Here is a 55,696-nt window from a genome sequence, read left to right on the forward strand (position 1 = left end):
CCGAACCCGGAAGTTAAGCCTGCCAGCGCCGATGGTACTGCACCGGGGACGGTGTGGGAGAGTAGGACGCCGCCGGACAATCTTTGTGAAGGGCCATCCCATTGGGGTGGCCCTTCCGCATTTCCAGGAGAGTTCACCACCCCCCCCTTTTGTTTGTTTGTGGTGTGGGGGGTTGCCCCGGCTGTGGTTGGCCGGGGCTTTCGCATGTCCGGGGTTCGCGTGTCCGAGCTTTCGCGCGTAAGCAAGTGCCGCGCAAGCAGCGATGTGGGAGAGGCGGACCGGCTGGGTGGCGCGAGCAGTGCCGCGGGAGGAGCGGAGCGGGCGGGAGGGAGGACCGCAGCGAAGGCCCAGCGGAGCGGGTTTCGCGAGGACCGGACCTTCCGGCCGGCGCAGTGACGTCCCAACCTCGACGCCCAAACCCTGACGTCCTAACCCGACGTCCTAACCCTGCACCCCAGCCGCGACGCCCTGGCCCCGCCGTCCCAACTCGTCCGACCACATCACCTCCAGCCACTGGACGTCCGGCGACGCCATGCTCGTTCGGCACTCTGAGGCCTTCTGCGCTGGCGTCCTGGCGGGACAGCTCACGCCCCCCGCCTTGAGCCTCAGAACGCGATCAACACGCCCTACGGTGTGCGTCTGCCCCAGGCCGAGGGGTGGTCGCTACCGGGACTCACAGATGCTCTTCAACGGCGGACGGCGAGGTGCAGGAAACCGGGTGCAGGAGATTGGGTGCAGGAGACCGGGTGCAGGAACCGACGGCCGAGTACGCGCTCGCGTTCGGCAAGGGAGACCGTCGGCAAGGGAGACCGACCGTCCTACGCCCACAAGAGGCTTTGCCGGGTGTCCCAGTCCAGACGCCTGAGGACCCTTCGGCCTTCCACACCCACTGGTCGGCCTACTACGCCCACGAGACGCCGTAACCCGACGCTCCGTGCCATGAGGAGGCGCCACCGCGTGCAACCGCGTGAGCCGAGGCGTCGCTGCCGTGAGGGGGCACCGATGCCGTGAGCCGAAATTCAGAGGCGGGGGGCCATCGACCGCGCCCATGCACGCACGAGAGAATCGGCGGGTGCTTTCTGGACAGATTACGGCCATGGGTGGGCCGCTTCCGGCTCGAGAGCGCGTGGGTGACCGTTGCCTGCCGTTCGCGACCGCAGCGACCGCTGGGCTCGGATCACGTCCCCATGCGGGCTGCGTGCCGAGAGCCGGCAGCGGCTGTCTGCCCGCGGTGTCACCGGTGTCTCCTACCGGCCGCGAGCTCGGAGATGCGGCCCTGCTTCGCATTTCCGCCAGCTTCACGATCTTCTCCGGCATCTCCCCGCCGGCCTCGTGGAAGGCGAGCGGGACGCGGGTCTGCGCCGCTTTGAAAACCGGCGGACGGTCGAAATGAGGCGCGATATCGATCTCCGAGGAGGCGCTGCGAGGAAAGACTTTCCTCTGGCTGTTCCCCCGATTGCGACCACCGTCGTTCGCGAAGCGGCCTCTCGAGAACGATCATCAGGCGCGCCGCGTCGTTATCGAAAATGCTTTCGAAATGCAAATTCCCGAAGTCTCCACCCGCAATTCGATCTTCATTGGGCCGCGTCTCGATTCGCGCGCCTGGGGGGCGGCACTCTGGGCTCTACCTGCAAGATCGTATTTCGGGAACCAGGCATCGGTGGCGTCCGTTGTGATCTACTGAAGGCGTGCCGTCGTACGAGGTGACTGTGAGAAATGTTTGCGATGGGTTCCATGGGGTAGGCGGGTTCGCGAGTTACCCTGGAAGGGCTGACGAATTGACGATGAAGACACACTTACCCGGCCTCCACATTATCCAGCCAACAACACTTAAACGGCCGGGCGTGTCGGCGGGGGTTCGCTGAATCGTCGATTACGGTCCCGTGTGTCGGGACGAGCCCGGAAAAGGACAAGCCGGAAAAGGACGAACCGATGGGGGCTGTGCGCAAGGTGGCGAGCTACCTTGGCCTGGGTGGGGCAGAGCAGTACGACGATGAGGCCTACGCCGAGGACGAGTACGAGGACGACTGGATGCCGGCGGCTGAGCGTGCCGCCAAGCGCTGGCAGCCCAATGCCGACCCAGCCCGTATTGTCATGGTTCGCCCGCAGAAGTATGACGACGCCCTGACGATCGGCCGGCACTTCCGCGAGGGCCACACGGTGGTTATGGATGTGGCGAGCATGTCGACGGCTGAGGCCACGCGAATGGTGGACTTCGCCGCAGGCTTGGCCTACGGCTGCGAGGGGCGTATCGAGCGGATCGCGGACAAGGTCTTTCTGATCACTCCAGCGACGGTGGAGGTCTCCACCGCCTGATCTGACTGAGCCGGCTAATCCAGATGAGCCGGCTCCGATCCTGTGCCCGCCGCCCACCCGGTCGGCGGGCACAGTCGTGCGTGGCGCTCCCTATACGGCCTGCGGACCGGCGTCGACCGTCTCCCGCACGCCCCGGTGCGGGCGTCGACCGTCCCTGTACGCCCCGGCGTAGGCGTCGACCGGGTCCGGCACTCCACAGGGGCGGCGGCCCCTATGCGGCGCGCGGACCCCGGCGCAGGAGCGTGGACAGCTCAGCCAGGTCCCGGTCGGCGTCAGAGGCGCGCTCCTCCGACTCCCTGGCGTACTCATGCAGGGCCCAGACGGCCTTGTCGGCGAGGTCGCCGAGCTTGCCCGCCCGTGTCTGAACGAACCGAACGTCCGAGTGTTCCCGGACGCGGTGACGCCACAGCAGATGCCCGCCCACGGCGGCGACCAACAGCCCGACGAGGGCGAGCGGCGGCGAGATCACGAACCCGCCGGCCACGATGACGACGGCGAGGACCAGGAGGACGTATCCGGGCCAGGGCCGGGTGCGCTTCGGCACGCACTCGGTGACGAGCTGCTGCTCCGCGGCCGCCATCGACTCCTGGTCGGGGCCCTCGGGTCTGAGCGTGATCGGATAGCCGAGGATCGGCACGTCCATCGTGTCGGGCGGCGGCTCGCGCACCACCCCGACGAGAGACTCCGCCGCCCCCCTGACCGCCGGCGCCGCCACGTGCAGGGCGAGAGCGGCCATGTGGGGATCGGCGTCCGGCGCCAGGTCCTGCAGCAGATGTCCGGTGAGCGAGCTCAGCGGCCCTTCCTGGCCGCCCTGGCCGGCCAGCGCGCGAAGCACGGCCAACGGCTCGTCCTCGGCCCATACGGTGCCGCGTACGACCTTGGTGACCTCGCCGGCCTGCCGGGTGGAGGTGATCTCGGTGCAGCGGTCGCGCAGACGGCGCAGGGTGACCGACGCCCGCAGCGACCGCTCGATCTCGGCGACCTTCGCCAGCTCGGGGAACGCCTCAAGAGAGGCGGGCACGGACGTCTCAGGCAGAGCGGGCACGAGGGCCTTCAACCACCGGTCGTCGGTGGCCGGCACGTTCACCGCGTCGAGCTTGCGCAATACGAAGATCTTGCCGACCGGTCCGTACGCCCCGCGGGCGGCGGCGAGCCACAGCGCCCGCTGGCCGGACGTCACCGGACGGTCCTCGGACAGGTCGCCGAAGGCGGTGCCGAGCCAGGACGCGTGGATTCGGTCGCCGTGGCCGCAGACGGCGAGGGCGAGGCACAGGAACAGGGCGGTACGCCGCTCGTCCAACTCGTTGGCCAGGGCCAGGGGCTCCAGGGCGTCCTTGCCGGACCTGATGAGGACGAGGGCCCCGACCGCGGGCCCCAGCCAGTATCCCGGCACGTCGGTGACCCCCGGCGGCAGGTCGGGCGCGGTCCCGTCCGCCGCCAGGCTGACGATCAGTGCTTCGGCGTAGCGGTGCAACTCCGTGGCCTCGGCCAGATTTCCTGGGTCCGGGCTCGTGGTCAGGTCCATGCTCACGCGGAACGCTCCCCGAGGAGTCGGCTGGCACTCCCTTGACCGCGCCAGACTAGACGCTTGGTGTGACAGTCATGGGCGAGGCGCGCCGTGAAGGGGTCTGACCCGCGGAAACCGGCTTCCTCCGTGTCCGCCGAAGCGGAATCCGGCACCCCGCTCACATCCGCTCGGGGACTTCGATGCCGAGCAGGTCGAGCCCGCGCAGCAGCACACGCAGGGTGAGCGCCGACAGAGCCAGACGCGACTCCCGTACGGACTCCTCCTCGGCCTTGAGGACCGGGCAGCTCTCGTAGAACGAGGTGAACGTCTGGGCCAGGTCGAACAGGTAGTTGCACAGCCGGTGGGGCTCGGACAGCTGGGCGACGGCGGCGACGACCGAGCCGAAGCCGAGCAGCTGCAGCGCGAGCGCCCGCTCGGCCGGATGGCCCAGCGTGATCGGGCCGGTGACCGACTCAGGCTCGACCGCGCCGTTGCGGAAGATCGACCGGATGCGGGCGGTGGCGTACTGAAGGTACGGCCCGGTGTTGCCGGTGAGGGCGAGCATGCGGTCGAAGTCGAACACGTACTCGCTGTCGTGGCTGACCGACAGGTCCGCGTACTTCACGGCGCCCATGCCGACCTGACGCGCGATCTGCCTGCGGGCCTCCGCGTCGTATCCGCGGTCGGCGATGACGGCCTCGGCCCGGACGACGGCCTCGTCCAGCAGGTCGGTGAGCTTGATCGACTCGCCGCTGCGGGTCTTGAACATCTTGCCGTCGCTGCCGAGCACGCTGCCGATCTGGACGTGCTCCGCCTTGACGTCGTCGTGCAGCCATCCGGCCGTGCGCGCCGCGGCGAAGACCATCTGGAAGTGGAGCGACTGGGTGGCGCCCACGACGTACAGAATGCGGTCGGCCTTCAGATCGCGCACCCGGTAGCGGATCGCGGCGAGGTCGGTCGTGGCGTAGCCGTACCCGCCGTCGCTCTTGCGGACGATGAGCGGCAGCGGCCGGTCGTCGCGGCCCTTGAAGCCGGGCGGGAACACGCACAGCGCGCCCTCGCTGATCTCGGCCACGCCCGTGCGCTCCAGCTCGTCGCAGACGTCGGGGAGCATGGGGTTGTACATGCTCTCGCCCGCGATGTCGTCGTCGGTGAGCGTGACGCCCAGCGTCCGGTACACCTTGCGGAAGTAGCGGTTGCTGTACTCGATGAACTCACGCCACAGGCGCAGGGTCTCGGGGTCGCCGCCCTGCAGCAGCGGCACCCGGCGGCGGGACCGCTGCTGGAACTCGGGGTCGTTGTCGAACTTGTGCCGCGCCGCCTGGTAGAAGGCGTTGCCGTCGCCGGCGGCGAGCATGCCGAGCGCCGCCTCCTCGCCGATGTCGAGGAGGTGCTCGATGAGCATGCCGAACTGCGTGCCCCAGTCGCCGAGGTGGTTCTGCCGGATCACCTGGTTGCCCAGGTGCTCGTGAGTGCGCGCGAGGGTGTCGCCGACGATCGTGGTGCGCAGGTGGCCGACGTGCATCTCCTTCGCGGCGTTCGGCGCCGAGTAGTCGACGATCACGGTCTGCGGGGCCGGCTGCGGCACGCCGATGCGCTCGTCGAGCAGCCGCCGCGCGGCCTGCTCGGCGATCCAGCCGTCACGCAGCGTCAGGTTGAGGAACCCGGGCCCGCTGACCTCCACGCTCAGGTCGGCCGTGTCGAGGTGGTCGGCGATGGTCTGGGCGACCTCCCGCGGGGCACGTCGGAGCCGCTTGGCCAGGCTGAGCGCGACGTTCGCCTGATAGTCGGCGAACTGGGAGGGCCTGATCAGCGGATCTTCGGTGGCGTGCTCCGGACCGAAGGCGGAACCCAGCGCCTGCTGGACCCGCTCGGTGAGCACGAGCTGCGGGTCGGTCATGGACCAAGCTTATCGGCGTGCGCCTTCGGCCCGCCGTTCCATATTCGGCGGTCACCAGCGGCGGTGCGACTTGTTGGTGGTGGCGACCCGCTCACCGATCCTGGCGATGATGCCCTGGGCCGACAGGCGGGCCGCGAGCTCGCAGGCGGCGGCCACGCCGCGCGCCCGCGACGAGCCGTGTGCGATCACGACGGTGCCGTTGAGGCCGAGCAGCACGGCCCCGCCGTGCGCCTCGGGATCGAGCCGGCCGGCCAGCTCCCGGAGCCGGGCCCGCTGCAGCATCCCGCCGAGCCTGGCCACCCGGCTCTCCGCGAGCGTCTCCCTGAGCTGCTCGAAGGCGTACCGCACGGTGCCCTCGACGGTCTTGAGCGCCACGTTGCCGGTGAACCCGTCCGTGACGACCACGTCGACCTTCCGCGTGAGCAGGTCGTGCCCCTCGATGTTGCCGGTGAAGTCGATGCCGGGCGTGGCGGCGAGCAGTTCGTGGGCCCGTTTGGCGAGTTTGTTGCCCTTCTCGGGCTCGGCGCCGATGGTGAGCAGGCCGACGCTGGGACGCGGCATGCCGAGCGCCGTCTCGGCGTACGCCACGCCGAGGTGGGCGAACTGCACCAGCATCTCCGGTTTGGCGTCGGCCGTGGCGCCCGCGTCGAGCAGCACGGTCGGCTGGGGCAGGGTCGGCAGGCCGACCGCGATCGCGGGGCGTACGACTCCCTGCTGGGCCCGCAGCCGCAGCCGGCCGGTCGCGACGACGCCGGCCGTCGAGCCTGCGGACACCACCGCGCAGGCGTCGCCGCGCCGCACGAGGTGACAGGCGATGGCGATGCTGGAACGGGGTCGTCTCAGGCTCGCGAGCGCGCCCTCGTCCATCGCCAGCGCCTCCTCGGCGCGCACGATGGGGATCTCGCTGACCGCGTCGTGCCGGGCGAGCTCCAGGTAGAGCACGCGGGGATGGCCGACGAGCACGACGGGCACATTCCGCTCCCGCACGGCCTGTACGGCTCCCGCGACGATCTCCCCGGGTGCGTTGTCGCCGCCCATGGCGTCTAGGGCCACGGGCAGCGCACGGCCGGTGGGCTGCATGGCCGCATCGTAGGCCGTCAGCGACGGGTCCCGCGGTAGACCACGATCTTGCCGAAGCGCGCGTTGCCGGTGATGCGGATCAGCGGGCCGTCGCCGTCGTCGTCCCCTCCGGTCACCGAGCGTTTCGAGAAGACCGCGTTGCCCTCGTCGGCCACCCTGGCGTTGGCCGGCACGGTGACGATGAGCTTGCCGCAGAAGGAGTTCAGCTCCAGCGTCACCTCACGGCCGGGCAGGACCGCGTCGCTGAGATCCACGATCAGCGCGCCGAAGACCGAGTTGAGCTCGGTGTGCCGCCCGGCGACCCAGCGTCCGCGCCGTATGATCTTGCTGAACACCGCGGAGACCCGGTGTCTTTCGGTGGGGAGCGTGGCCGGGAGGTGGGTCGCGCCGGGCAGGTCCCTTGTCAGGGGCGCGAGGTCGCCGACGGTCACGGCGCTGTAGGTGGCGTCGAGCCGGTCGGCGTGTTCGATGCTCGTCAGGCGGCCGGTGGCCAGCGCATCGCCGAGGACGGCCGCGATCCGGTCGCGGTCGGCGTCCGAGGCACGTTGTGCGGGATCGTCGCCCGCGTACGGTGTGAGGGAGGTCACCTCGCCAGCGTAGCTCTTGTCGAGATATGTCGCGAGAGGGCGGGTTCGGGAGCGCCTCCGGACCGGCAGGGTCACGACGTCCGTCGGCGCGTCGCTAAAAGTGAGCGGAAAGATCTGCCGTCGAGCCTGGGCGCCGTGTTTACCGTCGCTTTCTCCGGAGGCGGGATTGGGGTGACCGCGAAGTGGGCCTCCGATGCTCGATATGCCGACTTGTCCGGCACAGTGCTCGCCGGGCATCCCCTGGTCAGCAGGGCTTTCCACCGTGATCGGCAGTGATAGAAATGCCGACGTCTTTGTCGGCATGCTCGCCGACGCACGGGGGTTCTTGGGTTCGTCATTCCCACTCTCGTGAAAAGGAATATGAACCGGGGGCAAGTCAATGAAACAAGTGGTTAGGACAGCCGTCGTCGCCGTCACGATCGGTATCGCCGGCATGCTGGCGGCGCCCGCGCAGGCCGACGTGTGCGCGCAGAAGTGCACGGAGCACCGGGTCACGACGGTGGCGAGGCTTCTGGCCGATCTGCAGGGCACGGCCGTCGGCGGGGCGACGGCCGGCGTCGTCGCGCAGGCCGACGCGGCCGCCGAGGTGGCGGTGAACCTGACCGCTGACATCAGGGCCGACCTCGTCGCGGTCGCCAGGCTCAGCGGCACCGTCACAGCCGGCCTGTCCGCCGAGGCGAACGCGCAGATCAGCGCGGCCGCCGACATCGCGGCCGACATCGTGGCCGACGCCGCCGTCACCGTCGAGGCCAACGTCGTCGCCCGGCTGGAGGCCCACCTGTCGGCCGTCCTGGTCGCGGTCGCGGACGTCAACGCGGCTCTCGCAGCCAAGGTGAACATCGCCGCGGGCGTCGTCGCCCAGGTCGGCAAGCCGGTCGTCGCGGTCTCCGGTCAGACCGCCGCCGCCGTGGACGCCTCGGCGGCGGCCGTCGCCACCGCGGGTGCCGCGGTCCACGCCGGGCTCAACGTCACCGCCAGGCTCAACGCGCTGCTCAGCCTCAAGGGCGCCGCCGCGGCGACCGCCGGCAGCGCGGGCGGCCTGCTGGCGCTGGTGCCGTGCGAGACTCCGGCGGACGGCGCCATGAGCAGCACCCAGGCGACGGCCACCGAGGCCGCCGCCCAGGCCGACGCCAACGCCCACGCGGTCACCAAGACCATCCGGAACACCACGGACGCACCGGCGCAGGGAGCCGCCGCGACCGCGGGGGCCGCGGCCGAGCTCGCCACCTCCGCGTCGGCCACGGCCGACGCCGCCGCGTCGAGCACGACCTCGTCCGCCCCGGACGCGGTGGCCGGCGTCGCGCCGACCGGACGCCAGGGTGGGTACGGCAAGTGAGCCACGCCTGAGGGCCTCGGTCGTCGTTGCGACGACTCGCCGAGCGGCATCGAGGTCACGGGTACGGCAGGACCATCGGAAAGACGTCGATGACGAGAAGCGGCCGGCGCCCCCGAGGGGCGCCGGCCGTCCGGCGTCGCACAGAAGGTGTGCGTCGCAGAGCGTGCGCGCAGCGGATCGGCCACCGGATCGGCACCGGATCGGCACCGGATCGGCTGGATCGGTACCGGGGCGGCCGGTGCCCGGTCGCATGCGGCAGGGCTCGACCGGCCCTCAGTTGGGCGAGGCCGGCGAGTCGAACCGGGCGCGCAGGTGGGTGCGCCTGGCGATCTGGGCCTGCAGGCGGGCCATCTGCCAGTGCAGCTCGATGAGCTGCTCGGCGATCAGCCCGACGGGAAGCTCCGAGGGATCTTCGGTGGCCAGGTTGTCGATCGCCGTCGCCAGGTCGCTCATCTGCCCTCCCCTATGTCGAATCTCCGTTCGAATCATAGTGGAACAGGCAGCCCTCTCGCATCAGGTTTCGTACACAGGTGCGATAAAGCTGCGGGCGACCGTGTTGGCGGTGACGTTGAAGCCGACGACGGCCGGCGGCGTGCCGGTGTCCACGCCCAGGGACTCCACACTCAGGGCGTGCACGGCGAACAGGTAGCGGTGCGGGTGTCCGGGGGGCGGCGCCGCCCCGCCGTACTCCTTGGTGCTGAAGTCGTTGCGCGCGTGCTTGGCGCCCTCCGGCAGCCCCTTGAAGTCGGGGCCGTTGCCCGCGCCTGCCGGCAGCTCGGTGACGGTGGCCGGGATGTCGTACAGCACCCAGTGCCAGAAGCCGCTGCCCGTGGGCGCGTCGGGGTCGAAGCAGGTGACGGCGAAGCTCTTGGTGCCCTCGGGGGCACCCGACCAGCGCAGATGAGGGGAGATGTTCTGCCCGCTCATGCCCCAGTCGTTGAACACGTGGGCCTCGGGGAGTCGCTCGCCGTCGCGTACGTCGTCGCTCTCGACGGTCAGCGCGGGCACCTCGGGCAGATGGTCGTACGGGATCGGTGGCGGGGTCGGCACGGTCACCCCTCCGTTTCTCTCAGGCCTTGTTGTACGCCTCCAGGACCTCCTGGGGGTCGCCTTCCATTCTGATCTTTCCCTTGTGCAACCAGATCACCCGGTTGCATGTCTCCTCGATCACGTCGAGGTTGTGGGCGACCAGGAAGACCGTTCCGGCGGCGTCGCGCATCTGCTTGATGCGCTGCTGGCTCTTCCGCTTGAAATCGCGGTCACCGGTGGCGAGGGCCTCGTCGATGAGCAGCACGTCGTGCGTCTTGGCGGAGGAGATGGCGAAACGCAGCCGGGCGCCCATGCCGGACGAGTACGTCGACATGGGGAACTGGACGAAGTCGCCGATGCCGGAGAAGTCCACGATCTCGTCGTACTTCTCGCGTACCTCGCCCGGCGTCATGCCCATCGCGTAGCAGCCGAGGATGATGTTGCGCTCGCCCGTCAGTTCCTTCATGAGGGCCGCGTTGACGCCGAGGAGCGACGGCTGCCCGTTGGTGTAGACGGCGCCCTTGTGCGGAGGCAGGAGACCGGCGATCGCGCGCAGCAGCGTCGACTTGCCCGAGCCGTTGCGGCCGATGATGCCGATGGCGTCGCCGTGGTGGGCGACGAAACTCACGCCCTTGACGGCGTGGACCTCCTTCATCTGCGGCCGGCCTTGCCGCCGCAGGATCCGCATCAGCGCGCTGGCCGCGTTGCCCTTCTCGGAGTCGCCGGACGAGCCGTACACCTTGTAGATGATGTGGAGGCCGTCGACGATGACGGTCGGGCTTCCGGCCTTGGGATTCTGCGGGTTCTGCGTCTGTGGGATTTGGGGTGCCACCTGCGACAGCTCCTTGGTCGGCTCAGCCACGGCCGTACCTCTCCTCGGCCCGCCAGAAGTACCAGAAGCCGACGATCAGTGCGAACACTGCCCAGAATAGACAGGTAACCCACGCCCAGCGTTCGGGGAACCGTTGGTAGATCAGCAGGTCGCGCATGAACTCGATGTAGGCGGCGGCCGGGTTGAACTCCAGCACCCACCTGAGGATGTCCGGCAGGTCCTTGGTGCGGTCGTCGATCGCGTAGAAGACGCCGGAGGCGTACAGCCAGGTGCGGGTGATGAACGGCAGCAGCTGGTTCATGTCCCGCATGAACGCGCCGAGACGGGCCATGAACATGCCGGTCCCGATGTTGAAGACGAGCTGCATGAGCAGCACGACCGGGATCAGCAGCCAGAGCCAGCTCACCGGCTCTCCGGTGACGAGCACGAGGAGGACGAGCACGGCCATGGAGTAGCCGAGCTGCTGGAGCTCCTGGATGGTGTACGCCAGGGGGAGGGCGGCCCGGGGGAAGTGGAGCGCCCGGATGAGGGACAGGTTCGACGAGATGGACTTCGCCCCGCTGATCACCGTGCGCTGGGTGAAGGTGAATACCATGACCCCGGTGATGAGGAACGCCGGGTAGTTGTCGATCTGCTTGCTCTGCCCGAGGATGACGCCGAACATCAGCCAGTACACCGCGGCGTTGAGTAGCGGGGTCAGCACCTGCCAGAGCTGGCCGAGCATCGACTCCGAATACTTGGAGACGTTGCGCGAGGTGGCGTACGTGAGGATGAAGTGCCGCCGGTCCCACAGTTGGCGCAGGTAGGCGGGCATGCTGGGGCGTGCGATGGCGCGTCGTAGTCCGTGACGCTCGGCGAGCGCGGCCAGCGACTCCGGGGCTCGGCCGCCACCCTGGGCCTCCGCGAGCGCGGATTCCGGCTGGCTCATGGCATGGACTCTATTGGATGGAGGTCGATGGGACGGCTGTCGCACCGGACGTGGCTGCGACTGGTCAAAGGTAGCCCAGGACATCCTGATCCGGGGACCAGGGGCGCGGGTGTCGCCTCGGCCTTCGATCCAAGGACCGGCCGTCTGTGGGTATATGTACTGCAAAGAGGAGTTTGATGCCGTGCAGGGCATTTAAGGTTGGGCTCACAGGATTTGTGCGTGTGACGCCCGACTGACGCACGTGTGACCGAACTGCAACGTGCCGGAGACTCGTCTGGTGCGTCCGGTGAGGGATGCTCCGGACGACTGGCAGGACGTCAGCTGGTTTGACGATGCCCGGCAAACCGGGTTCTTACCAGCGTGAACGCCCATCCTTAGAGGGAGGACCAATCCACTATGCGCGTGACTAAGGGCGCGAAGATCGCCACCGGCACCGCGCTGCTTGCGCTCGGCGTCGCCGCGTGCGGCGGGGGCGGCGGGGGTGGCGGTTCCAGTAGCGGAGGCGGGGACAACCCCCGGGCCGCGACCGGAACCGTGTTCATTCGTGGTTGTGAGCCGCAGACGGGCTTCGTCCCCGGAAACATCAACGAGACCTGCGGCGGCACGATCAACGACTTCGTGTACAGCAAGCTCGTCAAATACAACTCGGACACCGCTGCTCCCGAGCTCGACCAGGCCGAGTCGATCGAGACCACCGACAACAAGGTGTGGACGATCAAGCTCAAGTCCGGCCTGAAGTGGACCGACGGCACGCCGGTCACCGCGAAGAACTACGTCGACGCCTGGAACTACACCGCGTACTCGCCGAACGCCCAGCTCGGCTCGTCGTGGTTCGCCGACATCAAGGGCTTCGACAAGGTCAACACCGAGGACCCCGACGGCCCCGACGGGCCGAAGGAGGCCCCCAAGCCCGAGACCGACAAGCTGTCCGGTCTCGAGGTCGTCGACGACCTGACCTTCAAGGTCACCCTGAACAACCCCATCGCCGTGTTCCGCACCAAGCTGGGGTATTCGACCTTCTCGGCGCTTCCTGACGCGTTCTTCAAGGACCCGAAGGGCTTCGCGCAGAAGCCGGTCACGAACGGCCCCTTCAAGTTCGTGCAGTGGGACCACAACTCGCAGATCATCGTCGAGGCCAACCCCGACTACGCCGGGCCGGAGAAGCCCAAGGTCAAGAAGATCGTCTACAAGATGTACAAGGACGACAACGCGGCCTACGCGGACCTGGTCTCCAACAACCTCGACTTCACCGAGCTGATCCCGCCGTCGGCCCTCGCCGGCGACAAGTGGAAGACCGACCTCGGCGACCGGGCCATCGACGGCCAGCAGGGCGTCATCCAGACGGTCACCTTCCCGCTGTACGACAAGGAGTTCGGCGGCAACGCCGACTTCCGCAAGGCCGTGTCGATGGCGATCGACCGGCAGACGATCACTGACAAGATCTTCAACAAGGGTCGTTCCCCGATCAACGGCTGGGTCTCCCCGATCGTCGAGGGCTTCAAGGACGGCGCCTGCGGCGAGCTGTGCACCTACGACCCCGCCAAGGCCAAGGAGTACCTCGCCAAGGCCAAGGCCGCGGGCTACACCCCGCCGGCCGAGTTCCCGATCTGGTCGAACGCCGACGGCACTCACAAGGAGTGGATCGAGGCCACGGTCAACAGCATCAACCAGGCCTTCGGCGCCGACGCCGGCGTGAAGTTCGTGCACAAGGACATGCCCACCTTCGCCGAGCTGCGTGACACCATCACCCAGCACAAGATCAAGGGCGCGTTCCGCACCGGCTGGCAGATGGACTACCCGCACATCGAGAACTTCATGAACCCCCTGTACAAGACCGGCGCGTCCTCCAACGACGGTCTCTACAGCAACAAGGCGCTCGACGCGAAGCTGCACGAGGCCGACACCGCGACCGACCCGGCGCAGTCCAACGCCCTCTACCAGGAGGCCGAGGCTATGCTGCAGCAGGACATGCCCGCGATTCCGCTGTGGTCGTACGGCCTGCAGGCCGGCACCTCCAAGTGGGTGACCGGTGTCAAGGTCACTCCCTTCGGCGAGCTCGACCCGCTGTCGATCGCGATCAAGGAAGCGTAGGGACAGCTCGTACGTGATTCGCCCGAGGCCGGTTCCCCACCGGGACCGGCCTTGTGGGCTGTTCATCTGCGTTCCCCCGTGTTGACCCGCGGGGGGCGCGTGTACGACCTTTAGCGTCAGATCGGAGGTGCGCATGGGCCGATACGCGATCCGGCGCCTGCTGCAACTCGTGCCTGTCGTGCTAGGCACGACTTTCATCATCAACTACATGGTCTGGCAGCTCCCGGGTGACCCGTTCGCCGGGAGATGCGGTCAGCGTCCCTGTCCCGACGCCTACGTCACGGCCATGCGCGAGCAGTTCGGCTTGGACCAGCCGCTCCTGGTGCAGTACGGGAACTTCCTGAAGAACCTGGTCACGGGCAACCTCGGCGTCGACTTCAACAGCGTGTCGGTGGCGAGCCTGCTCGGCGACGCCTGGCCCATCACCATCAGGCTCGCGCTGATGGCGGTGATCTTCGAGGCGGTCATCGGAATCGGCGCCGGCGTGCTGTCGGGCCTCAAGCGCGGCGGCTTCATCGACAACGTGGTGACGATCTCCACGCTGTTCCTGCTGTCGCTGCCCATCTTCGTCACGGGCTACCTGCTGCAGTGGCTGCTCGGCGTGCAGCTCGGCATCATCACCCCGACGGTGACGGACGAGGCGACGGTGCCCGAGCTGATCGTCCCGGCGCTGGTACTGGCCAGCCTCAACATGGCGTTCACCGCGAGGCTGACGCGCACGAGCATCGTCGAGAACCTGCGGTCCGACTACGTCCGCACCGCCGTCGCCAAGGGACTGAGCAACCGCCGGGTGGTCGCGATCCACCTGCTGCGCAACTCGCTCATCCCCGTGCTGACGTTCCTCGGCACCGAGGTGGGCTCGCTGATGTCCGGCGCGATCATCACCGAGGGCATCTTCAACATCCACGGCATCGGCGGTCTGCTGTGGCGGGCGATTTTGGACCAGGACTACACGGTCGTGGTCCCGGTGGCCACGCTGCTGGTGCTCGTCTACCTGCTCGCCAACCTGCTCGTCGACCTCCTCTACGGCGTGCTCGACCCGAGGATCCGCTATGAGTGACCCGACCGCGACGCAAGACCTGATCAAGGGAGCGGACGAGCCGGCCGCGAGCCCGGTCGCGGTGCGGAACGGCCATCGTGGCCTCTGGAGCGACACCTGGGACATCCTGAAGCGGCGCAAGATCTTCTGGATCTCGCTCGTGATGCTGATCGTGTTCCTGCTGATGGCGGCCTTCCCGTCGCTGTTCACGCACAAGGACCCGGAGTACGCGACGCTCGCCAAGAGCATGGAGCTGCCGAGCGCGGACGCCTGGTTCGGCTACGACCTTCAGGGGCGCGACGTCTACGCCCGCGCCGTGTACGGCGCCCGCACCTCGATCATTGTGGGTGTGCTGGCCACGCTGGCCACCGTGATCCTCGGCGGCCTGACGGGCGTGCTCGCGGCCTACTTCGGGCGCTGGCTCGACGCGGTGATCTCCCGCGTCGGCGAGATGTTCCTCGGCCTGCCTTACGTGCTGGGCGCGATCATCATCCTCGGCACCGTCGCGCCGGCCCAGTCGAACCCAGGCAAGGCGACGATCATGGCGGTCGTCATCATCGTGCTCGCCCTGCTGGGCTGGCCGATCCTGATGCGCATCGCCCGCTCGGCCGTCATCCAGGCCAAGCACCAGGACTATGTGCAGGCCGCCAGGGCACTGGGAGCCGGCCCGCTCCGGATCATCTTCAAGCACCTGCTGCCGAACTCGCTGGCGCCGATCCTCGTGTACTCGACGATCACGATCGGCAGCTACATCGGCGCCGAGGCCACGCTGTCGCTGCTCGGCATCGGCCTGCGCTCGCCGGTCATCTCCTGGGGCATCGCGATCGCCGACCACGCCTCGTACATCAGGACCGCGCCGCACGCCATGTTCTTCCCGGCCGGGTTCCTGTCCCTGTGCGTGCTGACCTTCGTCATGCTCGGCGAAGCCGTACGCGACGCCCTCGACCCGAAGCTTCGATGAGGAGGCACAGCGAGTGACGGAAGTGCTTTCCGAGCAGATGGGCAGCGGCTCCCACGCTGGCGCCCTGCTGGAGGTGGACAACCTCCACGTCGAGTTCCGCACCCGGGCGGGTGTGGCCAAGGCCGTCAACGGCGTCACGTACAGCGTGGACGCAGGCGAGACGCTCGCGGTGCTGGGCGAGTCGGGCTCGGGCAAGAGCGTCACCGCCCAGACCATCATGGGCATCCTCGACATGCCCCCCGGGAAGATCGCCGGAGGCGAGATCCGCTTCCGCGGGGTCGACCTGCTCAAGCTGCCGGAGGACCAGCGCAGGAAGATCCGCGGAGAGGGCATCTCCATGGTCTTCCAGGACGCGCTGTCCGCGCTGAACCCGGTCTTCCCTGTCGGCTGGCAGATCGCCGAGATGTTCCGCATGCACCGCGGCACGTCGCGGGGGGAGGCCAAGAAGAAGGCCATCGAGCTGATGGACCGGGTCAGGATCCCGGCCGCCAAGGAGCGGGTCAACGACTTCCCGCACCAGTTCTCCGGTGGTATGCGACAGCGCATCATGATCGCCATGGCGATCGCGCTCGACCCGGAGATCCTGATCGCGGACGAGCCGACCACGGCGCTCGACGTGACCGTCCAGGCCCAGATCATGGGCCTGCTCGCGGAGCTGCAGCGCGACAGCAACATGGGCCTGATCCTGATCACCCACGACCTCGGCGTCGTCGCCGACGTCGCGGACAAGATCGCGGTCATGTACGGCGGGCGGATCGTCGAGAACGCCCCGGTCTACGACCTGTACAAGAACCCGGCCCACCCCTACTCCAAGGGGCTGCTGGAGTCGATCCCCAGGGTGGACCACAAGGGTCATGAGCTCTACGCGATCAAGGGTCTGCCGCCCAACCTGCTGGAGATGCCGACGGGCTGCGCCTTCCATCCGCGGTGCCCGTACCGGCGGGACAACTGCGTGACCGACGCGCCCCCGCTGTACACGATCAGTGGCACCCGCGGCAGCGCCTGCCACTACTGGAGGGAGGTCATCGATGACGGCGAACACTGAGTCGATCCTCGAGGTCCGCGACCTGGTCAAGCACTTCCCGCTCACCCAGGGCGTCGTCGTCAAGCGGCAGATCGGTGCGATCAAGGCTGTCGACGGGGTCTCGTTCGACCTGCACCGGGGTGAGACGCTCGGCATCGTCGGCGAGTCGGGCTGCGGCAAGTCCACCCTGGCCAAGCTGCTGATGGCGCTGGAGCGGCCCACGTCGGGCTCTGTCCGCGTCAACGGCAAAGACATCGCCGCGGCCAAGGGCGGCGAGCTCAAGCGGATGCGCCGCAACATCCAGATGGTGATGCAGGACCCCTACACCTCGCTGAACCCGCGGATGACCGTCGGCGACATCGTGGGGGAGCCTTTCGAGATCCACTCGGACGTCGTGCCGAAGGGCGGCCGGCGGCGCCGGGTCCAGGAACTGCTCGAAGTGGTCGGCCTCAACCCCGACCACATCAACCGCTACCCGCACCAGTTCTCCGGGGGTCAGCGCCAGCGCATCGGCATCGCCCGCGGTCTGGCGCTCCAGCCTGAGATCATCATCTGCGACGAGCCGGTCTCCGCGCTCGACGTGTCGATCCAGGCCCAGGTCATGAACCTGCTGGAGCGGCTGCAGAACGAGTTCGACCTCGCCTACATCTTCATCGCGCACGACCTGTCGGTGGTCCGCCACATCTCCGACCGGGTCGCGGTGATGTACCTCGGCAAGCTCGTCGAGCTGGGCAGCGACGCCGACATCTACGACAGCCCGACGCATCCGTACACCCAGGCACTGCTGTCGGCCGTGCCGGTGCCCGACCCCGAGGGGCGGGAGACCCGCCAGCGGATCATCCTGCAGGGCGACCCGCCCTCGCCGGCCAACCCGCCCTCGGGCTGCCACTTCCGCACGCGGTGCTGGAAGGCGCAGGACATCTGCGCCGAGCAGACGCCCGCGCTCGAGGTGCGCCCGGGCAGCGACCACCCCAGTGCCTGCCACTTCGCGGAGGCCCGCGACGTGGTGAACGCCAAGTAGAACCCGCCGGGTCAGCGCCCGGGCGACAGCCGTACGTGCGCGCCCGGGGGCAGACCCAGGCGGTCGGCGGCGTCCCCGGCGTTGATCGCCATCGCGACCAGGCCGGCGGAGTCGGTGAACGCCACCAGGTCGCCGGGCGGCACGGCGGTGAACGTCTCCCGGAACGGGACGGAGATCTGGCGGCGCCCCAGCCACACGGCCAGGGTGTCGCCCAGCCGTACGCCGAGCTCGGCCAGGTCGGAGGCGGTGATCGACAACTGGACGTTGCCGTGCCGGTCCACCGACAGCACCTCGCCCTCGGCCGTGCCGTCCCGCAACCGGCAGGTCGGCGCGGGCAGGGTCACCAGGCGGTCCACCGGCATCGGCGGTCCCACGTCGGCGACCGCACGTCCGGTGCACAGGTGGGCGGCCACCGGCGCGAACAGGTCCCGTCCCGGGAAGGTCGGAGAGACGCTGGCCAGGAACAGGTCCTTGTTCGTCATCTCGTAGGCGGCATCGGCGCCTCCGGCGGCGCGGACGGCCCAGGAGAGGATGCCGTTGTCCGGCCCGAGGAACACCCGTCCCCCCGCCTCCACGGCGACCGGGCGCCGGTTGCCGCCCACGGCGGGATCGACGACCGCCAGGTGGATGCCGGCCGGGAGGTAGGGCAGGGTCTGCGCGAGGATGGCCGCGCCGCGCCGTACGTCCCCGGCGGGGACGAGATGACCCACGTCGATGATCCGAGCCTGCGGAGCCATGCCCGCGATCACGCCGTGGCACGCGGCGACGAACCCGTCCTCCAGCCCGTAGTCAGTCAGAAGCGTGATTACAGAGCTCACACCACGTGACATTACGTCTGTCCTGCCCGTCCTGAACACCCCGGGTTCGTCTCGCGGGCTTGGCATTACCATGGGACGGGCCCGCGAGCCGATCGAGGAGGAGCCGATGGACACCGAACCGGCCGGCGGCGACGGGCTCGACCTCTCGGACCGCGACCGCGAGATGCTCGCGTTCGAGCGCCAGTGGTGGCGTTACGCGGGCGCCAAGGAGCAGGCGATCAGGGAGGCCTTCGGCATCTCGGCGACCCGGTACTACCAGTTACTCGGGGAGCTGATCGACCGGCCCGAGGCGCTGGAGCACGACCCCATGCTCGTCAAGCGGCTGCGCAGGATGAGGGCCGGCCGGCGGCGCGACCGCTCGGCCCGCCGCTTCGGACTCAACTCCTAGATCTCCCTTCGTACGCATGCTTCCCGCCCTCTGGGCATGAGGCCGTCGAGGCGTACGCACCCGACCCCTTCGGAGTGAGGCTCATGACCCTGCCCGCGCACGCGGGACTCGACGCGATCGTCGCCGATCCGGCCGGCGCCGTGATCGGGCTCGACTACGACGGCACGCTCTCCGCGATCGTGCCCGACCCGGCCGCCGCCCGCGTGCACCCCGGCGTGCCCGGGGTGCTGGCCGCCCTCGCCCCGCTGGTGCGCGCCGTCGTGATCGTCACCGGTCGTCCGCCGCGTACGGCTCTCGCCCTCGGAGAGGTCTCCGGCGGGCCGTCCCTCGCCGACGTGCCCGGCCTGGTGATCCTCGGACACTACGGCCTGGAGCGCTGGGAGGACGGCCGTCTGACGGCGCCGCCGCCCCCGCCGGGGCTCGACCTCGTCCGCGCCCGGCTGCCCGAGCTCACGGTGGGCCTCGACGGGGCGTGGATCGAGGACAAGGACCGGGCCGTCGCCGTGCACACCCGGCGGTGCGCCGACCCCGCGGGGGCGCTACAGGCGCTGCGCGGGCCGGTCGCGGCGCTGGCCGAGGAGGCCGGGCTGGCGGTCGAGCCGGGCCGCATGGTGCTGGAGCTGCGGCCCGCCGGAATGGACAAGGGCAGAGCCCTGTCGGCCTTCCTCGCCGAGCGGGACGCCCGCTCGGTCATGTTCGTCGGCGACGACCTGGGGGACCTCGCCGCCTTCGACGCGGTCGAGTCGGCCGGGATCCCCGGCGTACGGGTGTGCAGCGGGTCCGCGGAGGTGACCGCCCTGGCGGAGCGTGCCGACGTGGTGGTGGACGGGCCCGACGGCGTCGTGGCCTTCCTCGGCGACCTCGTGGCCGGTCTCGGCAAGCCGTCTGCAATCGGCCCGGCGTAGGTTCCGGGACATGAGGACAACGATCTCGGCCGCGGCGGCCGGCTTGGCCGTGCTCGCGGCGTCCCTGGCGGCTCCGGCGGCGGCGTACGCGAACGACGGCGCGGCCACCAAGTCGCTGCACCTGCGCAAGGGGCTGACCCTCAGGATCCCGTCGTCCTGGAAGGTCGACGACAGCCGCAAGGACTGGCTGCGGGTCATCACCGGCGCGTGCCCGACCAGGGGCACGGACACGTACGGCTTCCGCGACTCGGGATGCCACGGCTTCTGGGTTCTGGGACCCAAGGCCATCAACATGGGCCACGAGCTGTTCCAGAAGTACACGCCGGACGGCCCGTTCTATCCGGCCACCGACGTCGGGCCCTGCCCGGTGAAGAAGAACCTCTACATCGGACAGACCAAGCTCGCCGGGAAGGGGCTACGGCAGGTCGGGGCGGGGCACAAGGCGTACTACCGCGACTGGGCGGGCACCTGCGCGCCCCTGGGCCCGGGCAGGCAGAGAGCCCGCTTCAACCAGCGCGAGTGGTATCTGCCGACGTCCAGGATCCTGGTGATCGACCAGTGGAAGACGCCGGGCCTGAGCACGATCCTCAAGAACGCCACCTGGCACTGACGACGCGTCCGGTGAGCTGTCGCCTATCGGGCCGCAAGTCATCGGCAAGCGACCGCGCCTAGTGTGCCGGACATGTTCACCAAGACGATCTCGGCCGCGGCGGCCGGCCTGGCCGTGCTGGCGGCCACCCTGACGGCTCCGGCCGCGGCGTACGCGAGCGAAGGCGGCGGCACCAAGAAGGTCCGGCTGCGGAGCGGCCTGACCCTCACGATCCCCACGTCGTGGAAGGTGGTCAAGAACGGCAAGGACTGGGTGCGCGTCATCACCGGCTCGTGCCCCACCCTCGGCACCGAGGACTTCGGCTTCCGCGACTGGGGGTGCCACAGCTTCTGGGTCCTGGGCCCGAAGGCGCTCGCGATCGGGCTCCACACGTTCCAGGCGTACAAGTCGAAGTACGGCTACGACCCCGCGACCGACGTCGGCATCTGCCCCAAGAGCTACAAGCTGTACAAGGGCGAGTGGAAGCTCGCGGACAAGGGGCTGCGGCAGGTCGGGCGCGGGCACAAGGCGGACTACCACAGGTGGGCGGCGACCTGCGTGGACAAGAAGTGGCGGGTGAAGCTGCACTACAACCAGCGCGAGTGGTATCTGCCCACCTCGAAGATCCTGGTCCTCGACCAGTGGGACAACCCGCGGCTGAGCGCGATCCTCAAGAACGCGACCTGGAGCTGACCGGCCTTCGCCCGCCGGGTCAGCGCAGCGCGGCGAGCTGGTCGTCGAACCAGCGCTGGGGCGGCAGGGCGCAGGCGGCCGCACGCAGCCGCTGACCGCGCGCGAGCCGCTCCTGCTCCGGCAGCGTCAGCGCCTCGTGCAGCGCCGCCGCCGTGCCGGACACGTCGTAGGGGTTGACGAGCAGGGAGTCGGCCCCCAGCTCGGCCGCCGCGCCGGCCTCGCGCGACAGCACCAGCGCACACCGGGGCGACAGGATCGGGCCCTCCTTGGCCACCAGGTTCATGCCGTCCCTGATCGGATTGACGAGCAGGACGTCGGCCAGCCGGTAGGCGGCGAGCGAGCGCGGGTAGTCGTCGTTCACGTTGAGGATCAGCGGGTCCCAGTCCTCGGTCGCGTACTCGTCCTCGATCTCCTTGGCGCAGCGCTGCACGGCCGCCGTGTACTCGCGGTACTCCGGCAGGTCGTGGCGGGAGGGATAGGCGAACGCGAGGTGGACGACCCGGCCGTGCCATTCGGGATGGGTGGCCAGGAACTCCTGGTAGGCCCGCAGGCCGCGCACGATGTTCTTGGACAGCTCGGTGCGGTCGATGCGCACGATCAGCCGGCGGTCGCCCACGAGGTCCTTGATCACGCTCATGTGCGACTCGACGTCCTGCTCGGCCGCCCGGGCCAGCAGCGCCTCGCCGTTCACGCCGAGCGGGTGGACGCCGATCCTGGTGGTCCGCCCGTCGTGCGTCACCGTCCGGGCGGCGTGGTCCACCCGGGCTCCGAGCAGCGTCTCGCAGCAGTCCATGAAGGCGCGGGCCCAGCGCGCGGTGAGGAATCCGGCGTGGTCGGCCCCGAGGATGCCGCTCAGCACCTCCGCCACGACGTCCTCGGGCAGCAGCGCGAAATATTCCGGCGGCGCCCAGGGCGTGTGCGAGAAGTGGGCGATGCGCAGGTCGGGCCGTTCGGCCCGGAGCATCGCCGGGGTCAGCGTCAGGTGATAGTCCTGCACCATGACGCGCGCCCGGTGGGCCGCCTCCTCGGCCAGGGCCAGCGCGAAGGCGCCGTTGTACGTGCGGTACGACTCCCACTCGCGGCGGAACCGCGTGCCGAACTCGGGGGAGAAGGGCGTGTTGTAAAGCAGGTGGTTGACGAACCAGAGGGTCGAATTGGCCACGGCGTTGTAGGCCCGGTGGAATACCGCGGGCGGGATGTCCAGCATGCGGATCGGCCCCGTCGCGAAGGCCCGGTCGAGCCGCCCGCCGGCCGCCTGGCGCACGGCGCCCCGGTCGCCGTCCGACAGCGCCGCGCAGACCCACAGGACGTCGGCCTCCCTGACCACCTCGGACAGGCCGGAGACGAGCCCGCCCCCGCCCCTGCGCATGGTCAGGCCGCCGTCGTCCGACAGCGTGAAGGACACCGGGCCCCGGTTGGACGCGATCAGAACGGTGCTGCTCATCCTGGGATTCCCTCGATCAGAGCGGGCGCGCATGCCGGAAGATTAATAAAAACCGGCCTCCGTCAATAGGATGTCAACCGATCGCGGGAGGGCTGAATACGGCATGGCACTGGACGACACGACCGAGGACCTGGCCCGATCGGCTGCCCAGGGGGACCATCGCGCGCTCGGCGAACTGCTGCGGCGCATCGAGCCCGACGTGCTGCGGCACTGTGAGCGGCTTCTACCGTATCGGCAGGACGCCGAGGAGGCCGCGCAGGACACGCTTCTCGCCGTGGCGCGCAACATCGCGAGGTTCGAGGGGCGGGCCAGGTTCAGCACCTGGCTGCACATCGTGACCGTGAACTGCGCCAGGACCACCTACCGCTCGCTGAAGCGGCGCTCGTCGGAGCAGGCGGAGGAGCTGCCCGAGCAGCGGCCCGATCCCCGGCGGGTCAGCGTCATCGCGGGGTCGCGGCTCGATCTGCTCGACGCGATGGAGGCGCTTGAGACCGAGCGGCCCGACCTCGCCCAGGCGCTCGTGCTGCGCGACATCTGCCAGCTCGACTACGCGGAGGTCGCCGACCAGTTGAAGATCCCCCTCGGGACGGTCAAGTCCCGTATCCACCAGGCGCGCAAGTACGTGCAGAACGCCCTCGGCGAGGCGTACGGCTGATACAGATTGTCTCGCGTTGTGAGACGCGGGAACGGACACCGAGGACGCCGGGGTACAGTGCTAGTGCCGCGACTGACAAGATTCGCCCGTACGGAGCGGTGGCCGCAGTGGTGTGTCGCAAGGCGGAGGAGCTCGTAGCCGGAGGCTGCGGGCGACGACGCCGCCGCGAGGTGCCGCTCTGGGCGACGCTCCGGGGCAGAGATCGGCAGGAGGGGCGCACAAGGACCTTCCTCGGAAGATCCCACAACTGAACATGCTCATCCAGAGGGGTGGAGGGACCGGCCCTGCGAAGCCCCGGCAACCTCCCCGGTGTCGAACTCGTGCCCACGAGGCCCGGCCGGGACAGGTGCCAATTCCGGCTCGCGGCCAGGGTGGTCGCGAGCGAAGATGAGGGAAAGGCCTCGCTTCATGGCGCATACCAGCACCGCCGCTAACACCGCCGCCGACACCTCTGTGAACACCGTCGAGTTCGGCCCCGCCACCGGTCTTTCGTGTCGCGAATGTGGCGCTCTCTACGATCTCGGCCCGATCTTCGCCTGTACGGAGTGTTTCGGCCCTCTTGAGGTGGCGTACGACTTCGGCGAGGTTCGTCGGGAGGACATCGCGTCCGGCCCGGCGAACATCTGGCGGTACAGCTCCCTGCTCCCCGTCCCCGCAGGTGTGGCGGCCAAGCCCAACCTGCAGCCCGGCTGGACCAAGCTCGTGAAGGCCGACAGGCTGGCGGCCGAGCTGGGCCTGCGGTCGCTGCACGTCAAGGACGACTCCGGCAACCCGACCCACTCCTTCAAGGACCGGGTCGTCGCGATCGCGCTGGAGGCCGCGCGCAACTTCGGCTTCCACACCCTGTCGTGCTCCTCCACCGGCAACCTCGCCGGCGCGGTGGGCGCGGCCGCCGCCCGGGCCGGGCTGGACTCCTGCGTGTTCATCCCCGCCGACCTGGAGCCGGCCAAGGTCACCATGGCCGCCGTGTACGGCGGACGCCTGGTCGCCATCGACGGCAACTACGACGAGGTCAACCGCTTCTGCTCCGAGCTCATCGGTGACGAGCTGGGCGAGAAGTGGGGCTTCGTCAACGTCAACCTCCGGCCCTTCTACGCCGAGGGCTCCAAGACGCTGGCGTACGAGATCGCCGAGCAGCTCGGCTGGCGACTGCCCGACCAGATCGTCATCCCGGTGGCCTCCGGCTCGCAGCTCACCAAGATCGACAAGGGCTTCCGTGAGCTGATCAAGCTGGGGCTGGTCGAGGAGCGGCCCTACCGGATCTTCGGAGCGCAGGCCGAGGGCTGCTCGCCGGTCTCCCAGGCGTTCAAGGCCGGGCAGGACGTCGTGCAGCCGGTGCGGCCCGACACCATCGCCAAGTCCCTCGCCATCGGCAACCCGGCGGACGGGCCGTACGTGCTCGACATTGCGCGGCGGACGGGCGGCGCGGTGGAGGACGTGAACGACCAGGAAGTGGTCGAGGCGATCCGCCTGCTCGCCAGGACCGAGGGCGTCTTCGCCGAGACCGCGGGCGGCGTCACGGTCGGCGTGCTGCGCAAGCTGGTGCGCGAGGGCCGCCTCGACCCCGACGCCGAGACCGTGGTGCTGAACACCGGTGACGGACTCAAGACGCTCGACGCGGTGGCCGAGCACGCCCGTCCCGCCGCCGTCATCCGTCCCTCTCTCGACGCCTTCCGTGCGGCATTCGCCAACTGAAAGCGTTTCAAAAAGCCCATCGGCAGCAACGAAAGCGAGCGAACAATGAGCGTTTCCGTGCGGATTCCGACGATTCTCCGGACGTACACCAACGGCGCCGCGGAGGTGAGCGGCGAGGGGGGAACGCTCCGCGAGGTCCTGCAGAAGCTGGACGCGGACTACCCCGGCATCGGCGGCCGCATCCTGGACGAAACGGGTAAGATCCGGCGTTTTGTCAACGTCTACGTCGGAGAAGAGGACGTCCGATTCGCCGACGGTCTGGACACCGCCACGCCGGACGGGGTGCAGATTTCGGTCATCCCCGCGGTCGCCGGAGGCTGAGCCGCCGCACCGCGGCCGAGCATCTGACATGCGCTTCTGCCGATGAAGAAGTCATGCGATGCCATGGCAAAAGGTGCAGCTCTCAACTATTCAACAGTAAAGTGAATATTCTGCGATCCTGCTTTGAGCGAACGCCAAGTAGTAGTTTGCGGATTGACTCTGTTGTCCTACGCCTTGACACGGGTATGGTCGAAGACGATCGACAAAACCGGGGGCTTCTTGGGTGTGGTCCCCAGCCCAGCAAGAGGAGTCGGAAGTGGCGCAGGGCACCGTCAAATGGTTTAACGCGGACAAGGGCTACGGCTTCATCGCGGTGGACGGTGGTAAGGACGTGTTCGTCCATTACTCGGCAATCATGATGGACGGCTACAAGGCCCTCGAGCAGGGTCAGCGGGTTGAGTTCGACATCACGCAGGGTCAGAAGGGCCCGCAGGCGGAAGCCGTACGGTCCGTCTGATCCCGTCATCGACCTTGGAAGGCCCGGCACGCGGATTTCGCGAGCCGGGCCTTCCGCTTGCTGTGTCGCCCGCTTCTTGCTGGGTCGCCCGCCGCGCTCGGCTGCTCGGGGCGCCACACCGGCCGGGTCGTGCCGGAGGTGAGCGGAGAGCACGGCCTCGTCGCGGTTGGTCGCTTCGCGCCCGTGCGCTCCTCGGTCCAGAACGCGGCCGTGCTCCTCGCCGCTCCCGCGCGCTCCTCGTCCGGAGGCCGGCCGCGCCGCTCGCGGCACCTGGGCGCTTCTCGGTCCGGGCCGGCGGCACGTCCTTTTGGGGCTCGTCGGTGCCCCCGCTCCGCTCGTCGACTCGCTGATCTGGACATAACGTCCAAGCTGGTCAGCATGGCTCCCGCTTGCACTCGCAGGGGTAGAGTGCTAAATACTTGTTTGGCACTCTGAGGTCGAGAGTGACAACAACCGGGATCGGGGCGATGGGGCTCGCGCAGGGATAGCGGGTCCGCGCCGTCGCGGGCGTCGGCTCGGTCCGTTGAAGACACCCTGCTACTGGGAGGTCTAGCCTAATGGCAGCCAAGATGATCGCGTTTGACGAGGACGCCCGGCGCGGTCTTGAGCGCGGGATGAACCAGCTCGCCGACGCCGTGAAGGTGACCCTCGGCCCGAAGGGCCGCAACGTCGTGCTGGAGAAGAAGTGGGGCGCCCCCACGATCACCAACGACGGTGTCTCCATCGCCAAGGAGATCGAGCTCGAGGACCCGTGGGAGAAGATCGGCGCCGAGCTCGTCAAGGAAGTCGCCAAGAAGACCGACGACGTCGCCGGTGACGGCACCACGACCGCTACCGTGCTCGCCCAGGCGCTGGTCCGCGAGGGTCTGCGCAACGTGGCCGCCGGCGCCAACCCGATGTCGCTGAAGAAGGGCATCGAGGCCGCCGTCGAGCGCGTCAGCGAGGAGCTGTCGAAGCTCGCCAAGGACGTGGAGACCAAGGAGCAGATCGCCTCCACCGCCTCCATCTCCGCCGCCGACCCCGAGATCGGCGCCCTCATCGCCGAGGCGATGGACAAGGTGGGCAAGGAAGGCGTCATCACCGTCGAGGAGAGCAACACCTTCGGCCTGGAGCTGGAGCTCACCGAGGGCATGCGCTTCGACAAGGGTTACGTGTCCGGCTACTTCGTGACCGACCCCGAGCGCATGGAAGCGGTCTTCGAGGACCCGTACGTCCTGATCGTCAACTCCAAGGTCTCGGCGAACAAGGACCTGCTGCCGCTGCTCGACAAGGTCGTGCAGTCCGGCAAGCCGCTGGTCATCATCGCCGAGGACGTCGAGGGCGAGGCTCTGGCGACCCTGGTCGTCAACAAGATCCGTGGCCTGTTCAAGTCCGTGGCCGTCAAGGCTCCGGGCTTCGGCGACCGCCGCAAGGCCATGCTGGGCGACATCGCCACCCTCACCGGTGGCCAGGTCATCTCCGAGGAGGTCGGCCTCAAGCTCGAGAACGCCACCCTCGACCTGCTCGGCCGCGCCCGCAAGGTCGTCATCACCAAGGACGAGACCACGATCGTCGACGGCGCCGGTGACGCCGAGCAGATCGCCGGCCGGGTCAACGAGATCCGCGCCGAGATCGAGCGCACCGACTCCGACTACGACCGCGAGAAGCTCCAGGAGCGCCTCGCCAAGCTGGCCGGCGGCGTCGCCGTCATCAAGGCCGGCGCGGCCACCGAGGTCGAGCTCAAGGAGCGCAAGCACCGCATCGAGGACGCCGTCCGCAACGCCAAGGCCGCGGTCGAGGAGGGCATCGTCCCCGGTGGTGGCGTGGCCCTGCTGCAGGCCGGCGCCAACGCGTTCGACAAGCTCGAGGTCAACGGCGACGAGGCCACCGGTGCCGCGATCGTCCGCAAGGCCCTTGAGGAGCCGCTGAAGCAGATCGCCGTCAACGCCGGCCTCGAGGGCGGCGTCGTGGTGGAGAAGGTCCGCAACCTCCCCGCTGGTGAGGGCCTCAACGCCGCGACCGGCGAGTACGTCAACATGTTCGAGTCCGGCATCATCGACCCGGCCAAGGTCACCCGCTCGGCGCTGCAGAACGCGGCGTCCATCGCGGCGCTGTTCCTGACCACCGAGGCCGTCATCGCCGAGAAGCCCGAGAAGGAGAAGGCCCCCGCCATGCCCGGCGGCGGAGACATGGACTTCTGATCCATCTGCCTGCTTCGTCTCAACGGAAGGGCGGTTCCCCCTCGGGGGAGCCGCCCTTTCCCGTGGTGCGCCTCAGGCGAGGCCCCTGACCCAGCGGGCGCAGTCGGTCTGCATCGCGTATCCCGCCGAGGCCCAGGCGTGGTGCGCCAGCGTGTTGTCGTGCAGGACCATCGCGTCGGCACGGAACGCGCCGAACTTCCGGAACCGCTCCTCGGCGGCCCGGATCAGCAGCGATCCGATGCCCGTGCGCCGGTGGGCGGGGTCCACGGCGAGCCGGTAGAGGTGGGCGCGCCAGCCGTCCCACCCGGCGATGAGCGTGCCGACCACGCGGCCGTCGATCTCCGCGACGAGCAGCGCCTCGGGATCGCGTTCGATCAGGGCCACGACCTTGCCGGCGTCGTCGTGCCTGTCGGTGTTCTCCGCGGCGTCCAGCCAGAACCGCAGCACGGTGGGGACGTCGTCGAGCGCTCCATGGCGGACGCGCACGCCGGGCGAGGTCATCGCAGCTCCTCGGGAAGGTCGCGGCTGTGTAGGACGGTCAGTGACGTTACCGCCCGGGTGAGGACCACGTAGAGACGGGCGAGGCCGCGCTCCTCGGCCTCCGCGATCGCGGCCGGCTCGGCGACGATCACGTGGTCGTACTCCAGGCCCTTGGCGAGCGTCGCCGGCACCAGCAGCACCCGGTCGTCGCCCGTCGAGTCCGGGTCGAGCACCGTGTGCGGCACCGCGGCGGTCTCCAGGGCCGCGGAGAGCGCGGGAAGGACGGAGTCCGTCGCGATGACCCCGATGGAGCCCTCCTGCGCGAGGGCCTGCCGTACGGCCTCGGGGAGGGCGGCCGTGACGTCGCTCTCGCGGCGTACGGACAGGGAGCCGGCGCCGGCCCGCAGCGAGCGCGGCGGGGCGAGCTCCGGCGCGACGGAGGGCAGCAGCCGCGCGGCGAAGTCGAGGACCTCGCGGGGCACGCGGAAGCCGAGCGTGAGCTCGGTGACCTCGCCCGAGGGCTGGCCGAGGTGGTCGAGCACGGTCTTCCACGAACGCGCCGACCAGGGCGTGGTGCCCTGGGCGAGGTCGCCGAGCACGGTCGCGGAGCCGGTGCGGCAGCGGCGTCCGAGCGCGCGCAACTGCATCGCCGACAGGTCCTGCGCCTCGTCCACCACCAGGTGTCCCTGCGACGGTGTCCGCTCGATCAGGTCGCCCAGTTCGTCGAGCAGCGCCGCGTCGGCGGCCGTCCACTTGGCCGATCGGTGCGACTTGTACGGCTTGCGCCACACGATGAGCTGCTGCTCCTCCGGGGACAGGTCCGACCGGGCCGCTTTGGCCAGGAACTCGGGGTCCGACAGCAACCGGAAGAGCACCTGCTCGGGAGTCAGCCGCGGCCAGGCGGCGTCCAGCACGGCCTTGACCGGCTTCGACCGGGCCACCGCGTCCTGCACCCGGTCGTCGGGCGACTCGCCGCGCCGTTCCATCTGGACGAGCACGGCGTGGGCGAGCCGCTGGGCCAGGGTGGCGCGGCCCGGGCCGTACCTCGTCGTGCCGCGCAGCGAGGCGACGATCTCACTGACCTCGTGGTCGGCCACCCGGTAGCGGTTGATGCCCTTGGTGAACAGCACCCCTTCGGCCGGCTTGGTGACGTGCAGCCACAGCGCTCGCCTGAGAACCTCGGCCATGCGGGCGTCGCCCTTCACGGCCGCCACCCCGGGGTCCTCGGGATGGGCGTGGTCGCCCAGGGCGCCGGCCACCGTCGTCTGGTTCACCTTCACCTCGCCGAGCGCGGGCAGCACCGAGGAGATGTAGGAGAGGAAGGCCCGGTTGGGCCCGACGATCGTCACGCCCGAGCGCGACAGCTTCTCGCGGTGGGTGAACAGCAGGTAGGCCGCGCGGTGCAGGCCCACGGCCGTCTTGCCGGTGCCCGGTGCGCCCTGCACGCAGACGGTCACGCCGAGGTCGGCGCGGACGATCTCGTCCTGGTCGGGCTGGATCGTCGCCACGATGTCCCGCATCGGGCCGGTGCGGGGCCGCTCGATCTCCTCGGTCAGCAGCCTGCTCTGCCCGAGCGCCCGGCCGTCGAGCGGTTCGTCCTCGTACGCGGTGAGGTCGCCGCCCTGGTAGCCGAACCTGCGGCGCAGCGCCACCCCCATCGGGTCGGCGGGGCCGGCCTGGTAGAAGGCGCGGGAGATCGGGGCGCGCCAGTCGATCACGAGGGGCCGGCTGCTCTCGTCGTGGACGTGCCTGCGGCCCACGTAGACCGTGCTCGGCAGGTCGTCGCCGGCCGTGCGGTCCAACCGGCCGAAGAACAGCGGCGCGTCGGGGTGGTCGGCCAGCGCGGCCACCCGCTGGTCGAGCAGGCCCTGCAGAACCTGCTGCGACACCCAGTCGCCGGCGGCGTCGGCCGACAGCGACTGCGCGTGCTCGCGCATCGCTCGCAGCGCGGCGCGGGAGGCCGCGAGATGGGCGCGCTCGGCTTCGAGCACATTTCCGGGCATGCGGATGCTCCTCCGGGCATGGTGGGGACGGGACTGGTGGAAGCGGAAAGCACAAGAGCCTAGCTCTGGGCAGCGCGATGCCCAAACGGTATTTCTCTCGCGTGTCGTCGTTTCCCGGGACGGGTATCTGAACCCGGGTGACGCGCACCGTGGTTCCTCCGGCGATCCCGGCCGCGGCGAGCCTGCTGCTCGCCACGCTGTGGGGGTTCGCGATCTTCGGCGACTGGGGCAGACAGGCCTTCTGCATGACGAGCCTGGGAGCGTCGCCGGGCTGCGCGGACCGGATCGCCTCGGTGATCGCGCTGTCCGTGATGGTCGGGGTGGTCGCGGCGTGCGCCACGGGGGTCGCCTGGTTCGCCAGGCGCACGGCCCTGTACGGCCTCGCCGTGGCGGCCTGGGTCGTCGCGCTGGTGGTGCTGTTCGTCGGCGGCCTGGTCGCCCAGTGACCGCGTCCCGATGACCGGCACGAGAAGCTTCGCGACGGCGACGATGGAGCACTCCGTCGTCGCGCCGCCGGAGAAGCGGTTGCAGTGGGGTGTTTTGTCCTGATATGCCGCGCGTTGTCTGAGTCGCGAGCCTGTGAGTCGCGAGCTCACCGGCGGCCAAGGTAGCGGGCAGCGAGAAACCAGGAGTAGGGCGAAAAATGCGTATATTGCGTGATTCGCCTTATTGCTGGGTATTGCCGCCATCACGACTGCATCATGTGAGGGTAAGGCGCGAGGCGAGGGGGTGATGGGGTGACAAGGCCAAAGGGCATCTCCTGGACCTAGGCCGTGTCCGCGCAGGTTCCCAGGTCCGTGGGTGCGCGCACGGTCAGCGGGTCCGTGCTCGTTCGCCGGGTCCGCGGGTGCGCGCACGCTCGCCGGGTACAAGCGACGTTCATCCGTTGCGCGGAGGTTCGCCGGGTCCGCGTGCGCAGGCGTTCAGCGCGGCGCCAGGTGCGCGCGGTGCGCCGGGCGAAGGAGCACCACGCGCCGGTTCCGCGGCCTGTCGTGCCGGAACCGGGCCAAGGCCGGCGTCTACCGCGCCCGGCGCCGTACGTGACCGGAGAGGGTCAGCGCGCCGGGTCCTCCTCGCCCACGTCGTCGGCGTCGATGATGTGGTAGGCGTACCCCTGCTCGGCCAGGAACCGCTGCCGGTGCGCGGCGAACTCCTGGTCGACCGTGTCGCGGCTGACCACCGAGTAGAACCGCGCGCCGCCGCCGTCCGCCTTGGGGCGCAGCACCCGGCCGAGCCGCTGGGCCTCCTCCTGGCGCGAGCCGAACGTGCCGGAGACCTGGATCGCCACGGCCGCCTCGGGCAGGTCGATGGAGAAGTTGGCGACCTTCGAGACGACCAGCACCCGGATCTCCTTGTCGCGGAACGCCTGGAACAGGCGCTCGCGCTCCTTGACCCTGGTCTCGCCCTTGATGACCGGTGCGTTCAGGTGCTCGCCCAGCTCGTCGAGCTGGTCGATGTACTGCCCGATGACCAGCACCTGCTCGTCCGCGTGCAGCCGCACCAGCGCCTCGGTCACCCTCGTCTTGGCGGGCGTGGTCGAGCAGAACCGGTAGCGCTCGTCGCTCTCGGCCATCGCGTAGGCCAGCCGCTCGTCGTCGCCCAGCGTCACCCGCACCTCGACACACTCGGCGGGGGCGATGTAGCCCTGGTTCTCCATCTCCTTCCAGGGCGCGTCGTAGCGCTTCGGCCCGATGAGCGAGAAGACGTCGCCCTCCCGGCCGTCCTCGCGCACAAGCGTGGCGGTGAGGCCGATGCGCCGCCGGGCCTGCAGGTCGGCGGTCATCCGGAAGATCGGCGCGGGCAGCAGGTGGACCTCGTCGTAGACGACGAGCCCCCAGTCGCGGGCGTCGAACAGCTCAAGGTGCCGATAGGTGCCCTGCCGCCGGGTCGTCATGACCTGGTAGGTGGCGATCGTGACCGGCCGGATCTCCTTCTTGGTGCCGGTGTACTCGCCGATCTCGTCCTCGGTCAGCGAGGTGCGCTTGATCAGCTCCTGCTTCCACTGGTGGGCCGAGACCGTGTTGGTCACCAGGATCAGCGTGGTCGCGCTGGCGTGCGCCATCGCCGCGGCGCCCACGATCGTCTTGCCCGCGCCGCACGGCAGCACCACGACGCCGGAGCCGCCGTGCCAGAACGCGTCGGCCGCCTCCTTCTGGTACGGCCGCAGCGACCAGCCGTCCTCGCGCAGGTCGATGGGGTGGTGCTCGCCGTCGACATACCCGGCCAGGTCCTCGGCCGGCCAGCCGAGCTTGAGCAGCGTCTGCTTGACGTTGCCGCGCTCCGAGGGGTGCACGGCCACCATGTCGGCGCCGTGGCGCTCCCCGACCAGCGGCTGGATCTTCTTGGAGCGCAGCACCTCCTCCAGCACGGCGCGGTCGATGCTGGTGAGCACCAGGCCGTGGACGGGATGCTTCTCCAGCCGCAGCCTGCCGTAGCGGGCCATGGTCTCGGCGACGTCCACGAGCAGCGCGTGCGGCACGGGATAGCGGCTGAAGCCGATCAGCGCGTCGACCACCTGCTCGGCGTCGTGCCCGGCGGCCCGGGCGTTCCACAGAGCGAGCGGGGTGACCCGGTAGGTGTGGACGTGCTCGGGCGCGCGTTCGAGTTCGGCGAACGGGGCGATGGCCTTGCGGCACTCGCCCGCCCTCGGGTGGTCGACCTCCAGCAGCAGCGTCTTGTCCGACTGGACGATCAGAGGCCCGTCACTCAATGCCTTGCTCCCCCACTCGTACGGCTGTCGCCTATCAAACACGAGGCCGGGCCGAATCAGTCCCCGGTCGCGGGAATCAGTCCAGGTAGCCGTTGACGCCGGCCCAGACGACCACGCCGATCCCGACCACGAACAGGACGACGTTGATGCCGATGGCGATCCACGCCCACTTCAGCAGCCTGCGCGCATGGTCCGGCGCGGTGTCCACCTTACTGAGCGCGATCCCGGACAGGATCGCCCCGGCGATGCCGCCGAGGGAGATGTAGCAGCTCAACGTCAGCACGATGCTGATGACCAGGGCCACGATCGAGTGCGTGCGCGGGCCCTCCTGCCTCGGCGGATAACCGCCGGGCGGGTAGTAGCCGTACTGCTGCTGGTAGCCGTACGGCCCGTACTGCTGGCCTGGGTCGGGTCCCGGTTGCCCGTACGGTCCGTACTGCTGGCCGGGGTTCGGCCCCGGTTGGCCGTACGGCCCGTACTGCTGCTGTCCGTAGGGGTTGGAGCCGGAGGGCGGTCCATAGGGATTGGACGGGGTCTGCCAATCCTGGGGTCCCTGCCCCGGCTGCTGTGGAGTCGTCACCCTGAAATCCTTTACTACGGGGGGCTTCAAGGTTTACCACGGATAGGTCATCGGCCGATCTCGGCGATGCCGGTGATGCGGTGCAGGGCGAAGCGGTGGACCGTCGCCCGGGTCTCGTCGTAGGCGGTGAGGTAGCCGCCCTCCATCCGGGCCGGTTCGAGGATGCGGCTGGTGGCGTGCCCCTGCGAGTCGAGGTAGCCGATCCACACCCGCGACCCCTGCCGGATGGCCTCCTGCAGCGCGCTGATCGTGGCGGTCGCGGGGGAGCGGGGCACCTGGCCCTCCGGCGCCTCCACGGGCCGCCGCCGCGAGTCCCCTGCCCGCATCGCCCGCACGGCCGCGTCGATCACCTCGGGATCGGGAGCGTTGCTCGCGGTCACGCGCGCGGCGAGCTGTCCCTCGGTCCGCCGGGCGTCGGCCCGCGCGACGACCACGTCGCCCTCCAGCGACTCGGCCACCGGCGCGTACCCCATCGCCCGAAGGGAGTCGACCAGCGCGGCCCTGGATGTCTTGGAAGCCAGCACGGTCGGCGCGAGCCGCCGCAGTCGCAGCAGGTGGGCCCGCTTGTCGGCGAGCACCTCGTCGAGCAGGGCCGGGTCGTCGCACCGGATGTACGCCGACGCCGTGCCGACCCGGATGCGTCCGTGGCGGCGGGCGACATCGGCGACCAGATACCTCAGCGGCTGCGGGACCGGGGTGGCCGAGTGCCGTTCCAGCACGGCGAGCAGGTCGTCGGCGGAATGACCGGCGTCGAGCGCGCGGCGGACCGACTGCTCGGAGAAGCGGTACACCGTCGCGCCGCCCTTGCTCTCCACGTCGGCCGTGAGCGCGAGCCTGCGGCCGAGGTCGGTGGTCAGCGGGCCCGGCGCCACGGCTGTGAGGTCGGCCTGCAGCAGCACGTGGTCGACCGGCTCCGGCAGCAGCGGCGCCAGCAGGCCTGCCGCCGTGCCGTCGCCGCGGGCCACGGCACGGCCGTGCGTGGCCGGCACACCGAGCCCGGTCACGCCGATGTGCTCGGCCTCGCGCAGCGCGAAGCGTACGAGCCGGTCGCGCAGCGCGGGACGGCGGCGGGGCTGCTCCCAGGCGAGCCGGGCCAGCACCGACTCGGGCGTCGGCGCGAGGCCGGGCGGGGCCGACTCCAGCACGGCGAGCATGCGCGCCCGCATCTGTGCGGCGCCCGGCCTGCGCAGGTCGGGATGGAGGGCGTTCAGCGGCCGGTCGCGGTCGTCCCGTTCACCGATCAGGCCGGGGGCGCGTTCCATGGCGGCCCACGCGACGGCGAGCACGGCCCAGCGGTCCTCGGTGGCCTTGATCCGCCAGCCGTCGTAGCCGCCCGTCGGCAGCCATTCCCCCTCGCCCGCCGCGACCAGCCCGGCCGCGTGCGCGACCTCGACCACCAGCCCCGCCGCCCACTCCGGCAGGTCGAGAAGCTGGGCCGTCCGCCTGAGGTCCCGTACGGCGAGGCCGCCCGCGCGCAGCACGCCCGGCGGGTCCACGCTCCACACCTCGCACAGATCCTCGACCGTGCGCACGAACGTGAACGCCTGCCCGGCGGCCGTGCGGTCGGCCAGGTCCTGGTCGCGTACGGACCCTTCCAAAGCGGGCGGGCCGGGGGACAGGTCGCGGTGCACCCGGCCGTCGCGCAGCACGAGGGCGACCTCACGGGGGAGCGCGACGGTCTCCTCCCCGGTCGCGCCGAGCAGCCCGCGGGCCAGCAGTTGCTCGATGGGCGAGTGGGCGCTCGCGGCGTCCACCTCCCGGCGGGCGTTCGGCAGCCGCCCGCTCGACGGGCCCCAGACGAGCTCGTCCAGGGCCGCCCGCGCCTGGGGGGAGACCTCGCCGACGAGGCGCGCGACCGTCGCGGGGTCGGCCAGCAGCGCCGCGAGCCGCTCTCCGGCCGGTCGTCCGCCGTCCGGCTGTTCACCGCCGCTGCCGCCCTCGCCCGCCGGGTCGATGTCCCGCAGGAGCACGTCGAGCCGTTCCGGCGAGTGGTGGCGGAACACCTCGGCGGCCGGCGGCCCCAGGGCCGCCGGGGGTTCGAGCGCGTCGGCCACGCCCGGCGCGGGCAGCAGCGCGTCGCCGGGCCCGTAGACCAGGGCGCGCGTGGTCAGCACGTCGAGCGCGGCGTCGAGGGCGCGACCGAGGGTCTCGTCGTCCCGATCGCCGGGAACGGCACGGCGGAGCAGGGACGAGAGCGTCTCACGGCCGGCGGGGCCGGGCCGCAGGGCCAGCGTCTCCAGCACGGCGAGCGAGAAGCGGTCGAGCCGGTCGAGCGCCCGGCCGATGGCCGAGGGACTGCAGGCGCGCGCGGCCAGACCGTCGATGTGCGCGGGGACGGGCGTCACGAGTTCGGGCCGCGCCGCCACGAGCGCCCGCAGTCGCTCGTCGGAACGGCCGCGTAGCCACTCGCTGAAGTCCGTGCCCGTCATTCTCTCCATGGTAGGGCGGGAGCTTCGTCCGGCCGCCGGAGCGCCGGTGTGGCAGGGGTTCCGCGCGTCTGGGCGGCGCCCCGGGGAAAGATCCACACGAATCTGGTCATGGGACGCTTGAATCGCTTCTGGGTGGGTCCACGGGGCCGGTCTTGGGCATAACCTACATCCATCACCTTCACGACAGTCTGAACGAGGTCACCCCTGTGCCGAGTGGCAAGGTCAAGTGGTACGACGCCGACAAGGGTTTCGGCTTCCTCACCCGCGACGACGGCGGTGAGGTCTTCGTGCATTCCTCCGCTCTGCCCAAGGGAGTCGAGGCGCTCAAGCCCGGGCAGAAGGTCGAGTTCGGTGTGGCCGAGGGCCGCCGCGGACAGCAGGCGCTCTCGGTGCGGGTGATCGACCAGCCGCCGACGCTGGCCAAGGCCGCCAAGGGCAAGACGAAGCGGAAGAAGCCCGACGAGATGGTCGTGATCGTCGAGGATCTGATCAAGCTGCTCGACGACATCTCGAACTCCTACCAGCGGGGCAAGCACCCGGACGCCGCGCACGCCAAGAAGATCGCGACCGTGCTGCGCGCCGTCGCCGACGACCTCGACGCCTGATCTCCCGGCGGATCCCGTACGTCCCCGCCGCCAACGTCCCCGCCGCCCGTGCAGGTCACGGACGGCCAGGTCGCGGACGGCGGGGTCACGGACGGCCCGCGAGCTCAGCCGGCCGTGGCGGCGCGGGCGGTGAGCCTGCGGCGGCGGAGCATGACGAGGCGGCCGAAGGAGAGCGCGAGGGCGGCGGACATCACGCCGAACCCGGCGGGGCCGGCCACGAACAGCGACATCACCAGGCCCAGCAGGCCGCCGAGCACCCAGGCGATCTGGAGCAGCGTCTCGGCGACGCCGAACGCCGAGGAGCGCACCTCCTCGCCGATCTCACGCTGCACGATGGCGTCGAACGCGAGCTTGCCGAGGCCCTGGGCGAACGCGCCCACGAGGGCCACGGCGGCGGCGGTCCACAGGGTGAAGAAGAACGCCGCGGCGACGGTGGCGACCGTGGCCAGCGCGAGCGTGGCCATGACGGTCAGGTGCGGCGACCGGGAGCGGGACCGGGAGCCGGCGGCGGCCCCGGCCAGGCCGCCCGCGCCCGCGGCGGTGGCCAGCAGCGCCAGCGCGACCTTGGGGTCCACGCCGCGCAGGTGACCGTCCTGGACGAGGAACAGCAGGAAGAACACGAGGAAGCCCGACTGCACCCGGATCGCGGCGTTGGCGCCCATGGCCTCGCCCACCACGGGGCCCAGGTTGAGCACGGTGCGCCAGCGGGGGCGTGGCTCGGTCTGCTCCAGGTCGGGCGCGTCCACGTGCCGCGGCAGCCGTACGGCGAACACCCCGGACAGCAGGAACAGCGGCACGGCGCCGCGCAGCACCCAGTCGGCGCCGGCGACGGCCGACACGCCGGCGGCGACGCCGGCGCCCACACCGGCCGACACCAGCGCGAACAACGCGACCCTGGCGTTGGCCGTCACCAGCGGGATGTCGGCGGGCAGCACGCTCGGCATGATCGCCGCACGGGACACGTTGTAGGCCTTCGACAGAACCAGTACGGCGAGCGCCGAAGGGAACAGGGTGACCGCGTCGGAGGTGTGGACGGCGCCGGCCATCCCCCAGCACAGCAGGCCCCGCGCGAGCAGGGTGCCGGCCATGATGTAGCGGCGGCCGGAGCGGAGCCGGTCGAGCACCGGCCCCACGAAGGGCGCCACCACCGCGAACGGCAGCATGGTGATCAGCAGATAGGCCGCGACCTGACCGCGGGCCTGGCCGACCGGCAGCCCGAACAGCAGCGCCCCGGCGAGGGCCACGGTGACCAGTGCGTCCCCGGCGGAATGGGCGGCCGTCAGCTCGATGAGACGGCCGAGACCGGTGCGGCCCGCTCCCTGGGCGTGCGTCAGCCGGCGCGTCGCCCGCGCCGGCGCTCTCACAACACGCGCGACTTTCGCCCAAATCTTCACCATAGGCACCGAGGGTCCTTCCATGTTTGCCCATCGAGCCGGTGCGGTCCGCTCGCGGCGTGGGTGAAAATGGAGTGTGAGTCGTACCCGAATCCGTAGCACTCCAGTCGACCAGGCCTGTGCCGCGGCGGTCGACCTCGCCCGCCGGGCCGCGGAGAACATCGCGCGCCCCGGGGAGGTGGGAGAGCACCTGGGCTTCGACAACGAGGGCGACCGGGTCGTCACCCACTACTTCGAGTGCCTCGACCGCGCCTACCGCGGCTGGCGCTGGGCGGTCACCGTCACCCGGGCCTCCCGCGCCCGCGTCGTGACCGTGAGCGAGACCGTGCTTCTGCCCGGCTCGGGCGCGCTGCTCCCTCCCCGCTGGGTGCCGTGGAACGAGCGGCTGCGCCCTGGTGACCTCGGCGTGGGCGACCTGCTGCCGGTCGAGGCCGACGACGACCGGCTCGTGCCCGGGTTCGCCTCCGCCGACGAGGACATCGACAAGCAGGCGATCTTCGAGCTGGGCCTGGGGCGCGCGCGCGTCCTGTCGGTGCTCGGCCGCGACCTCGCCGCGCGGCGCTGGACCGCCGGTGAGGCGGGACCGCACACCCCGATCGCGCACGCCGCCCCCGCGCAATGCTCCACCTGCGGCTTCTACTGGCCGCTCGCCGGAGCGCTGGGCCTCGGCTTCGGCGTCTGCGCCAACGAGTACGCGCCGGACGACGGCCGCGTGGTGTCCGCCGACCACGGCTGCGGGGCGCATTCCGAGGCGACCACCGTGCCTTCGATGGTCGTGGACGCGGCGCCCCCGATTCTGGACGACATGGGATACGACATCATCGAGTCGGGCTCTGTGAACGAGGCCGGCTCCGAACCCCTGGGTCACGCCTGATCATGTTTGACACCGCACGCCTGCGTGACACCGTTCTCGCGGCCTGGACGGCCTCGCCCGCCCGCTTCCGCGAGGACGCCAACGCCGAGGAGGACTTCGCCCTCGGCGGCTACCGCGACCGGCTGGTCGTGGAGCTCGCCCAGAACGCCGCCGACGCCGCGCTGCGGGCCGGCGTGCCGGGCCGCCTGCGGCTGACGCTCGCCGACGGCGTGTTGCTGGCCGCCAACTCCGGGGCGCCGCTCGACCAGACCGGCGTCGAGGGCCTGTGCACGCTGCGCGTCTCGGGCAAGAAAGACGAGGCGGGAGCGGCCGGCCGGTTCGGCGTCGGCTTCGCCGCCGTGGTGTCGGTCACCGACACCCCCTCGGTCGCCTCCCGCGCGGCCGGGAGCGCGTCTCGCGCCGTCAACGGAGTCCGTTGGTCCCGAGAGGAGACCGCCGCGCTGGTCGCCGCCCAGCCGGAGCTCGCCGCCGAGCTGGAGGGCCGGGAGGGGCACGTCCCGCTGCTGCGGCTGCCGTTCTCCGACGACTCCTTCGACGTGCCCGAGGGTTTTGACACGCTCGTCCGGCTCCCGCTGCGCGACCAGGCCGCCGAGCAGGCCGTACGGCGGATGCTGGAGGAGGCGGGGCCCGCGCTGCCGCTGTCGATGCCGGCGCTGGAGACCGTCGAGATCGAGGTGGACGGGCGGACCCGCACGATCTCGGCCGAGGGCTGGCACGTGGTCGCCGAGTCGGGCACGTTCGGCCCCGAGCAGGTGGCCGAGCTGTTCGCCGACCGGCCGACCGAGGAGCGGGCCCGGCCCTACTGGGAGGTCCGCTGGGCCGTCCCCGGCGACTCTCCCAAGGGGATGTCCGGGGCGGTGCCCAGGGTGGTGCACGCGCCGACGCCGAGCGACGAGCCGCTCGACCTGCCCGCCCTGCTGATCGCGTCGTTCCCGATGACCACCGACCGGCGGCACGTCGCCCCCGGGCCGCTCACCGACTTCCTGGTCGCCAGGGCCGCCGAGGCGTACGTGCGGCTGCTGGGAGAGCTCCCGGCGACCCCGGACCTGCTCGACCTCGTGCCCGGCCTGATGGGCAAGGGCGCGCTCGACGCGGCGATCAGACGGGAGATCGTCAAGGCGCTGCCGGACACGCCGCTGCTGCCGACGATCTCCGAGGGCGTCGTGCCGGGAAACCAGGCGCGGGCGGTCGACGGGACGGCCGGGTTCCTGGCGAAGATCGCCGGCCTCGTCCCCGGGCTGCTGCCGGCGGGCTGGGCCTCCCGGCACCCGGCCCTGACCACGCTCGGCGTACGCCGGGTCGACCTGGCCGACGTCGTGGACATGCTGTCCGGCGAGGCGGTGGAGGACAAGGACCCGGCGTGGTGGCGGTCGCTGTACGAGGTGCTGCCCGCCGACGACCCGGAGGCGATCGGCGCCGTCGCGGTGCCGCTGGCCGACGGCCGCCTGGTGCGGGGCCCGCGCGGCACGCTCGTGCTGTCGCAGGAGTCGGGCACCTTTGACCCTGCCCTGCTCGCGCCGCTCGGGCTGCGGATCGTCCACCCGGACGCCGTCCACCCGCTGCTGCTGCGGCTGGGCGCGGCCGAGGCGGCCCCGCGTACGGTGCTGGAGGACCCGCTCACCCACGCGGCCGTGTCCGAGTCGCTGAACAGCGCCGATCCCGAGCCGGTGGCCCAGGCCGTGCTGGCCCTGGTCGACGCGGCGGGCCTGACCGCGGGGGAGGCCCCGTGGCTGGCCGACCTGGCGCTGCGCGGCGCCGACGGCGAGATGTACGCGGCGGGTGAGCTGCTGCTGGCCGAGGGCTCGCTGGCCGGGCTCATCGACCCGGAGGTGCCGTTCGGCGTCGCCGCCCCCGACCTGGTGGAGAAGTTCGGCCCGCACGTGCTGGCGGCGGCCGGGGTGCTCGACGGCTTCGCCGTGGTCAACGACTCCGACGTGCTGCTCGACCCCGCCGAGTGCGACCACGATCTCGACCTTGAGGACGAGTGGCTGGAGGCCGTGCTCGACCTGCTGCCCGGCCTGCTCAACTCCGGTTCGCCGAACGCCGGCCTCGATGTTCCGCCGGTGGTCCGGGAGTTCACCGCCGTACGCGACCTGGAGTACGTCGCCGACTGGTCCGACGCGCTCGCGCTGCTGTCGCGGCCCCCGCTGCGCGCCGCCCTGCGGCCCATGCGGGTGCTCGCGGCGGGGGAGACCGTCGAGGTGCCGTCGTACACGGCCTGGTGGCTGTCGCGGCACCCGGTGCTCGGCGGGCGCAAGCCGGCCGAGCTGCGGCTCGCGACGGGCGACCCGCTGCTGTTCGGCCTGTACGGCGAGGCGCCGGCGGGGATCGACGAGGACGCGCTGAAGATGATCGGCGTCCGGTCCACCCTCGCCGAACTGCTCGGCTCGCACGGCGGCCCGGAAGAGCTGCTCGACCTGCTGGCCGACCCGTCGCTGGAGGTCGACCGGGTTCAGCTGCGGTCCCTGTGGATCGCGCTGGCGGCCGTCGACCCCGCCCGGGTGAGCCCGCCCGAGGCCGTACGCGCCGTGCTGAAGGGCACGATCACGGTCGCGGACGCCGAGGACGGCCCGGTCGTGGTGGAGGCGCCCGACTTGCTCGCCCTGGTCGAGGACCGGCCGCTCGTGCTCGCGCCGTTCGACCTCGCCGAGGCGCTGTCGGAGGTGCTCGACCTGCCGCTCGCCGGTGAGGTCGTCACCGGCGCGGTCACCTCGGCCGGAGCCGACACGCCCGTGCCGCCGGAGGTGCGCTCGCTGCTGCCCGGCGCCCCCGCGACGTACGTCGAGCACGACGAGCTGCTGGTGGACGGCAGGCCGGTGCCGTGGCGGTTCTTCGAGGGCGTGGTGCACGCGACCGGCGTCGACGGCCTGGCCAGGGGTCTCGCCTGGGCGGCCGGCCAGTGGGGCGACCGCCTGGCCGTCGCGGCGCTCCTGCGTGACCCCGCGAGGGTGCCCCTGCTGCTCGCCGAGTCCGACCTCGACCCCACAACCTCACTGTCGTGATCTTGTAGTTTGTCGCAGAGAAGGCTCTGAACTGGGCCTCCACCCTTCGTGGTCTTGCAGTTGTGTCACGGTCGTGTGGCATGACCTGTGTATACGCGCTCCGTGATCTTGCACTGCAAGATCACGGAAGGGGAGTGTGCAGGTCGGGCCAGGCACCCATGACGGAGTGCAAGGTCACATACCGCATATGCGCAGGTCGGGTGTGGTGTCTGCAACAAACTACAAGATCACGAGCGGGAGTCGCGGCGGCGGACGTAGAGGATGCCGAACAGGCCGAGGCCGATCCCGGCGACGCAGACCCAGGCCGGCCGCGGGTCGGCCGGTCTGACCACCAGCAGTACGACGGCCAGGGCGATCACCCACGCTGCCGTCCCGGCCAGGATCGTGACGGTGTCCCTCGTCCTGAGAGGCATGGGGTCCGGCCGGCGCTCGCTCACGTCAGCCAGCTTAGAAGGTCGCGGCAGTGCGCCGGCATGTTCATGACAAACCAGTCACGAAAGGACAACGCTGGTCCTCTGGCTCTTTCCGCCGATGGTAAGGGCCTGCGACTCTGCGCGCGTGAATGCGAACCCTATGAAGACCCCTGATTTCCTCGATCGATACTTCTCCATCTCAGCCCGTGGGTCCTCCGTCGGACAAGAGGTCCGCGGCGGCTTCGCCACCTTCTTCACGATGGCCTACATCGTGGTGCTCAACCCGCTCATCATCGGCACCGTCGCCGACAAGACGGGCCAGTTCCTCGGCGACGGGAAGAACCCCAGCATCGCCCTGGTCGCCGCGGCCACCGCGTTCGTCGCCGGCATCCTCACGATCGTCATGGGCGTCTTCGGCCGGGTGCCGTTCGCCCTGGCCACCGGCCTCGGACTGAACGCCTTCCTCGCCTTCGGCATCGCCAGCCAGATGTCGTGGGAGGACGCGATGGGCCTGGTGGTCCTTGAGGGCATCGTCATCGCGATCCTCGTGGTGACGGGTTTCCGGGTGGCGGTGTTCCACGCGATCCCGGCCCAGCTCAAGACCGCGATCAGCGTCGGTATCGGCCTGTTCATCGCGTTGATCGGGTTCGTCGACGCCGGGTTCGTCCGGCGCATGCCGGACGCGAGCGGCACCACGGTCCCGGTCAAGCTCGGCGCGCTGGGCAACGGCTCGCTGACCGGGTGGCCCACGCTCGTCTTCGTCGTCGGCCTGCTCGTGACGGCCTTCCTCGTCGCCCGCAGGGTCAAGGGCGCCATCCTGCTCGGGATCGTCGGCACGACCGTGCTCGCCGTGATCGTCGAGGCGATCGGCAAGATCGGGCCGCAGACCCCGGACGGGAGCAACCCCAACGGATGGTCGCTCAACGTGCCCACGTGGCCGAAGAACTTCATCGAGCTGCCCGATCTGTCGCTGCTCGGCCAGTTCAGCCTGTTCGGCAGCTTCGCCAAGATCGGCGGACTGGCGGCCGTGATGTTCGTCTTCACCCTCATGCTCGCCGACTTCTTCGACACGATGGGCACGATCGTCGGCGTGGGCCGCCAGGCGAACCTGGTCCAGGAGGACGGGACCGTCGAGCGCACCAAGGAGATCCTGCTCGTCGACTCGCTCGCGGCGGCGGCCGGCGGCGCGGCCGGCGTCTCGTCCAACACCACCTACATCGAGTCGGCGGCGGGCGTCGGCGAGGGCGCGCGCACCGGTCTGGCGAGCATCGTCACCGGCGTGCTGTTCCTGCTGGCCATGTTCTTCGCCCCGCTGACGGAGATCGTGCCGTTCGAGGCGGCGACCCCGGCCCTCGTGGTCGTCGGCTTCCTCATGATGACCCAGGTCAAGGAGATCGACTTCAGCGACTTCGAGACCGCGATCCCCGCGTTCCTGACCATCGTGCTCATGCCGTTCACGTACTCGATCACCGCCGGGATCGGCGCGGGCTTCGTGAGCTACATCGTCATCAAGGCGTTCCGCGGCAAGGCACGTGATCTGCACCCCCTGATGTGGCTGGTGGGCGCGCTGTTCGTCGTGTACTTCGCGCTGGAGCCCGTCAAGAGCCTGCTCGGCCTGAGCTGATCCGTGCCGTGGGGAGGCCGCCGTGGCGACACCGTGGCGACACCGGGACGATGCCACGGCGGCCCGGCGCGCGTCACAGGGTCATCGCGGCGGCGAGCGCGCAGCAGGCGGCCGTGAGCATGAGCGCGTGCAGGATCATGTGCTCAAGGTTGGGCCGCGGCGCGTCGCCCCGCCGGGGGAGCACGATGACGGTCTTCGCGTAGGTGCGCGCGTGCAGCGCGGCCCAGGTCTCGCCCGTGCCCGCCGTCGCCCACGGCACGGTCACCCCGGCCAGGTACGGCAGCCACCACAGGGCCAGGCCGCTCAGGACCGCGAGCAGTTCGACGGCCGCCCCGGCGTAGGCGAGGGCGGGCAGCCCGGCCGCGGCCGCCCAGACGAGCAGCAGGGCGGGGAGCGCCATGATCGGCCCGTTCACGGCCACCTCGGTCAGCTTCTCCGACCTCTTCGCCTCCCGCACGTTGTTGAACGGGAACAGGTCGGCGAGCGTGGTGACGATGAAGTAGGCGTCGGTGGCGACGACGAGGATCAGCGCGGCGAGAAACATGGTCGGACGTCCTTACTGAGCGGGGATCATCGGGGGAATCACGCGCCGTGCCGCGCCTGGATTCCGTCCAGGAACGTCGAGACGGCGGTGTCGAACCAGGCGTCGTAGTAGGCGGCGGGTGCGGCCGGCGGCTCCGGCGTCTCGCCGAACTCGGCCAGGGCGAGGCCGTTCACCAGGACGTACAGCGCCTGGACCAGGTGCAGCGCCTCGTCGTCGGTGACGCGCAGCCCTTCGTGCATGGCCGACAGGACGAGGGGCACGGCGTTCTCGAACACCTCCGGCGACGCGTTCCGCACGGCGACGACGGCCGCGGCCCCGGGATGGGCCCGCAGGGCCTCGCGCAGGTCGCGCGCCATGCGGTGAAGCAGCTCCCGCCAGGGCCGGCCGGGAACGAACGCCGTGACCACCTGACGCGCGACGCGGTCCGCGACCAGCTGGAGCAGGGCCGCCTTGTTCGGCACGTGGTAGTAGAGCGACGCCGCCTTCACCTCGAGGTGCGCGGCCAGCGTGCGCATGGAGAGCGCGGCGAAGCCCTCCCGATCCAGGACGTCGAAGGCGGCGTGGACGATCGCCTCGGTGTCGATACGTGCGGCCGGGCTCATGTCGCTCCTTTCTAACGTTGTTAGAATGACATCAACCTAACATCGTTAGAAAGCGGCGGCAAGTGCGGAAATCTGTCGGTGGGTCGGGCTAGGGTCGTGACGTGGCCGTGAGGGGACAGCGTTCGGTGCCGGTGGAGTTGCTGCCGCGGCTGCGCCTGGCGAGGGACCGCATGGACCGCGACTACCGGAGCGAGCTCGATCTCGACCGGCTCGCGGCCGTCGCCGGGGTCTCCAAGTTCTACTTCGTCCGCTGCTTTGAGGCGGCGTACGGCGAGACGCCGATGCGCTACCTCACCCGGCGGCGGCTGGAGCGCGCCCAGGACCTGCTGCGTTTCGCCAACCTGACCGTGACCGAGGTCTGCATGACCGTCGGATTCAGCAGCCTGGGCTCGTTCTCGGCCAAGTTCCGCCGGATGGTGGGGGAGAGCCCGAGCGAATACCGCGACCGGTGGGTGGCGCGCGGCGGCCCCCGCGTCCCCGGCTGCTACCTGTTCATGAATGGAGTGCTCCACCTCGGGGGCGCGCCGAAGCGGGACGACGATTGCGCAATTTCGGAGAAGCCCAGGTCAGAGGGGGCGCAGTAGCGTCTTCCGCATGATTCGGAACGTCTCCTTGATCACGCTCTACTGCCAGGACCAGGATGAGGCCCGCGACTTCTACGTGGACGTCCTCGGCTTCGTCTCCAACACCGATATCCAGATGGACGGGTTTCGCTGGGTCACCATCAACCACCCGGACCACCCAGAGCTCGAGATCACGCTGATGAAGCCGGGGCCTCCGCTCGACGACGAGGGCACCGACTTCTACCGCAGGCAGCTCGACAAGGGCCAGGCGGGCGGCCTGGGACTGCGCGTGGACGACTGCCGCAAGACCTGCCAGGAGCTCACGGCCAAGGGCGTGACGATCCTGCAGGAGCCCTCGGAGCGGCCGTACGGGGTGGAGGCGGTCATCCGCGACAACCAGGGCAACTGGCTCGTCCTGGTCGAGCCGAAGGAGTTCACGCCGGAGGACTTCGCCTGACGCGATGCAGGTACGAGGCCCGGCCCCCACGCGGGGGCCGGGCCTCGATCGTTCGTGGGACCGTTCGTGGGACGTTGGTGAGGCCGTTCGTGGGATCGTTCGTGGCCGGGATAGCGCCGGTACGGTGTGTCGCGATCACCCTGCAGAGCGGAAGCACCCTGCAGAGCGGAAGCGCTGTGCAGAGCGGAAGCGCTGTGCAGAGCGGAAGCGCTGTGCAGAGCGGAAGCATCATGCGGAAGCATCGTGCGCAGCAGGGAGCATTGTGCGGAGCAGGGAGCATCGTGCGGAGCAGGGAGCATCGTGCAAAGAAGGACGATTTGGAGGAATGCGGACATGCGCCATATAGTTAGCAAAGGTAATGAGTCATGCTAACGAACGCCCAGAACTTGCGCAGCGACGCCGCTCTCGCGTCCGCCTTACGCGTGTCCCTCGCTCGGCTGACGCGACGGATGCGCAAGCAGGCCGCGCACCACTCACTGACGCCCACACAGCTCGCGACGCTCGTAGCCGTCGAGCGCCACACCGCGATGACCCCCGGCGAGCTCGCGGAGCACGAGAAGGTACAGCCGCCCTCGATGACCCGCGTGATAGCCAAGCTGGAGGACCGGGGTCTGCTGGAACGCAAACCTCATCCGACGGACCGCCGGCAGGTGACGGTGAGCGTGACGCCCCAGGGGGCGGCGCTGCTCAAGGAGGAGCGCCGGACCAAGGAAGCGTGGCTGGCGCAGCGGCTCAAGGACCTGACGCCGGAGGAGAGGGCGACGCTGCGCGCGGCGGCGCCGATCCTGGAGAAACTGTCCACGATGTAGGCGGCATGTTCCGGTCGCTGCGGAACTACAACTACCGCCTGTTCGCCTCCGGCGGTGTGATCTCCAACGGCGGCACCTGGATGCAGCGCACGGCCCAGGACTGGCTGGTCCTCGACCTCGCGCACGGCCGCGGCTCGGCGCTCGGCGTCACCGTGGCGCTGCAGTTCCTGCCGACGATGCTGTTCGGAATGTTCGGCGGAGTGATCGCCGACCGCTACCCCAAGCGCCGGATCCTCGCGGTGGCCCAGACCCTCATGGGGGTGCTGGCGCTCACCATGGGCGTGCTGGTCATCACGGGGACGGCCCAGGTCTGGCACGTGTACGCCATGGCGTTCACGCTTGGACTGGTGTCCTGTGTCGAGGTGCCCACCCGGCAGTCGTTCGTGGTCGAGATGGTGGGCCGGCAGGACCTGCCGAACGCCATCGCGCTGAACAGCTCGACCTTCAACCTCGCCCGCGTCGTCGGACCGGCGGTGGCCGGCCTGCTGATCTCCTGGATTGGCACCGGCCCGATCTTCGTGCTGAACGCCGTGTCGTTCGCCGCCGTGATCACCGGGCTCGCGCTCATGCGGACGTCCGAGCTGCGCTCGCCGGAGCCCGTGCCGCGCGGCAAGGGCCAGTTGCGTGAGGGCCTGCGCTACGTCGGCGGCCGGCCCGACCTGCTGCTGCCGCTGCTGCTCGTGGCGTTCATGGCGATCTTCGCCCAGAGCTTCTCGACCAGCATCGCCCTCATGGCCAAGCAGGCGTTCGGCGCGGGCGCGTCCTCCTTCGGCGTGGCGTCCAGCGCGTTCGCCGTCGGAGCGTTCGGCGGGGCGCTGCTGGCCGCGCGCCGGGTCAAGCCGAGCCGCAGGTTCCTGATCGCCGGTGCGCTGTGCTTCGGGTTGTTCCAGGTCCTCGCCGGGCTCGCGCCCGCGTACTCGGCGTTCCTGCTGCTGCTCGTCCCCGCGGGCATGGCGATGATCACGGTCAACACGACCGCGAACACGATGGTGCAGCTCGGCGCCTCGCCCGAGATGCGCGGCCGGGTCATGGGCATCTACGTGCTGGTCTTCACCGGGGGAGCGCCTATCGGGGCGCCGCTGGTGGGCTGGCTGTCCGAACTGGCCGGTCCCCGGGTCTCGGTCGTGGCGGCCGGTGTGCTGAGCATGTGCGGCGTCTGCCTGGCGGTGCTGGTGACCCGGATGGTCGCGGCACGCGCGGCGGCCAGGGAAGAATCGGCACGTGAGCAGATTGTTCGTGGCGCTGCTGCCGCCGCCTGAGGCGCTGGCGGAGATCGCCACGGCGGTCGAAGCCGTACGTGCCGAGTGGGCGGAGCTGCGCTGGGTCGATCCGGCGCTGTGGCACGTGACCGTGGCCTTCCTCGGCGAGGTGCCCGACGAGGCCCGGCCCGAGCTAGGCCTGCGGCTGGCCCGTGCGGCCGCCCGGTATTCCCCCGAAACGGTCGCGTTCGGCGGCGCCGGGGCCTTCCCCTCCGCCTCCCGGGGACGCATCTTCTGGGTCGGCCTGGACGCCGGACCGGCCCTGACGAGGCTCGCCGGGTCGGTGGCGGCCGGCGCCCGGCGGGCCGGGGCGGCGCAGACGGACCGCAAGCGGTTCCATCCTCACCTCACCCTGGCCCGCTCCAGGACCCGTTCACGCCACGGCGACGACCTGCGGCCCCTGGTCGGCGCCCTGAGCGCCTTCGGCGGGCGGCGCTGGGAGGTGGCGTCGGTGCACCTCGTACGCAGCCACATCGGGGCGAGCGTGCGGTACGAGCAGGTCGAGGCGTACCCATTGGCAGTGCGCGACTAGGCTCCATGACGTGGATCGTCCTCGTCGCTGGTTGCTGCCCACAGTGCTCACGCTGCTCGTGGTCATCGTCATCGTCGGCGCCTTGATCAACAACGCCTGATCACCAGGCGTACTCCTCCGGGGCGGTCTTGTAGCCGGGGAAGATCTCGTCGAGCCGGGCGAGCGCCTTGTCGTCCAGCTCGATCTCCAGCGCCCGGATCGTGCCGTCGAGCTGCTCGATCGTGCGGGGACCGATGATCGGCGCGGTGACCGCCCGCTGGTGCAGCAGCCACGCAAGCCCGACGTTGGCCGGGTCCTCGCCGAGCTCGTCGCAGAACGCCTCGTACCGCTCGATCTTGTCGCGGTGCTTGTCGAGCTGGGCGGCGATCTGGTCGGTGGCGGAGCGGCCCTTGTCGATCTTGCGCAGGATGCCGCCGAGCAGGCCGCCCGCCAGCGGGCTCCACGGGATCAGCCCGAGGCCGTAGTCCTCACATGCCGGGATGACCTCCAGCTCGGGCGCGCGGACGAGCAGGTTGTAGTGGGACTGCTCGCTGACCAGGCCGAGGGTGCTCCGGCGGCGGGCCGACTCCTGGGCCTTGGCGATGTGCCAGCCGGCGAAGTTCGACGAACCGACGTACAGGATCTTGCCCTGCTGCTTGAGGATGTCCATGGCCTCCCAGAACTCCTCGAACGGGGTGTCCCGGTCGACGTGGTGGGCCTGGTAGACGTCGATGTAGTCGGTCTGCATCCGGCGCAGCGAGGCCTCCGCGGCCCGCCGGATGTTCAGCGCGGACAGCTTCTCCTCGTTCGGCCAGTCGCCCATCGAGCCGAACAGCTTGGTGGCGATGACCGTACGCTCACGACGGCCGCCGCCCTTGGCGAACCAGCGGCCGATGATGTTCTCGGTGATCCCCTCGCCCTTCTTCCAGCCATAGACGTTGGCCGTGTCGAAGAAGTTGATCCCGAGCTCGTGGGCGCGATCCATGATCGCGAAGGAGTCCTCTTCAGTGGTCTGCGGACCGAAGTTCATGGTCCCCAGGCAGAGCTTGCTGACCAGCAGGCCGGTGCGGCCAAGGTGTCCGTATTCCATGCCCTCCACCCTAGATACCTGGAGTGGACTCCAGGCGAGCCCGGCACGCGTCAGATCTGGAAGTCCCAGGTGAGGCGGCCCTCGCTCAGGTCGTCGGCGAGGCCGCGGGCGAACTCCAGCTCCGTGGCGACCTGTGCCCGCTGATACTCGGACTCCACGAGGAAGAGGCGGGGCACGAAGCTCAGGCTGTCGGCCATCTCGGTGTCGAGCGCGGACAGCCGTGCCTCCAGCGCCGCGATCCGCTGCCGCAGCGCGGCCAGGGCCTCCTCCGGCCTCAGCACGGGCAGGAAGGCGAGCGCGGCGGGGAATTCGGGGAATTCCCTGGCCGGGGTGGACAGCATGGTCCGCATCCACTGCTTGAGCGTCTCACGGCCCGTCTCGGTGGCCTCGTAGACCGTCCGCTCCGGCCGGTTCTCCTCGCGGGTGGTCTCCCGGATCGCCAGCAGCCCGTCGCGGACCAGGCGCTCGATCGTCTGGTAGACGCTGTTGCGCTGCGCGACGTTGACCACGTCGTCCTGGTGCCGTTCCTTGATCAGCTGCTGCATCCGGTAGGCGTGCATCGGCGACTCGCAGACCAGGGCGAGCACGGCCGTGGCCAGGGGAGAGCGCCGCGACGACATGGCGCCCATCATAGGGGCCCTGTCGTTGATTAGTCATAATATGTATAGTCATCTCATGACCAAGAAAGCTCTGATCATCGGCGGCGGGATCGCGGGTCCCGTGACGGCCATGGCGCTGCGGCGCGCCGGAATCGACAGCGAGGTCTTTGAGGCCTACGGCCGGGGGGCCGAGGGCGTCGGCGCCTTCCTCACGCTCGCGGTCAACGGGCTGGAGGCCCTGCGCCTGCTCGACCTGCACGACCTCGTCCGCGACCTCGGCATGGACACGCCGGTCATGGAGATCCGCAACGCGCGCGGCAGGCTGCTGGCGACCACGAGCCAGCCGAGCCGTACGCTCAGGCGCGCCGACCTCTACCGGGCGCTGCGCGACGAGGCCGTACGGCGGGGCGTGCGGATCCACCACGGTAAGCGGCTCGTGGACGCCTCGGTCACCTCCGGCGGGGTGCGGGCGGTCTTCGCGGACGGCGGCGAGGCCGCGGGCGACCTGCTGGTCGGCGCGGACGGGCTGCGCTCGCGCACCCGCGCCCTGATCGACCCCGGCGCCCCCCGCGCCCGCTACGTCGGGCTGCTGAACACCGGTGGTTATGCGAATGGAGTGCGGCCGCCGGGCAGGCCGGGGGTCTGCCACTTCATCTTCGGCAGGCGGTGCTTCTTCGGCTACATGATCCACCCGGAGGGGCAGGTGTGGTGGTTCGCCAACCCGCCGAGCCGCAGGGAGATGCCCCCCGAGGAGCTCGCGGCGATCACTCCCGAGCGGTGGCGGGCCCGGCTCATGGACCTGTTCGAGGGCGACGCGGGGCCGATGCGCGAGATCATCGCCGCGACCCCGCACATCCTGCCCGGCTGGAACACCTACGACTTCCCGAGGGTGCCGAAGTGGTCCACCGGGCGCATGGTCCTCGTCGGAGACGCCGCCCACGCCACCTCCCCGTCCTCGGGGCAGGGCGCGTCGATGGCGATCGAGGACGCGGTGGTGCTCGGCAAGTGCCTGCGCGACGTGCCGGACGTCGCGGGCGCGTTCGCCGCCTTCGAGCGGCTGCGGCGCGAGCGGGTCGAGCGCGTCGTGGCGCAGGGCAAGCGCAACGGAGACGGCAAGGCGCCGGGGGCCGGCGGGGCCTTCGTCCGCGACCTGATCCTTCCCGTGATCATGCGGCAGGTGGAGAAGCGGAACGCGCTGGCCTGGATGCACGACTACCGGCTCACGTGGGACGACCGCGTCGCGGTTTGATTGACCGATCGTTCCAGATTGGTCTAAGGTCGAGGGCATGGCGAGGACCAAGGAGTTCGACCCCGACGTCGTGCTGGAGCGGGCCCTGGATCTGTTCTGGCGGCGCGGCTACGAGGCCACGTCGATGGCCGACCTGGTCGAACACCTCGGCATCGGCCGCGCCAGTCTGTATGCCACCTTCGGCGGCAAGCACGACCTCTACGTGAAGGCGCTGGAGCGCTATGCGCAGACGCGCGACCCGAACCTCGTCGAGCTGCTGTCGCAGCCCGGTCCCGCCCTGCCGGCCGTACGAACCCTGGTCGAGCGCTACACCGAGGAATCGATCCGCGACCGCGACCGGCGAGGCTGCATGATCGTGAACGCGGCGACCGAGCTCCTCCCCGACGACGAACCGGTCGCTCGGCTCGTCGAGGCCAGCTGGACGGGCCTGGAGACGGCGCTGACCTCGGCCCTCATCCGCGCCCGCGCCCAGGGGGAGATCTCCGCCGAGTCCGACCCCCGGGTGCTGGCGCGGTTCGTGCTCGTCTTCCTGCAGGGGGTGCGGGTGATGGGGAAGGGGCACGGCGACGCCGCCCGTCTCCGCGACGCCGCCGCCCAGGTCCTCGCCATGCTCCGCTGACCTCTCCGTGAGGAGTGCGCTTTTTCATGCCCTCATTCTTGACCGAACGATCCAGAAATGTGGCGGCGTTCGCCGTGCTCGGCGGGGCGCAGGTCACGCTCGTCGCGGCGATCACTCTTCTCACCGTGCCGCTGCCGGCCGTCCAGCGGGAGTTCGGCCTCGGACAGGGGGACCTGGCACTGCTGACCTCGGCGTACGGGCTGACCTTCGGGGGGCTGCTGCTCCTCGGGGGCAGGCTCGCCGACCGGTGGGGCGCCCGGGAGGTCTTCCTCGCCGGGATGGCCCTGCTCGCGCTGGCGTCGGCGGCGGGCGGGCTGGCTCCGGACCATGTCGTCCTGCTCGCCGCGCGCTTCGTCCAGGGAGTGGGCGCCGCGATGGCCGCCCCCGCCGCCGTCTCACTGGTGACGCGGCTCCGCCCGGACGCCCGGGAGCGCGAGCGCGCTCTGGCGGTGTGGGGCACCCTGTCGGTCACCGGGGCCGTCGCCGGCAGCCTGCTGTCCGGCCTCGTCGCCGCGGTGACCTCGTGGCGCTGGTCGTTCCTCCTGCCCGCCGCCGTCGGCGTCGCGGCCGTGGCCGCCGGAGCCTTCCTGCTGCCGCCCGCGCCGCGGACGGCGGCCCGCCTCGACGTGCCCGGCGCGCTGCTCGCCACGGCCGGGCTGGTCGCGTTCGCCTACGGCCTGCTGGAGGGCGCGACGGCCGTCACCGCGACCGGCGTGTTGCTGGCGGCCGGGTTCGTCGTCCTCCAGGCGAGGACGCCGCATCCGCTGCTGCCGCTCCGGCTCGTGGCGCACCGCCGCAGGGGCGCCGCGCTGCTCGTCGTCTTCGTCACGGCGGCCGCCAGCGCGACGACCACGTTCCTGCTGAGTCTCTACATGCAGCAGGTGCGCGGGCTGTCGCCGATCTCCACGAGTCTGGCCTTCCTGCCCTTCCTCCTGGTCGTCGTCATGGGCCCGCTGAGCGGCCGTCTGCTGCGCCGGTTCGGCGTGCGGCCCGTGCTGGTCGCCGGGCTGCTGCTCGCAGCGGTGTCGATGCTGCTGCTCGGCCGTGTCGCGTCCGAGGGAAGCGTGCTCGCCGGGCTGCTGGTCTTCCCGGTCGCCTCAGGGCTGGCCTTCTCCGGCGCCACCGTGGCGGCCCTCGACGGTGTACGCACGGAGGACGCAGGGGCGGCCGGGGCGCTGGTCAACACGGCCATGGAGGCGGGGCCGACGGTGGGCCTCGCCGTGCTCGTGGCGCTCGCCGCCGCCCGCACGGGCGGCATGCCCGCGGGCGGCGCCCGGGCCATGACCGAGGGCTACGGGTTCGCCCTCACCGCCATGGCCCCGGTCTTCCTTCTCGCGGCGGCGACGGTCGCCGTCGCGTTCACGCACACAGCGTTCACACACACAGCGGCCGGGCGAACAGCGTTCGCGTGGACAAAGGAGCGATAGATGAGGTTCACGGACACGGTCGTGCTGGTCACCGGGGCGGGCGCCGGCGTCGGCCGGGCGGTCGCCCGCGGGTTCGCCGGGGAGGGCGCCACCGTGGTGGCGGCCGGGCGGGGGCGGGAGTCGCTGGAGCAGACCGTCAAGCTGATCGAGGCCGGGGGAGGCCGAGCCGCCGCGATCACGGTCGACGTGACCGACTCGGCCGCCGTGGCCCGGCTCATTCGGGAGATCGTCGCCCGGTTCGGCCGCCTCGACGTCGCGGTCAACAACGCGGGGATCTTCGCGGCAGGAGCCGTCGCCGACATGCCGGAGGAGGACTGGGCGCGTGTCCTCCAGGTCAACACGACGGGCGTCTTCCTCGCCCTGAAGCACGAGATCGCCGCGATGCGCGCGCAGGGCTCCGGCGTGATCGTGAACATCGCCTCGAACATCGGGGCGCACATCCGGGTGCCCGGGGTGGGTGCGTACGCCGCGTCCAAGGCGGCCGTGAGCGCCCTGACCCGCACGGCCGCGCTGGAGAACATCGGGGCAGGCGTGAGGATCAACGCGGTCAGCCCGGGTCCGCTGGACACGGCGATGTCCCTGCGCCCCGGAGAGAGGGAGGACGACCGGGCCGCCCGGGTGCGGGAGTCGCTTCCGATCGGCCGCGTCGGCGCTCTCGACGAGATCACCGGCACCGTGCTCTGGCTCGCCTCGGACGACGCCGGTTTCGCGGTGGGGCTCGACCTGGTGCTCGACGGCGGCGCCTCAGCCTGACCCTTAGCCCGGCCTCTCAGCGTGATCTCTCAGCCCGGTCTCTCAGCCTGACCCTCAGGCCGATCTTCGGCGGCGGCGGTCGCGCGGGCGTAGCGGGCGGTGAGGGCGCGTAGCCGGTCCACCAGTTCCGGCGGGCCGGTGACCTCGAAGTCGAGGTCGAGCAGGCCGAGGTGGACGGCGAGCGAGTTCACGCTGTCGGCCCCCGTCACGAGCACGCAGGTATGGCCGTCGACGTCCTCCACGACGCCGACGGCGGGGTTGATCCGCGCGGCGACCACCTCGGCGGGGGCGTGGACGAGCACCCGGGCGTGGTGCCGCCAGGCCGCCGCCGACACGCCACGGACGACGTACGCCGCCGCGCCGCCCTCCGGGGGGTCGCGGGGCGGGAAGCGCGGGCCGGTGGGAGTGCGCGGCGCGATCCGGTCCACCCGGAACGTGCGCCAGTCGTCGCGGTCGACGTCCCAGGCCACGAGGTACCACCGGCGGCCCCAGGACACGAGCCGGCAGGGCTCGGCCACCCGGGCGCCGGAGGAGCCGTCATGGCCGCGGTAGTCGAACCGCAGCCGTTCACGGTCCCGGCACGCCGCGGCCAGCACGCTCAGCACGGCGGGGTCGACCGCCGGACCCGGCCGGTCGGGCGGCACCGGCTCGGTGTAGGCCTGCAGCGCGCCGACGCGGCGGCGCAGGCGTGACGGCAGCACCTGCTCGAGCTTGGCGGCGGCGCGATCGGCAGTCTCCTCGATGCCTGCCACGCCGGCGGCGGCCCGCAGCCCGATCGCCACGGCCACCGCCTCGTCGTCGTCGAGGAGCAGGGGTGGCATCGCCGTCCCGGCGACCAGCCGGTAGCCGCCGTCCGTGCCGCGGGAGGACTCCACCGGATAGCCGAGATCGCGCAGCCGGTCGACGTCGCGGCGCACCGTGCGCTCGCTCACGTCCAGTCGTTCGGCCAGGATCGCGCCGGGCCAGTCGCGTCTGGCCTGGAGCAGCGCCAGCAGGCGCAGCAGCCGCGCCGAGGTTTCCAGCATGTTCTCAGTCTGGCGGGACTTCAGGACAGCACCTGTCCTGAAGGGTCCGTAATGTCGGCGTCATGAGCGAGAACACGCAGATCAGGCCCTTCCGCATCGACGTCCCGCAGGCCGATCTCGACGACCTGAAGGACCGGCTCGGCCGGACCCGCTGGCCCGACGAGATCCCGGGCGCCGGTTGGGAGTACGGCGTGCCTGTCGCGTACGTGAAGCGGCTGGCCGAATACTGGCGGGACGGATACGACTGGCGTGCGCACGAGGCGGAGATCAACAAACATC

53 protein-coding genes, 1 rRNA gene and 1 riboswitch (1 of these 55 cut by a window edge) are annotated in these 55,696 nt (G+C 70.5%); of the genes, 32 read left to right on the top strand and 22 right to left on the bottom strand.

Translation table 11 applies throughout. The features are described 5' to 3' along the window. Positions 1–78, top strand: a 5S ribosomal RNA gene (rrf, locus tag ACGFIB_RS31745); the annotation flags it as partial. Positions 79–1,932: 1,854 nt separating this feature from the next. After that, positions 1,933–2,316: a cell division protein SepF gene (locus tag ACGFIB_RS31750; protein WP_142575021.1), complete on the top strand. Its 384-nt coding sequence runs from the start codon at positions 1,933–1,935 to the stop codon at positions 2,314–2,316. A 211-nt stretch (positions 2,317–2,527) separates the two neighbouring features. Here the strand turns inward: ACGFIB_RS31750 and ACGFIB_RS31755 are convergent, their stop codons facing one another. The 4 genes from ACGFIB_RS31755 to ACGFIB_RS31770 form a co-directional block, all read right to left on the bottom strand. After that, on the bottom strand, positions 2,528–3,841 hold the full coding sequence (locus ACGFIB_RS31755) for a hypothetical protein (RefSeq protein ID WP_393377029.1): 1,314 nt from the start codon (positions 3,839–3,841) through the stop codon (positions 2,528–2,530). A 160-nt stretch (positions 3,842–4,001) separates the two neighbouring features. Next, a complete protein-coding gene (gene argS / locus ACGFIB_RS31760; RefSeq protein WP_393376775.1) occupies positions 4,002–5,723 on the bottom strand; it encodes an arginine--tRNA ligase in 1,722 nt (573 codons plus the stop codon). A gap of 51 nt (positions 5,724–5,774) precedes the next feature. Beyond that, entirely contained in the window at positions 5,775–6,803 is a 1,029-nt protein-coding gene (gene plsX / locus ACGFIB_RS31765) for a phosphate acyltransferase PlsX (RefSeq protein WP_357263428.1), read from the bottom strand. A gap of 17 nt (positions 6,804–6,820) precedes the next feature. Next, positions 6,821–7,390: a DUF1707 SHOCT-like domain-containing protein gene (locus ACGFIB_RS31770; protein WP_393376777.1), complete on the bottom strand. Its 570-nt coding sequence runs from the start codon at positions 7,388–7,390 to the stop codon at positions 6,821–6,823. 388 nt (positions 7,391–7,778) lie between these two features. On the opposite strand from ACGFIB_RS31770, the gene ACGFIB_RS31775 reads away from it, so the two are divergent. Beyond that, complete coding sequence (locus ACGFIB_RS31775) at positions 7,779–8,726, top strand: hypothetical protein (protein WP_393376778.1); 948 nt, start codon at positions 7,779–7,781, stop codon at positions 8,724–8,726. Positions 8,727–8,999: 273 nt separating this feature from the next. Here the strand turns inward: ACGFIB_RS31775 and ACGFIB_RS31780 are convergent, their stop codons facing one another. The 4 genes from ACGFIB_RS31780 to ACGFIB_RS31795 are packed head-to-tail and all read right to left on the bottom strand — an operon-like array spanning position 9,000 to position 11,515. Beyond that, positions 9,000–9,179 (bottom strand): hypothetical protein, encoded by a 180-nt coding sequence (locus ACGFIB_RS31780; RefSeq protein WP_142575017.1) that lies wholly within the window; start codon positions 9,177–9,179, stop codon positions 9,000–9,002. Positions 9,180–9,239: 60 nt separating this feature from the next. Then, positions 9,240–9,776, bottom strand: coding sequence for a YbhB/YbcL family Raf kinase inhibitor-like protein (locus ACGFIB_RS31785; protein ID WP_393376780.1), 537 nt, complete (start codon positions 9,774–9,776; stop codon positions 9,240–9,242). 19 nt (positions 9,777–9,795) lie between these two features. Further along, complete coding sequence (locus ACGFIB_RS31790) at positions 9,796–10,575, bottom strand: ABC transporter ATP-binding protein (RefSeq protein WP_142575034.1); 780 nt, start codon at positions 10,573–10,575, stop codon at positions 9,796–9,798. A gap of 34 nt (positions 10,576–10,609) precedes the next feature. Further along, positions 10,610–11,515: an ABC transporter permease gene (locus ACGFIB_RS31795; RefSeq protein WP_142575015.1), complete on the bottom strand. Its 906-nt coding sequence runs from the start codon at positions 11,513–11,515 to the stop codon at positions 10,610–10,612. 396 nt (positions 11,516–11,911) lie between these two features. On the opposite strand from ACGFIB_RS31795, the gene ACGFIB_RS31800 reads away from it, so the two are divergent. The 5 genes from ACGFIB_RS31800 to ACGFIB_RS31820 all read left to right on the top strand — a co-directional run bounded on the left by ACGFIB_RS31800 (position 11,912) and on the right by ACGFIB_RS31820 (position 17,651). Further along, positions 11,912–13,606, top strand: coding sequence for a peptide ABC transporter substrate-binding protein (locus ACGFIB_RS31800; RefSeq protein WP_142575014.1), 1,695 nt, complete (start codon positions 11,912–11,914; stop codon positions 13,604–13,606). A 133-nt stretch (positions 13,607–13,739) separates the two neighbouring features. Beyond that, the gene (locus ACGFIB_RS31805) at positions 13,740–14,666 is read left to right on the top strand and encodes an ABC transporter permease (protein WP_142575013.1); all 927 of its coding nucleotides are present in this window, start codon (positions 13,740–13,742) and stop codon (positions 14,664–14,666) included. Then, positions 14,659–15,606, top strand: a complete 948-nt coding sequence (locus ACGFIB_RS31810) for an ABC transporter permease (protein ID WP_357241185.1) — start codon at positions 14,659–14,661, stop codon at positions 15,604–15,606. Before ACGFIB_RS31805 ends, ACGFIB_RS31810 begins: the two co-directional genes overlap by 8 nt. 13 nt (positions 15,607–15,619) lie before the next feature. Then, a complete protein-coding gene (locus ACGFIB_RS31815) occupies positions 15,620–16,651 on the top strand; it encodes an ABC transporter ATP-binding protein (RefSeq protein ID WP_280116559.1) in 1,032 nt (343 codons plus the stop codon). Beyond that, positions 16,635–17,651: an ABC transporter ATP-binding protein gene (locus ACGFIB_RS31820; protein WP_357241181.1), complete on the top strand. Its 1,017-nt coding sequence runs from the start codon at positions 16,635–16,637 to the stop codon at positions 17,649–17,651. Before ACGFIB_RS31815 ends, ACGFIB_RS31820 begins: the two co-directional genes overlap by 17 nt. Positions 17,652–17,662: 11 nt before the next feature. Here ACGFIB_RS31820 and ACGFIB_RS31825 read toward each other — a convergent pair whose 3' ends face one another. Further along, positions 17,663–18,469, bottom strand: a complete 807-nt coding sequence (locus ACGFIB_RS31825; RefSeq protein WP_357263415.1) for an SAM hydrolase/SAM-dependent halogenase family protein — start codon at positions 18,467–18,469, stop codon at positions 17,663–17,665. Positions 18,470–18,575: 106 nt separating this feature from the next. Here ACGFIB_RS31825 and ACGFIB_RS31830 point away from each other — a divergent pair, with 106 nt between their 5' ends. The 4 genes from ACGFIB_RS31830 to ACGFIB_RS31845 all read left to right on the top strand — a co-directional run bounded on the left by ACGFIB_RS31830 (position 18,576) and on the right by ACGFIB_RS31845 (position 21,044). Continuing rightward, positions 18,576–18,857, top strand: coding sequence for a DUF3263 domain-containing protein (locus tag ACGFIB_RS31830; protein WP_079319307.1), 282 nt, complete (start codon positions 18,576–18,578; stop codon positions 18,855–18,857). Between the two features lie 83 nt (positions 18,858–18,940). After that, the gene (gene otsB / locus ACGFIB_RS31835) at positions 18,941–19,762 is read left to right on the top strand and encodes a trehalose-phosphatase (protein WP_357263410.1); all 822 of its coding nucleotides are present in this window, start codon (positions 18,941–18,943) and stop codon (positions 19,760–19,762) included. A gap of 10 nt (positions 19,763–19,772) precedes the next feature. Continuing rightward, on the top strand, positions 19,773–20,372 hold the full coding sequence (locus ACGFIB_RS31840) for a hypothetical protein (protein ID WP_393376781.1): 600 nt from the start codon (positions 19,773–19,775) through the stop codon (positions 20,370–20,372). Between the two features lie 72 nt (positions 20,373–20,444). Next, on the top strand, positions 20,445–21,044 hold the full coding sequence (locus tag ACGFIB_RS31845) for a hypothetical protein (protein ID WP_393376783.1): 600 nt from the start codon (positions 20,445–20,447) through the stop codon (positions 21,042–21,044). Between the two features lie 19 nt (positions 21,045–21,063). Here the strand turns inward: ACGFIB_RS31845 and ACGFIB_RS31850 are convergent, their stop codons facing one another. Further along, the gene (locus ACGFIB_RS31850; protein WP_357241169.1) at positions 21,064–22,488 is read right to left on the bottom strand and encodes an alpha,alpha-trehalose-phosphate synthase (UDP-forming); all 1,425 of its coding nucleotides are present in this window, start codon (positions 22,486–22,488) and stop codon (positions 21,064–21,066) included. 103 nt (positions 22,489–22,591) lie between these two features. On the opposite strand from ACGFIB_RS31850, the gene ACGFIB_RS31855 reads away from it, so the two are divergent. The 5 genes from ACGFIB_RS31855 to groL all read left to right on the top strand — a co-directional run bounded on the left by ACGFIB_RS31855 (position 22,592) and on the right by groL (position 27,796). Continuing rightward, positions 22,592–23,143 carry an RNA polymerase sigma factor gene (locus tag ACGFIB_RS31855; protein WP_142575005.1) on the top strand — a complete coding sequence of 184 codons (552 nt, stop codon included), beginning with the start codon at positions 22,592–22,594 and terminating at the stop codon, positions 23,141–23,143. Between the two features lie 254 nt (positions 23,144–23,397). Next, positions 23,398–23,537, top strand: a riboswitch (SAM riboswitch). Positions 23,538–23,551: 14 nt separating this feature from the next. Beyond that, the gene (gene thrC / locus ACGFIB_RS31860) at positions 23,552–24,838 is read left to right on the top strand and encodes a threonine synthase (RefSeq protein ID WP_393376785.1); all 1,287 of its coding nucleotides are present in this window, start codon (positions 23,552–23,554) and stop codon (positions 24,836–24,838) included. 45 nt (positions 24,839–24,883) lie between these two features. Next, positions 24,884–25,159, top strand: coding sequence for a MoaD/ThiS family protein (locus tag ACGFIB_RS31865; RefSeq protein WP_030509193.1), 276 nt, complete (start codon positions 24,884–24,886; stop codon positions 25,157–25,159). A 256-nt stretch (positions 25,160–25,415) separates the two neighbouring features. Then, complete coding sequence (locus ACGFIB_RS31870; RefSeq protein ID WP_142575003.1) at positions 25,416–25,616, top strand: cold-shock protein; 201 nt, start codon at positions 25,416–25,418, stop codon at positions 25,614–25,616. A gap of 557 nt (positions 25,617–26,173) precedes the next feature. Beyond that, positions 26,174–27,796: a chaperonin GroEL gene (groL, locus tag ACGFIB_RS31875; RefSeq protein ID WP_142575002.1), complete on the top strand. Its 1,623-nt coding sequence runs from the start codon at positions 26,174–26,176 to the stop codon at positions 27,794–27,796. Between the two features lie 72 nt (positions 27,797–27,868). On the opposite strand, the gene ACGFIB_RS31880 is transcribed toward groL, so the two are convergent. Further along, entirely contained in the window at positions 27,869–28,297 is a 429-nt protein-coding gene (locus ACGFIB_RS31880) for a GNAT family N-acetyltransferase (protein ID WP_357263401.1), read from the bottom strand. Further along, complete coding sequence (locus tag ACGFIB_RS31885; RefSeq protein WP_393376787.1) at positions 28,294–30,279, bottom strand: HelD family protein; 1,986 nt, start codon at positions 30,277–30,279, stop codon at positions 28,294–28,296. The genes ACGFIB_RS31880 and ACGFIB_RS31885 overlap by 4 nt, the downstream gene beginning before the upstream one ends. A 137-nt stretch (positions 30,280–30,416) precedes the next feature. On the opposite strand from ACGFIB_RS31885, the gene ACGFIB_RS31890 reads away from it, so the two are divergent. Next, entirely contained in the window at positions 30,417–30,725 is a 309-nt protein-coding gene (locus ACGFIB_RS31890) for a hypothetical protein (protein WP_393376789.1), read from the top strand. Between the two features lie 608 nt (positions 30,726–31,333). Here the strand turns inward: ACGFIB_RS31890 and ACGFIB_RS31895 are convergent. The 3 genes from ACGFIB_RS31895 to ACGFIB_RS31905 all read right to left on the bottom strand — a co-directional run bounded on the left by ACGFIB_RS31895 (position 31,334) and on the right by ACGFIB_RS31905 (position 35,998). Next, a complete protein-coding gene (locus tag ACGFIB_RS31895; protein WP_142574998.1) occupies positions 31,334–32,989 on the bottom strand; it encodes a DNA repair helicase XPB in 1,656 nt (551 codons plus the stop codon). A gap of 76 nt (positions 32,990–33,065) precedes the next feature. Then, positions 33,066–33,569 (bottom strand): hypothetical protein, encoded by a 504-nt coding sequence (locus ACGFIB_RS31900; RefSeq protein WP_393376791.1) that lies wholly within the window; start codon positions 33,567–33,569, stop codon positions 33,066–33,068. Between the two features lie 47 nt (positions 33,570–33,616). Then, a complete protein-coding gene (locus tag ACGFIB_RS31905) occupies positions 33,617–35,998 on the bottom strand; it encodes a helicase-associated domain-containing protein (RefSeq protein ID WP_393376793.1) in 2,382 nt (793 codons plus the stop codon). Between the two features lie 206 nt (positions 35,999–36,204). On the opposite strand from ACGFIB_RS31905, the gene ACGFIB_RS31910 reads away from it, so the two are divergent. After that, positions 36,205–36,603, top strand: coding sequence for a cold-shock protein (locus tag ACGFIB_RS31910; RefSeq protein ID WP_142574995.1), 399 nt, complete (start codon positions 36,205–36,207; stop codon positions 36,601–36,603). A gap of 104 nt (positions 36,604–36,707) precedes the next feature. Here ACGFIB_RS31910 and ACGFIB_RS31915 read toward each other — a convergent pair whose 3' ends face one another. After that, positions 36,708–37,967 carry an MFS transporter gene (locus ACGFIB_RS31915; protein ID WP_357241151.1) on the bottom strand — a complete coding sequence of 420 codons (1,260 nt, stop codon included), beginning with the start codon at positions 37,965–37,967 and terminating at the stop codon, positions 36,708–36,710. Positions 37,968–38,073: 106 nt separating this feature from the next. Here ACGFIB_RS31915 and ACGFIB_RS31920 point away from each other — a divergent pair, with 106 nt between their 5' ends. Both ACGFIB_RS31920 and ACGFIB_RS31925 read left to right on the top strand, forming a co-directional pair. After that, complete coding sequence (locus ACGFIB_RS31920) at positions 38,074–38,871, top strand: DUF3027 domain-containing protein (RefSeq protein ID WP_357241148.1); 798 nt, start codon at positions 38,074–38,076, stop codon at positions 38,869–38,871. Between the two features lie 2 nt (positions 38,872–38,873). Beyond that, a complete protein-coding gene (locus ACGFIB_RS31925; protein ID WP_393376794.1) occupies positions 38,874–41,873 on the top strand; it encodes a sacsin N-terminal ATP-binding-like domain-containing protein in 3,000 nt (999 codons plus the stop codon). Positions 41,874–42,100: 227 nt separating this feature from the next. On the opposite strand, the gene ACGFIB_RS31930 is transcribed toward ACGFIB_RS31925, so the two are convergent. Beyond that, positions 42,101–42,310, bottom strand: coding sequence for a DUF2530 domain-containing protein (locus tag ACGFIB_RS31930; protein ID WP_229689944.1), 210 nt, complete (start codon positions 42,308–42,310; stop codon positions 42,101–42,103). 136 nt (positions 42,311–42,446) lie between these two features. Here ACGFIB_RS31930 and ACGFIB_RS31935 point away from each other — a divergent pair, with 136 nt between their 5' ends. Beyond that, positions 42,447–43,910, top strand: a complete 1,464-nt coding sequence (locus tag ACGFIB_RS31935; protein ID WP_357263393.1) for an NCS2 family permease — start codon at positions 42,447–42,449, stop codon at positions 43,908–43,910. Between the two features lie 73 nt (positions 43,911–43,983). Here ACGFIB_RS31935 and ACGFIB_RS31940 read toward each other — a convergent pair whose 3' ends face one another. Both ACGFIB_RS31940 and ACGFIB_RS31945 read right to left on the bottom strand, forming a co-directional pair. Further along, a complete protein-coding gene (locus ACGFIB_RS31940) occupies positions 43,984–44,454 on the bottom strand; it encodes a hypothetical protein (RefSeq protein WP_142574990.1) in 471 nt (156 codons plus the stop codon). Between the two features lie 38 nt (positions 44,455–44,492). Further along, a complete protein-coding gene (locus ACGFIB_RS31945; protein WP_142574989.1) occupies positions 44,493–45,056 on the bottom strand; it encodes a TetR/AcrR family transcriptional regulator in 564 nt (187 codons plus the stop codon). A 101-nt stretch (positions 45,057–45,157) separates the two neighbouring features. On the opposite strand from ACGFIB_RS31945, the gene ACGFIB_RS31950 reads away from it, so the two are divergent. The 5 genes from ACGFIB_RS31950 to thpR all read left to right on the top strand — a co-directional run bounded on the left by ACGFIB_RS31950 (position 45,158) and on the right by thpR (position 48,676). Next, positions 45,158–45,640: a helix-turn-helix transcriptional regulator gene (locus ACGFIB_RS31950; RefSeq protein WP_393376797.1), complete on the top strand. Its 483-nt coding sequence runs from the start codon at positions 45,158–45,160 to the stop codon at positions 45,638–45,640. 10 nt (positions 45,641–45,650) lie between these two features. Then, positions 45,651–46,076, top strand: a complete 426-nt coding sequence (locus ACGFIB_RS31955) for a VOC family protein (RefSeq protein ID WP_142574988.1) — start codon at positions 45,651–45,653, stop codon at positions 46,074–46,076. 365 nt (positions 46,077–46,441) lie between these two features. After that, complete coding sequence (locus tag ACGFIB_RS31960; RefSeq protein WP_357025530.1) at positions 46,442–46,885, top strand: MarR family winged helix-turn-helix transcriptional regulator; 444 nt, start codon at positions 46,442–46,444, stop codon at positions 46,883–46,885. Between the two features lie 5 nt (positions 46,886–46,890). Continuing rightward, positions 46,891–48,144 (top strand): MFS transporter, encoded by a 1,254-nt coding sequence (locus tag ACGFIB_RS31965; RefSeq protein ID WP_393376799.1) that lies wholly within the window; start codon positions 46,891–46,893, stop codon positions 48,142–48,144. After that, a complete protein-coding gene (gene thpR / locus ACGFIB_RS31970) occupies positions 48,107–48,676 on the top strand; it encodes an RNA 2',3'-cyclic phosphodiesterase (protein ID WP_142574985.1) in 570 nt (189 codons plus the stop codon). Before ACGFIB_RS31965 ends, thpR begins: the two co-directional genes overlap by 38 nt. Before the next feature lie 100 nt (positions 48,677–48,776). Here thpR and ACGFIB_RS31975 read toward each other — a convergent pair whose 3' ends face one another. Together ACGFIB_RS31975 and ACGFIB_RS31980 are read right to left on the bottom strand one after the other, a co-directional pair. After that, the gene (locus ACGFIB_RS31975) at positions 48,777–49,745 is read right to left on the bottom strand and encodes an aldo/keto reductase (protein ID WP_142574984.1); all 969 of its coding nucleotides are present in this window, start codon (positions 49,743–49,745) and stop codon (positions 48,777–48,779) included. 50 nt (positions 49,746–49,795) lie between these two features. After that, the gene (locus ACGFIB_RS31980; protein WP_393376801.1) at positions 49,796–50,365 is read right to left on the bottom strand and encodes a PadR family transcriptional regulator; all 570 of its coding nucleotides are present in this window, start codon (positions 50,363–50,365) and stop codon (positions 49,796–49,798) included. Between the two features lie 55 nt (positions 50,366–50,420). Here ACGFIB_RS31980 and ACGFIB_RS31985 point away from each other — a divergent pair, with 55 nt between their 5' ends. The 4 genes from ACGFIB_RS31985 to ACGFIB_RS32000 are packed head-to-tail and all read left to right on the top strand — an operon-like array spanning position 50,421 to position 54,392. After that, the gene (locus tag ACGFIB_RS31985; protein WP_393376803.1) at positions 50,421–51,593 is read left to right on the top strand and encodes an FAD-dependent monooxygenase; all 1,173 of its coding nucleotides are present in this window, start codon (positions 50,421–50,423) and stop codon (positions 51,591–51,593) included. Between the two features lie 37 nt (positions 51,594–51,630). Beyond that, positions 51,631–52,212, top strand: coding sequence for a TetR/AcrR family transcriptional regulator (locus tag ACGFIB_RS31990; RefSeq protein ID WP_357263371.1), 582 nt, complete (start codon positions 51,631–51,633; stop codon positions 52,210–52,212). 26 nt (positions 52,213–52,238) lie between these two features. After that, positions 52,239–53,639, top strand: coding sequence for an MFS transporter (locus ACGFIB_RS31995; protein ID WP_393376805.1), 1,401 nt, complete (start codon positions 52,239–52,241; stop codon positions 53,637–53,639). Further along, the gene (locus ACGFIB_RS32000) at positions 53,640–54,392 is read left to right on the top strand and encodes an SDR family NAD(P)-dependent oxidoreductase (RefSeq protein WP_393376807.1); all 753 of its coding nucleotides are present in this window, start codon (positions 53,640–53,642) and stop codon (positions 54,390–54,392) included. A 29-nt stretch (positions 54,393–54,421) separates the two neighbouring features. Here the strand turns inward: ACGFIB_RS32000 and ACGFIB_RS32005 are convergent, their stop codons facing one another. Continuing rightward, the gene (locus ACGFIB_RS32005) at positions 54,422–55,417 is read right to left on the bottom strand and encodes a helix-turn-helix transcriptional regulator (RefSeq protein WP_393376809.1); all 996 of its coding nucleotides are present in this window, start codon (positions 55,415–55,417) and stop codon (positions 54,422–54,424) included. A 62-nt stretch (positions 55,418–55,479) separates the two neighbouring features. Between ACGFIB_RS32005 and ACGFIB_RS32010 the strand changes: the two genes are divergently transcribed. Then, on the top strand, positions 55,480–55,696 hold the 5' end (the start) of the coding sequence (locus ACGFIB_RS32010; protein ID WP_393376811.1) for an epoxide hydrolase family protein. 893 nt of this gene lie beyond the right edge of the window; only the first 217 of its 1,110 coding nucleotides appear in the window; it begins with the start codon at positions 55,480–55,482; its stop codon lies off the right edge, out of view.

The organism is Microbispora bryophytorum (genome assembly GCF_043197435.1).
Lineage (GTDB): Bacteria > Actinomycetota > Actinomycetes > Streptosporangiales > Streptosporangiaceae > Microbispora > Microbispora bryophytorum.

What these genes read in the sequence shown, in the direction of transcription:
- ACGFIB_RS31985 (WP_393376803.1), top strand. Translation starts at nt 50,421, where the DNA reads ATGACCAAGAAAGCTCTGATCATCGGCGGCGGGATCGCGGGTCCCGTG.
- ACGFIB_RS31905 (WP_393376793.1), bottom strand. Translation starts at nt 35,998, where the DNA reads ATGACGGGCACGGACTTCAGCGAGTGGCTACGCGGCCGTTCCGACGAG.
- ACGFIB_RS31995 (WP_393376805.1), top strand. Translation starts at nt 52,239, where the DNA reads ATGCCCTCATTCTTGACCGAACGATCCAGAAATGTGGCGGCGTTCGCC.
- plsX (WP_357263428.1), bottom strand. Translation starts at nt 6,803, where the DNA reads ATGCAGCCCACCGGCCGTGCGCTGCCCGTGGCCCTAGACGCCATGGGC.
- ACGFIB_RS32005 (WP_393376809.1), bottom strand. Translation starts at nt 55,417, where the DNA reads ATGCTGGAAACCTCGGCGCGGCTGCTGCGCCTGCTGGCGCTGCTCCAG.
- otsB (WP_357263410.1), top strand. Translation starts at nt 18,941, where the DNA reads ATGACCCTGCCCGCGCACGCGGGACTCGACGCGATCGTCGCCGATCCG.
- ACGFIB_RS31880 (WP_357263401.1), bottom strand. Translation starts at nt 28,297, where the DNA reads ATGACCTCGCCCGGCGTGCGCGTCCGCCATGGAGCGCTCGACGACGTC.
- ACGFIB_RS31810 (WP_357241185.1), top strand. Translation starts at nt 14,659, where the DNA reads ATGAGTGACCCGACCGCGACGCAAGACCTGATCAAGGGAGCGGACGAG.
- ACGFIB_RS31750 (WP_142575021.1), top strand. Translation starts at nt 1,933, where the DNA reads ATGGGGGCTGTGCGCAAGGTGGCGAGCTACCTTGGCCTGGGTGGGGCA.
- ACGFIB_RS31885 (WP_393376787.1), bottom strand. Translation starts at nt 30,279, where the DNA reads ATGCCCGGAAATGTGCTCGAAGCCGAGCGCGCCCATCTCGCGGCCTCC.
- ACGFIB_RS31780 (WP_142575017.1), bottom strand. Translation starts at nt 9,179, where the DNA reads ATGAGCGACCTGGCGACGGCGATCGACAACCTGGCCACCGAAGATCCC.
- ACGFIB_RS31925 (WP_393376794.1), top strand. Translation starts at nt 38,874, where the DNA reads ATGTTTGACACCGCACGCCTGCGTGACACCGTTCTCGCGGCCTGGACG.
- ACGFIB_RS31965 (WP_393376799.1), top strand. Translation starts at nt 46,891, where the DNA reads ATGTTCCGGTCGCTGCGGAACTACAACTACCGCCTGTTCGCCTCCGGC.
- ACGFIB_RS31960 (WP_357025530.1), top strand. Translation starts at nt 46,442, where the DNA reads ATGCTAACGAACGCCCAGAACTTGCGCAGCGACGCCGCTCTCGCGTCC.
- argS (WP_393376775.1), bottom strand. Translation starts at nt 5,723, where the DNA reads ATGACCGACCCGCAGCTCGTGCTCACCGAGCGGGTCCAGCAGGCGCTG.
- ACGFIB_RS31945 (WP_142574989.1), bottom strand. Translation starts at nt 45,056, where the DNA reads ATGAGCCCGGCCGCACGTATCGACACCGAGGCGATCGTCCACGCCGCC.
- ACGFIB_RS31980 (WP_393376801.1), bottom strand. Translation starts at nt 50,365, where the DNA reads ATGTCGTCGCGGCGCTCTCCCCTGGCCACGGCCGTGCTCGCCCTGGTC.
- ACGFIB_RS31845 (WP_393376783.1), top strand. Translation starts at nt 20,445, where the DNA reads ATGTTCACCAAGACGATCTCGGCCGCGGCGGCCGGCCTGGCCGTGCTG.
- ACGFIB_RS31865 (WP_030509193.1), top strand. Translation starts at nt 24,884, where the DNA reads ATGAGCGTTTCCGTGCGGATTCCGACGATTCTCCGGACGTACACCAAC.
- ACGFIB_RS31975 (WP_142574984.1), bottom strand. Translation starts at nt 49,745, where the DNA reads ATGGAATACGGACACCTTGGCCGCACCGGCCTGCTGGTCAGCAAGCTC.
- ACGFIB_RS31820 (WP_357241181.1), top strand. Translation starts at nt 16,635, where the DNA reads ATGACGGCGAACACTGAGTCGATCCTCGAGGTCCGCGACCTGGTCAAG.
- ACGFIB_RS32000 (WP_393376807.1), top strand. Translation starts at nt 53,640, where the DNA reads ATGAGGTTCACGGACACGGTCGTGCTGGTCACCGGGGCGGGCGCCGGC.
- ACGFIB_RS31990 (WP_357263371.1), top strand. Translation starts at nt 51,631, where the DNA reads ATGGCGAGGACCAAGGAGTTCGACCCCGACGTCGTGCTGGAGCGGGCC.
- ACGFIB_RS31800 (WP_142575014.1), top strand. Translation starts at nt 11,912, where the DNA reads ATGCGCGTGACTAAGGGCGCGAAGATCGCCACCGGCACCGCGCTGCTT.
- ACGFIB_RS31805 (WP_142575013.1), top strand. Translation starts at nt 13,740, where the DNA reads ATGGGCCGATACGCGATCCGGCGCCTGCTGCAACTCGTGCCTGTCGTG.
- ACGFIB_RS31955 (WP_142574988.1), top strand. Translation starts at nt 45,651, where the DNA reads ATGATTCGGAACGTCTCCTTGATCACGCTCTACTGCCAGGACCAGGAT.
- ACGFIB_RS31935 (WP_357263393.1), top strand. Translation starts at nt 42,447, where the DNA reads ATGAAGACCCCTGATTTCCTCGATCGATACTTCTCCATCTCAGCCCGT.
- ACGFIB_RS31755 (WP_393377029.1), bottom strand. Translation starts at nt 3,841, where the DNA reads ATGGACCTGACCACGAGCCCGGACCCAGGAAATCTGGCCGAGGCCACG.
- ACGFIB_RS31855 (WP_142575005.1), top strand. Translation starts at nt 22,592, where the DNA reads ATGGCACTGGACGACACGACCGAGGACCTGGCCCGATCGGCTGCCCAG.
- ACGFIB_RS31850 (WP_357241169.1), bottom strand. Translation starts at nt 22,488, where the DNA reads ATGAGCAGCACCGTTCTGATCGCGTCCAACCGGGGCCCGGTGTCCTTC.
- ACGFIB_RS31795 (WP_142575015.1), bottom strand. Translation starts at nt 11,515, where the DNA reads ATGAGCCAGCCGGAATCCGCGCTCGCGGAGGCCCAGGGTGGCGGCCGA.
- thrC (WP_393376785.1), top strand. Translation starts at nt 23,552, where the DNA reads ATGGCGCATACCAGCACCGCCGCTAACACCGCCGCCGACACCTCTGTG.
- ACGFIB_RS31940 (WP_142574990.1), bottom strand. Translation starts at nt 44,454, where the DNA reads ATGTTTCTCGCCGCGCTGATCCTCGTCGTCGCCACCGACGCCTACTTC.
- groL (WP_142575002.1), top strand. Translation starts at nt 26,174, where the DNA reads ATGGCAGCCAAGATGATCGCGTTTGACGAGGACGCCCGGCGCGGTCTT.
- ACGFIB_RS31840 (WP_393376781.1), top strand. Translation starts at nt 19,773, where the DNA reads ATGAGGACAACGATCTCGGCCGCGGCGGCCGGCTTGGCCGTGCTCGCG.
- ACGFIB_RS31830 (WP_079319307.1), top strand. Translation starts at nt 18,576, where the DNA reads ATGGACACCGAACCGGCCGGCGGCGACGGGCTCGACCTCTCGGACCGC.